The organism is Glaciecola sp. SC05, from assembly GCF_041380235.1.
Lineage (GTDB): Bacteria > Pseudomonadota > Gammaproteobacteria > Enterobacterales > Alteromonadaceae > Glaciecola.
This window is the reverse complement of record NZ_JBGIYY010000016.1, coordinates 1-57,671: the sequence shown is the minus strand read 5'-3', so window position 1 is coordinate 57,671 and position 57,671 is coordinate 1. Positions and strand designations below refer to the sequence as shown.

At 41.9% G+C, this 57,671-nt stretch carries 53 protein-coding genes (1 of these 53 running past the window's edge); 36 read left to right on the top strand and 17 right to left on the bottom strand.

Translation table 11 applies throughout. The features are described from left to right. The 15 genes from AB9H30_RS14540 to AB9H30_RS14470 all read left to right on the top strand — a co-directional run. Positions 1–299, top strand: the 3' end of a protein-coding gene (locus AB9H30_RS14540) for a Na(+)-translocating NADH-quinone reductase subunit A (RefSeq protein ID WP_371195425.1). It extends 1,039 nt beyond the left edge of the window; the window shows 299 of its 1,338 coding nt (coding positions 1,040–1,338); its start codon lies off the left edge, out of view; the stop codon is at positions 297–299. 3 nt (positions 300–302) lie between these two features. After that, positions 303–1,514, top strand: a complete 1,212-nt coding sequence (locus AB9H30_RS14535; protein WP_371195424.1) for an NADH:ubiquinone reductase (Na(+)-transporting) subunit B — start codon at positions 303–305, stop codon at positions 1,512–1,514. Next, a complete protein-coding gene (locus AB9H30_RS14530) occupies positions 1,504–2,271 on the top strand; it encodes a Na(+)-translocating NADH-quinone reductase subunit C (protein ID WP_371195423.1) in 768 nt (255 codons plus the stop codon). The genes AB9H30_RS14535 and AB9H30_RS14530 overlap by 11 nt, the downstream gene beginning before the upstream one ends. A 9-nt stretch (positions 2,272–2,280) precedes the next feature. Next, on the top strand, positions 2,281–2,913 hold the full coding sequence (locus AB9H30_RS14525) for an NADH:ubiquinone reductase (Na(+)-transporting) subunit D (protein ID WP_371195422.1): 633 nt from the start codon (positions 2,281–2,283) through the stop codon (positions 2,911–2,913). A gap of 5 nt (positions 2,914–2,918) precedes the next feature. Next, positions 2,919–3,527, top strand: coding sequence for an NADH:ubiquinone reductase (Na(+)-transporting) subunit E (gene nqrE, locus AB9H30_RS14520; RefSeq protein ID WP_371195421.1), 609 nt, complete (start codon positions 2,919–2,921; stop codon positions 3,525–3,527). Between the two features lie 20 nt (positions 3,528–3,547). Continuing rightward, positions 3,548–4,780, top strand: a complete 1,233-nt coding sequence (gene nqrF / locus AB9H30_RS14515; protein ID WP_371195420.1) for an NADH:ubiquinone reductase (Na(+)-transporting) subunit F — start codon at positions 3,548–3,550, stop codon at positions 4,778–4,780. 71 nt (positions 4,781–4,851) lie between these two features. Further along, positions 4,852–5,889 carry an FAD:protein FMN transferase gene (locus AB9H30_RS14510; protein WP_371195419.1) on the top strand — a complete coding sequence of 346 codons (1,038 nt, stop codon included), beginning with the start codon at positions 4,852–4,854 and terminating at the stop codon, positions 5,887–5,889. A 20-nt stretch (positions 5,890–5,909) separates the two neighbouring features. After that, positions 5,910–6,143: a (Na+)-NQR maturation NqrM gene (gene nqrM / locus AB9H30_RS14505; protein ID WP_371195418.1), complete on the top strand. Its 234-nt coding sequence runs from the start codon at positions 5,910–5,912 to the stop codon at positions 6,141–6,143. 308 nt (positions 6,144–6,451) lie between these two features. Further along, positions 6,452–10,273 carry a response regulator gene (locus AB9H30_RS14500; RefSeq protein ID WP_371195417.1) on the top strand — a complete coding sequence of 1,274 codons (3,822 nt, stop codon included), beginning with the start codon at positions 6,452–6,454 and terminating at the stop codon, positions 10,271–10,273. Next, positions 10,273–12,087 carry an EAL domain-containing protein gene (locus AB9H30_RS14495; RefSeq protein WP_371195416.1) on the top strand — a complete coding sequence of 605 codons (1,815 nt, stop codon included), beginning with the start codon at positions 10,273–10,275 and terminating at the stop codon, positions 12,085–12,087. Before AB9H30_RS14500 ends, AB9H30_RS14495 begins: the two co-directional genes overlap by 1 nt. A gap of 5 nt (positions 12,088–12,092) precedes the next feature. Beyond that, positions 12,093–13,154, top strand: a complete 1,062-nt coding sequence (gene dinB / locus AB9H30_RS14490) for a DNA polymerase IV (RefSeq protein WP_371195415.1) — start codon at positions 12,093–12,095, stop codon at positions 13,152–13,154. 134 nt (positions 13,155–13,288) lie between these two features. Next, positions 13,289–14,854: a leucyl aminopeptidase family protein gene (locus AB9H30_RS14485; protein WP_371195414.1), complete on the top strand. Its 1,566-nt coding sequence runs from the start codon at positions 13,289–13,291 to the stop codon at positions 14,852–14,854. 163 nt (positions 14,855–15,017) lie between these two features. Next, on the top strand, positions 15,018–15,242 hold the full coding sequence (locus AB9H30_RS14480) for a DUF1653 domain-containing protein (RefSeq protein WP_371195413.1): 225 nt from the start codon (positions 15,018–15,020) through the stop codon (positions 15,240–15,242). Between the two features lie 47 nt (positions 15,243–15,289). Further along, entirely contained in the window at positions 15,290–16,138 is an 849-nt protein-coding gene (locus AB9H30_RS14475; RefSeq protein ID WP_371195412.1) for an MBL fold metallo-hydrolase, read from the top strand. Further along, positions 16,114–16,632, top strand: coding sequence for a GNAT family N-acetyltransferase (locus AB9H30_RS14470; protein ID WP_371195411.1), 519 nt, complete (start codon positions 16,114–16,116; stop codon positions 16,630–16,632). Before AB9H30_RS14475 ends, AB9H30_RS14470 begins: the two co-directional genes overlap by 25 nt. A gap of 54 nt (positions 16,633–16,686) precedes the next feature. Here AB9H30_RS14470 and AB9H30_RS14465 read toward each other — a convergent pair whose 3' ends face one another. Next, positions 16,687–17,994, bottom strand: coding sequence for an amidohydrolase (locus AB9H30_RS14465; protein WP_371195410.1), 1,308 nt, complete (start codon positions 17,992–17,994; stop codon positions 16,687–16,689). Positions 17,995–18,179: 185 nt separating this feature from the next. Between AB9H30_RS14465 and AB9H30_RS14460 the strand changes: the two genes are divergently transcribed. Beyond that, positions 18,180–19,019 carry a dihydrodipicolinate synthase family protein gene (locus AB9H30_RS14460; protein ID WP_371195409.1) on the top strand — a complete coding sequence of 280 codons (840 nt, stop codon included), beginning with the start codon at positions 18,180–18,182 and terminating at the stop codon, positions 19,017–19,019. Positions 19,020–19,072: 53 nt separating this feature from the next. Here AB9H30_RS14460 and AB9H30_RS14455 read toward each other — a convergent pair whose 3' ends face one another. Continuing rightward, positions 19,073–19,927 carry a hypothetical protein gene (locus AB9H30_RS14455; RefSeq protein ID WP_371195408.1) on the bottom strand — a complete coding sequence of 285 codons (855 nt, stop codon included), beginning with the start codon at positions 19,925–19,927 and terminating at the stop codon, positions 19,073–19,075. A 207-nt stretch (positions 19,928–20,134) separates the two neighbouring features. Between AB9H30_RS14455 and AB9H30_RS14450 the strand changes: the two genes are divergently transcribed. After that, complete coding sequence (locus AB9H30_RS14450; RefSeq protein ID WP_371195407.1) at positions 20,135–21,208, top strand: hypothetical protein; 1,074 nt, start codon at positions 20,135–20,137, stop codon at positions 21,206–21,208. Between the two features lie 211 nt (positions 21,209–21,419). Here AB9H30_RS14450 and AB9H30_RS14445 read toward each other — a convergent pair whose 3' ends face one another. Both AB9H30_RS14445 and AB9H30_RS14440 read right to left on the bottom strand, forming a co-directional pair. Beyond that, positions 21,420–23,087: an amidohydrolase gene (locus AB9H30_RS14445; RefSeq protein WP_371195406.1), complete on the bottom strand. Its 1,668-nt coding sequence runs from the start codon at positions 23,085–23,087 to the stop codon at positions 21,420–21,422. A 24-nt stretch (positions 23,088–23,111) separates the two neighbouring features. Next, entirely contained in the window at positions 23,112–24,113 is a 1,002-nt protein-coding gene (locus AB9H30_RS14440) for a serine/threonine dehydratase (protein ID WP_371195405.1), read from the bottom strand. Between the two features lie 282 nt (positions 24,114–24,395). Here AB9H30_RS14440 and AB9H30_RS14435 point away from each other — a divergent pair, with 282 nt between their 5' ends. From AB9H30_RS14435 to AB9H30_RS14425, 3 genes are all read left to right on the top strand, one after another. After that, the gene (locus AB9H30_RS14435; protein WP_371195404.1) at positions 24,396–25,025 is read left to right on the top strand and encodes an NAD(P)H-binding protein; all 630 of its coding nucleotides are present in this window, start codon (positions 24,396–24,398) and stop codon (positions 25,023–25,025) included. Between the two features lie 87 nt (positions 25,026–25,112). Continuing rightward, on the top strand, positions 25,113–25,478 hold the full coding sequence (locus AB9H30_RS14430; RefSeq protein ID WP_371195403.1) for a hypothetical protein: 366 nt from the start codon (positions 25,113–25,115) through the stop codon (positions 25,476–25,478). Positions 25,479–25,622: 144 nt separating this feature from the next. Then, complete coding sequence (locus tag AB9H30_RS14425; RefSeq protein WP_371195402.1) at positions 25,623–26,162, top strand: YgjV family protein; 540 nt, start codon at positions 25,623–25,625, stop codon at positions 26,160–26,162. 81 nt (positions 26,163–26,243) lie between these two features. Here AB9H30_RS14425 and AB9H30_RS14420 read toward each other — a convergent pair whose 3' ends face one another. The 3 genes from AB9H30_RS14420 to AB9H30_RS14410 all read right to left on the bottom strand — a co-directional run bounded on the left by AB9H30_RS14420 (position 26,244) and on the right by AB9H30_RS14410 (position 29,277). After that, on the bottom strand, positions 26,244–26,651 hold the full coding sequence (locus AB9H30_RS14420; protein WP_371195401.1) for an ExbD/TolR family protein: 408 nt from the start codon (positions 26,649–26,651) through the stop codon (positions 26,244–26,246). Positions 26,652–26,802: 151 nt separating this feature from the next. After that, the gene (fldB, locus tag AB9H30_RS14415) at positions 26,803–27,333 is read right to left on the bottom strand and encodes a flavodoxin FldB (protein ID WP_371195400.1); all 531 of its coding nucleotides are present in this window, start codon (positions 27,331–27,333) and stop codon (positions 26,803–26,805) included. Between the two features lie 24 nt (positions 27,334–27,357). Next, on the bottom strand, positions 27,358–29,277 hold the full coding sequence (locus AB9H30_RS14410) for an alkaline phosphatase family protein (RefSeq protein ID WP_371195399.1): 1,920 nt from the start codon (positions 29,275–29,277) through the stop codon (positions 27,358–27,360). Between the two features lie 123 nt (positions 29,278–29,400). On the opposite strand from AB9H30_RS14410, the gene AB9H30_RS14405 reads away from it, so the two are divergent. The 4 genes from AB9H30_RS14405 to AB9H30_RS14390 all read left to right on the top strand — a co-directional run bounded on the left by AB9H30_RS14405 (position 29,401) and on the right by AB9H30_RS14390 (position 33,564). Continuing rightward, a complete protein-coding gene (locus AB9H30_RS14405; RefSeq protein ID WP_371195398.1) occupies positions 29,401–30,588 on the top strand; it encodes a hypothetical protein in 1,188 nt (395 codons plus the stop codon). A 265-nt stretch (positions 30,589–30,853) separates the two neighbouring features. Next, a complete protein-coding gene (locus AB9H30_RS14400; protein WP_371195397.1) occupies positions 30,854–31,243 on the top strand; it encodes a thiol-disulfide oxidoreductase DCC family protein in 390 nt (129 codons plus the stop codon). A 54-nt stretch (positions 31,244–31,297) separates the two neighbouring features. Next, on the top strand, positions 31,298–32,023 hold the full coding sequence (locus AB9H30_RS14395) for an SDR family NAD(P)-dependent oxidoreductase (protein WP_371195396.1): 726 nt from the start codon (positions 31,298–31,300) through the stop codon (positions 32,021–32,023). Positions 32,024–32,142: 119 nt separating this feature from the next. Next, on the top strand, positions 32,143–33,564 hold the full coding sequence (locus AB9H30_RS14390; RefSeq protein ID WP_371195395.1) for a sodium-dependent transporter: 1,422 nt from the start codon (positions 32,143–32,145) through the stop codon (positions 33,562–33,564). A gap of 58 nt (positions 33,565–33,622) precedes the next feature. On the opposite strand, the gene AB9H30_RS14385 is transcribed toward AB9H30_RS14390, so the two are convergent. After that, on the bottom strand, positions 33,623–34,474 hold the full coding sequence (locus AB9H30_RS14385) for an NAD-dependent epimerase/dehydratase family protein (RefSeq protein ID WP_371195394.1): 852 nt from the start codon (positions 34,472–34,474) through the stop codon (positions 33,623–33,625). 11 nt (positions 34,475–34,485) lie between these two features. Continuing rightward, a complete protein-coding gene (locus AB9H30_RS14380; protein WP_371195393.1) occupies positions 34,486–35,286 on the bottom strand; it encodes a DUF2884 family protein in 801 nt (266 codons plus the stop codon). A 276-nt stretch (positions 35,287–35,562) separates the two neighbouring features. Here AB9H30_RS14380 and AB9H30_RS14375 point away from each other — a divergent pair, with 276 nt between their 5' ends. Beyond that, the gene (locus AB9H30_RS14375) at positions 35,563–35,754 is read left to right on the top strand and encodes a hypothetical protein (protein WP_371195392.1); all 192 of its coding nucleotides are present in this window, start codon (positions 35,563–35,565) and stop codon (positions 35,752–35,754) included. Positions 35,755–35,799: 45 nt separating this feature from the next. On the opposite strand, the gene AB9H30_RS14370 is transcribed toward AB9H30_RS14375, so the two are convergent. From AB9H30_RS14370 to AB9H30_RS14350, 5 genes are all read right to left on the bottom strand, one after another. Continuing rightward, a complete protein-coding gene (locus AB9H30_RS14370) occupies positions 35,800–37,110 on the bottom strand; it encodes a mechanosensitive ion channel family protein (RefSeq protein WP_371195391.1) in 1,311 nt (436 codons plus the stop codon). Between the two features lies 1 nt (position 37,111). Further along, complete coding sequence (locus AB9H30_RS14365) at positions 37,112–37,996, bottom strand: acyltransferase (protein WP_371195390.1); 885 nt, start codon at positions 37,994–37,996, stop codon at positions 37,112–37,114. Then, positions 37,993–38,901 carry an acyltransferase gene (locus AB9H30_RS14360; RefSeq protein ID WP_371195389.1) on the bottom strand — a complete coding sequence of 303 codons (909 nt, stop codon included), beginning with the start codon at positions 38,899–38,901 and terminating at the stop codon, positions 37,993–37,995. The genes AB9H30_RS14365 and AB9H30_RS14360 overlap by 4 nt, the downstream gene beginning before the upstream one ends. Before the next feature lie 78 nt (positions 38,902–38,979). After that, the gene (locus AB9H30_RS14355) at positions 38,980–41,130 is read right to left on the bottom strand and encodes a diguanylate cyclase (RefSeq protein ID WP_371195388.1); all 2,151 of its coding nucleotides are present in this window, start codon (positions 41,128–41,130) and stop codon (positions 38,980–38,982) included. Positions 41,131–41,213: 83 nt separating this feature from the next. After that, complete coding sequence (locus AB9H30_RS14350) at positions 41,214–43,367, bottom strand: diguanylate cyclase (protein ID WP_371195387.1); 2,154 nt, start codon at positions 43,365–43,367, stop codon at positions 41,214–41,216. Positions 43,368–43,725: 358 nt separating this feature from the next. Here AB9H30_RS14350 and dusA point away from each other — a divergent pair, with 358 nt between their 5' ends. From dusA to AB9H30_RS14305, 9 genes are all read left to right on the top strand, one after another. Further along, entirely contained in the window at positions 43,726–44,745 is a 1,020-nt protein-coding gene (dusA, locus tag AB9H30_RS14345; protein ID WP_371195386.1) for a tRNA dihydrouridine(20/20a) synthase DusA, read from the top strand. 213 nt (positions 44,746–44,958) lie between these two features. After that, on the top strand, positions 44,959–45,252 hold the full coding sequence (locus tag AB9H30_RS14340; RefSeq protein ID WP_371195385.1) for a hypothetical protein: 294 nt from the start codon (positions 44,959–44,961) through the stop codon (positions 45,250–45,252). Positions 45,253–45,425: 173 nt separating this feature from the next. Beyond that, complete coding sequence (locus AB9H30_RS14335; RefSeq protein ID WP_371195384.1) at positions 45,426–45,626, top strand: PspC domain-containing protein; 201 nt, start codon at positions 45,426–45,428, stop codon at positions 45,624–45,626. Between the two features lie 47 nt (positions 45,627–45,673). Continuing rightward, positions 45,674–46,660, top strand: a complete 987-nt coding sequence (locus tag AB9H30_RS14330) for a DUF2333 family protein (RefSeq protein ID WP_371195383.1) — start codon at positions 45,674–45,676, stop codon at positions 46,658–46,660. Between the two features lie 4 nt (positions 46,661–46,664). After that, entirely contained in the window at positions 46,665–47,417 is a 753-nt protein-coding gene (locus AB9H30_RS14325) for a TIGR04219 family outer membrane beta-barrel protein (RefSeq protein ID WP_371195382.1), read from the top strand. A gap of 102 nt (positions 47,418–47,519) precedes the next feature. Then, a complete protein-coding gene (locus AB9H30_RS14320; RefSeq protein WP_371195381.1) occupies positions 47,520–49,319 on the top strand; it encodes an assimilatory sulfite reductase (NADPH) flavoprotein subunit in 1,800 nt (599 codons plus the stop codon). After that, positions 49,319–51,040 (top strand): assimilatory sulfite reductase (NADPH) hemoprotein subunit, encoded by a 1,722-nt coding sequence (gene cysI / locus AB9H30_RS14315; protein ID WP_371195380.1) that lies wholly within the window; start codon positions 49,319–49,321, stop codon positions 51,038–51,040. Before AB9H30_RS14320 ends, cysI begins: the two co-directional genes overlap by 1 nt. After that, on the top strand, positions 51,024–51,770 hold the full coding sequence (locus tag AB9H30_RS14310; RefSeq protein ID WP_371195379.1) for a phosphoadenylyl-sulfate reductase: 747 nt from the start codon (positions 51,024–51,026) through the stop codon (positions 51,768–51,770). The genes cysI and AB9H30_RS14310 overlap by 17 nt, the downstream gene beginning before the upstream one ends. 319 nt (positions 51,771–52,089) lie before the next feature. Next, the gene (locus AB9H30_RS14305) at positions 52,090–52,398 is read left to right on the top strand and encodes a hypothetical protein (RefSeq protein WP_371195378.1); all 309 of its coding nucleotides are present in this window, start codon (positions 52,090–52,092) and stop codon (positions 52,396–52,398) included. Positions 52,399–52,503: 105 nt separating this feature from the next. Here the strand turns inward: AB9H30_RS14305 and AB9H30_RS14300 are convergent, their stop codons facing one another. Next, complete coding sequence (locus tag AB9H30_RS14300) at positions 52,504–53,640, bottom strand: acyl-CoA desaturase (RefSeq protein WP_371195377.1); 1,137 nt, start codon at positions 53,638–53,640, stop codon at positions 52,504–52,506. Between the two features lie 114 nt (positions 53,641–53,754). On the opposite strand from AB9H30_RS14300, the gene fabR reads away from it, so the two are divergent. Continuing rightward, positions 53,755–54,360 carry an HTH-type transcriptional repressor FabR gene (fabR, locus tag AB9H30_RS14295; RefSeq protein ID WP_371195376.1) on the top strand — a complete coding sequence of 202 codons (606 nt, stop codon included), beginning with the start codon at positions 53,755–53,757 and terminating at the stop codon, positions 54,358–54,360. Here the strand turns inward: fabR and trmA are convergent. Next, positions 54,353–55,456: a tRNA (uridine(54)-C5)-methyltransferase TrmA gene (trmA, locus tag AB9H30_RS14290; protein WP_371195375.1), complete on the bottom strand. Its 1,104-nt coding sequence runs from the start codon at positions 55,454–55,456 to the stop codon at positions 54,353–54,355. The two genes, fabR and trmA, sit on opposite strands and share 8 nt — an antisense overlap. A 115-nt stretch (positions 55,457–55,571) precedes the next feature. On the opposite strand from trmA, the gene AB9H30_RS14285 reads away from it, so the two are divergent. Beyond that, positions 55,572–56,723, top strand: a complete 1,152-nt coding sequence (locus AB9H30_RS14285) for a DUF5610 domain-containing protein (protein WP_371195374.1) — start codon at positions 55,572–55,574, stop codon at positions 56,721–56,723. Positions 56,724–56,772: 49 nt separating this feature from the next. Here the strand turns inward: AB9H30_RS14285 and AB9H30_RS14280 are convergent, their stop codons facing one another. Then, positions 56,773–57,267 carry an RNA recognition motif domain-containing protein gene (locus tag AB9H30_RS14280; RefSeq protein WP_371195373.1) on the bottom strand — a complete coding sequence of 165 codons (495 nt, stop codon included), beginning with the start codon at positions 57,265–57,267 and terminating at the stop codon, positions 56,773–56,775. Positions 57,268–57,671 lie beyond the last annotated feature (404 nt).

Here is a 57,671-nt window from a genome sequence, read left to right as displayed (position 1 = left end):
TTACCCGCGCCTACTTAGGGCACTTAGTTGGTAAGAAATTTAACATGACGTCTACCACCAATGGTTCAGATCGATCAATGGTGCCAATTGGTAACTATGAGCGCGTCATGCCGCTAGACGTTATTCCAACATTATTATTGCGCGACATTATTTCTGGTGACACAGATGGCGCACAAACCTTAGGTGCGCTCGAGTTAGACGAAGAAGATTTGTCATTATGCACTTATGTATGTCCAGGCAAATACGACTACGGTCCTATTTTGCGTGACTGTCTAACCAAAATTGAAGCAGAGGGTTAAGTCATGGGTTTAAAAGCATATTTAGAAAAAATCGAACCAGATTTTGAAGCTGGCGGAAGATACGAAAAATTTTACGCACTGTATGAAGCAGCCGCGACAATTTTTTATACGCCTGGCAAGGTGAATAAATCGACTACCCATGTAAAAGACAGTATCGACTTAAAACGTATTATGATCATGGTTTGGATGGCTACCTTCCCTGCTATGTTTTACGGTATGTATAACGTTGGTCTTCAGGCATCTTATGCTATTGAAGCCGGTGGTGCGCTTTATGACGGTTGGCAAGCAGGTTTGTTCACGGCTATCGGCGGGACCTTAAGCGCTGATTCAGGCTGGTTTAGCATGTTGCTTTACGGGGCCTGTTTTTTTGTGCCGATCTACGCTACCACCTTTATCGTTGGTGGCTTTTGGGAAGTCCTTTTTGCATCAATACGTAAGCACGAAATAAACGAAGGGTTCTTTGTAACTTCGGTGCTGTTTTCACTGACACTTCCGGCGACGATTCCACTATGGCAAGTTGCGCTAGGTATTACCTTCGGTGTGGTAATTGCCAAGGAAATCTTTGGCGGTACTGGTCGTAACTTCTTAAATCCAGCGCTGTCAGGGCGTGCATTCCTATACTTTGCATATCCTGCACAGATTTCTGGCGATCAACCTTGGATTGCCGCCTCTATGCCTGATGGCTATTCAGGTGCGACTTGGTTAAGCAATGCAGCTAATGGTCAAATGGACTACAGCGATATGAGCCTATTCATGGATTCATTTTTAGGCAATATTCCTGGGTCAGTAGGTGAAGTATCGGCCTTAATGATTATGCTTGGTGGTCTGTTTATTATTTACTTAGGTATCGCGAGTTGGCGAATTGTTGCGGGGGTAGGGTTAGGCGTCGCATTTTTTGCTACTTTATTAAACTTATTTGCGACCGATCCAAGTTCCATAATGGCAATGCCGTTTTACTGGCACTTGGTGATTGGCGGAATGGCCTTTGGTATGTTCTTCATGGCAACCGACCCTGTATCTGCATCTTTTACCAACCAAGGTAAGTGGATGTATGGATTCTTTATAGGCTTAATGACAGTATTAATACGTGTGTTAAACCCTGCCTTCCCTGAAGGGATTATGCTAGCAATATTGTTTGCTAACCTATGGGCGCCTTTGTTCGATTATTTCGTTGCACAAAGCAACATAAAAAGGAGGGTTGCTCGTGTCGGCTAAAAAAGAAACCTTAGGCAAAACAATGCTTGTTGTTGTTGCTGTATGTTTAGTTTGTTCTATCGTTGTATCTGGTTCTGCTGTGGGTTTGCGCTCGCTGCAGGAAACCAATGCTGCTTTAGATAAAAAATCTAATATCCTTGGTGCGGCAGGGCTGCTGGGTGATGATGTCACCACTAAGGAACAAATAGCTGAGATATATACCAATCGTGTCGAGGAAAGGTTTGTAGACCTTTCTACAGGTGAGTATGTTGAGAAACCATCAGCTGACTTTGACATGTACAAGGCCGCTAAGAAACCTGAGTTTATGGTAAGAGTTGAGGGCAGTAATGTTGGTTTCTTGCGTCGAGCTAGCATCGCAAACGTATACCATGTGAAAGATGAGTCTGGTCAAGTGACTCGTATCATTCTTCCTGTGCATGGTTCTGGTCTATGGGATTTAATGTATGGATTTTTAGCACTTGACGCTGATGGTGCGACAATTCGCGAACTCATTTACTATCAACACAAAGAAACCCCAGGGCTTGGCGGCGAGATTCAAAACCCAGATTGGCAAGCTAAATGGAATGGCAAACAACTGTTTAAAGACGGTGAAGTTGCAATTAGCGTTGATAAAAATGTGGGTGACGGCAACCAATATGCTGTGGATGCGCTTTCGGGTGCTACCTTGACCAGTAATGGTGTTGAAAATACTTTGCAGTACTGGGCCGGTGAAAATGGCTTTGGTACCTACCTCAAACGTCAATCTTGGAAATCTTAAGGTACGAACATGGCTGATACTAAAGAAATGAAACAAGCCCTCTTCGGGCCTATAATCGGTAGCAACCCTATTGCATTGCATGTGTTAGGCATATGCTCGGCATTGGCAATTACTACAAAATTAGAAACCGCATTGGTAATGTCATTGGCACTTACTGTTGTGGTTGCCTTCTCTAATCTGTTTATATCGTTAATACGAAATCAAATTCCTTCGAGCGTACGAATCATCATACAGATGACTATCATTGCGTCTTTGGTGATTGTGGTTGATCAAATTCTCAAAGCCTACTCCTATGAGATTTCTAAACAGCTGTCGGTATTCGTTGGTTTGATTATTACTAACTGCATAGTCATGGGACGCGCAGAAGCGTATGCAATGAAGAGTCCTCCGTTCATGAGCTTTTTGGACGGAATAGGCAATGGTTTAGGCTATAGCTTTGTATTGATTGTGATCGGAACAGTTAAAGAGTTGTTCGGTTTTGGTACTTTACTAGGATATGAAATATTGCCCCTCGTACAAAACGGTGGTTGGTATCAAGGTAACGGTTTGTTAATTCTTCCATTTAGTTCGTTTATTTTGATCGGGCTGATGATTTGGGCGATTCGTACTGCTCGTCCAGAGCAAGTAGAACCTAAGGAATAGCACTAATGGAACATTATTTAGCACTTGCAATTAGAGCAATTTTTGTTGAAAACATGGCCTTATCATTGTTTTTAGGAATGTGTACTTTTTTAGCGGTTTCCAAGAAAGTGAAAACGTCAATGGGCTTAGGAGTGGCGGTAATCGTTGTACTGGGTATTTCCGTTCCGGTAAATCAAATCATTTATGTGAACATACTCGCTCCGGGCGCGCTAGCGTGGGCAGGCTTCCCAGATGCAGATTTGAGCTTTCTTAACTTCTTAACTTTTATCGGCGTTATTGCGGCATTGGTTCAGATACTGGAAATGACACTTGACAAGTTCTTCCCAGCTTTATACAACGCTTTAGGGATCTTCTTGCCACTCATCACCGTAAATTGTGCGATATTTGGCGGTGTGGCCTTTGCGGTTCAGCGCGAATATACGCTTAGTGAAAGCGTGGTGTATGGAATAGGTAGCGGCATCGGGTGGGCGATTGCAATTGTATTGTTAGCTGCAGTACGTGAAAAGTTAAAGTATGCCGATATGCCTGATGGTATCCGCGGTTTGGGTTCAGTATTTATGATTGCCGGGCTTATGGCCCTCGGGTTCCAATCATTTACCGGCATTTCACTGTAAAGTGAATTAGGAGCAAAAAGATGGATCAGATAGAAATTTATCTCGGCGTAGGCATGTTCATTGCGATTGTATTAGTACTCGTATTGATAATTACCTTCGCCAAGTCAAAGCTAGTCCCAAGCGGCGACGTTCAAATAATGATAAACAACGACCCAGACAAGGTGTTCAGAGCGTCTCCTGGTGGCAAGCTACTCGGTGCACTAGCAGACTATGGTATCTTCGTATCTTCTGCATGTGGCGGCGGTGGTTCATGTGGCCAGTGTCGTGTTGACATCAAAGAAGGTGGTGGCGAAATTTTACCTACCGAGCTTGACCATATCACTAAGCGCGAAGCTAAAACAGGTTGTCGTTTATCGTGTCAGGTTGCGATTAAGCAAGACATGAAAATTGAGCTGCCAGAAGAAGTGTTCGGTATCAAAAAGTGGGATTGTAAAGTTATTTCGAATAACAACGAAGCCACCTTTATCAAAGAGCTTAAGCTTGAAATCCCTGATGGTGAAAGCGTACCTTTCCGCGCAGGCGGGTACATTCAAATTGAAGCGCCACCTCACCATGTAAAATATAAAGACTTCGACATCCCTGAAGAATACCGTCCAGATTGGGAGCGTTTTGGGTTCTTTAATGTTGAGTCAAAATGCGATGAAGAAACGATTCGTGCTTATTCTATGGCTAACTATCCTGAAGAAGCCGGCATTATTTTGTTGAACGTGCGTATCGCTACCCCGCCGCCAAACAATCTTAGTTTACCTGCAGGAAAAATGTCTTCATTTATATGGTCCCTTAAAGAAGGTGATAAAGTCACGATTTCTGGGCCATTTGGAGAATTCTTTGCGAAAGAAACCGATGCCGAAATGGTATTCGTAGGCGGTGGTGCTGGTATGGCGCCAATGCGTTCACACATTTTCGATCAACTGCGTCGAATCAAAACTGATCGTAAAATCACTTTCTGGTACGGCGCTCGTTCGTTACGTGAAATGTTTTATGTCGAAGATTTTGACATGCTGCAGGCAGAGAATGAGAACTTCAAATGGTATGTGGCACTTTCTGATCCACAGCCAGAAGATAATTGGGAAGGTGATACCGGGTTTATCCACAACGTATTGCTCGAGAATTATTTGAAAGATCATCCAGCACCTGAAGATTGTGAGTTTTATATGTGCGGTCCCCCTATGATGAATGCGGCTGTAATCAACATGCTCAAAGATATGGGTGTTGAAGACGAAAACATTATGTTAGATGATTTTGGTGGCTAATTTATAGAATATATAAAAAGGGGCTTTAAGCCCCTTTTTTGTCTTTAGCAATGTATAGGAATAGCAGGTTAATGGCATCCCAAGTAAGGTTCAACGTTTCAACGCTCTTAGTATTATCGATAGTATTATTGTCTGGCTGCGTCAAGCAGTCAGCAGAAATTAAAGCGTTTAGCGGAAACACTATGGGCACAACTTACAGCATAAAGTTTGTGCAACAAAAAGATGCTGCACAAATTGACCTGTTGCGATTGCAGTCAGATGTTGAACAACGTTTGTTAGAAATTAATCAGTTGATGTCGACTTATATATCAGATTCAGAATTGTCGTTGTTGAATAAGGCTCCTGCAAATCAAGCTTTTTTGCTGAGCGGTGAGACTTTAACCGTTATCCACGAAGCGCTCAGATTGGCAGAACTGAGTGATGGCGCTCTAGATATTACGGTTGGGCCTTTGGTCAATTTATGGGGTTTTGGTCCAGACCAAAAACCGGATGTTATTCCTAGTGCCCAGAAGATTGAAGATACCAGAGCGGTGGTCGGGCTAGACAAGTTTACCATCGACTCCAATGCGGTATTTAAAAGTCATCAGTCGGTTTATATTGACTTATCTACTATCGCTAAAGGTTACGCTGTTGACCAGTTGGCATTAATACTCAGTGAACAGGGTTACTCCAATTATCTTGTGGAAATAGGCGGAGAAATGCGCGCTTCAGGTAAAAAGCTAAATTCCGAAGACTGGTTGTTAGCCATAGAAAAACCGATTACCACAGAGCGCGTGGTACAGCGTATAATTTCAATTGGTGATAACGCGATAGCCACTTCGGGTGATTATCGCAATTATTTTGAGGAAGATGGCGTTCGATTTTCGCATTTGATCGACCCGCAAACCGCTCATCCGATACAGCATAATTTAGTAGCGGTTAGCGTTGTTGCGCCAACATGCATTGAGGCTGATGGGTTGGCTACTGCGCTGATTGTATTGGGCCCAGAGAAAGGCAAAGCCCTAGCGGAGCAAGAGGGTATTGCTGCACTATTTATTACGAAAGAGGGAGCCGAATTCGAAGAATATCGGTCTAGCGCGTTTAATCAGCAAGTAACGGTAGTGCAATAACAAGCTATTAAGAGGTTAATTTGAGCACATTTATTTTAGCATTTGGTTTTTTCTTACTCATGGTTTTGGCCATGGGGGTAGGATATATTTTTCAAAAGAAGACAATATCTGGCTCATGTGGTGGTCTAGGAGCTTTAGGTGTCGAAAAAGCATGTGACTGCCCAGAGCCTTGTGATCGAAAAAAATCGCGCATGGAAAGAGAAGCTGCAAGACAAGAAAAGCTCAAAGAATGGAAAAGCAATCAAATAGTCTAAAGTCTGATGACTTTTGCTTTATGAATTTTGTTCACGCCAGGTGTCTTCGGGTCTAGGCACATGTTCACAGGTTCAGTTATTCTGTATCTCGAGTACCTAACTAAGAGTACCTAACTAAGAGTAGCGAGCATACGTAGTGAACCCTGTGCAGCCAACACATCCGTGAGCGTTTGTGCCTGATTACCTAGGTCGTCACTTTTGCCTTAAAAGGTGGCTGATTTAAAGTAAATTTTAAATCCTCACTTAACATTTGAAGATTATAGGGATACATTGGATCTCAAACTCAATCTTTAAAAGCAAATCTCACAATGAACAAAAGGGCAAATTCGCCCCAGCATGGCCTTTTTATTAACAATGCGTTCTACAACGCGTTGTTCTTCGCTGCTATATTTATTGCCTTGTCATTTTTAGCCACATTTTACTCACTAAAAGAACTCAAACAATATGTGTTAAGTGATTTTGGCGATTCATTAGAAGTCGTATTAGAAACTAGTGAAAATGGTATTGTTCAGTGGGTTAACCGTCAGCAGAGCATGCTTGAACAAATTGCCGCTGGTCCATCAATTAGTCAACTTAATCAAAATATTATTGAACAACAGACTGCATCTGCAAATGGCGCCCCGTCCGAATTGATTTCAAGACTGGTCGATGAATTACGCTTATTACAGCGCATTAAAAATAATCAGGGTATTTTGTTATTTTCTAAAAGTGGGCAGGTTGTTGTGTCTACGGCGAGTGCAGAGATTACTCAAAATATAGATATTGTTGAATATCATCAAAACGTGTTTCAAAAAGCGCTAAGCGCACATTCTATTGTTCCGCCTATTTCCTTTAAGTTAGATAATGGCACGTCGCAAGCATTGCTTTTAATAACGGTGCCAGTGCGCAAAAATGGCGATACGATTGCCGTATTGGCAGGCTTGTACGATGCTGAAGATCAGCTATCAAAGGCAGCGTTTTTAGGACGAATAGGTGAAAGTGGTGAGACTTACTTGTTTGATGAGACGGGCACAATGGCGACTAATTCTCGCTTCAATGAAACCCTCGAAGATATTGGCCTCATCGGTCGAGGGCAGTCGGCTATAAGCAATGTGAAATTGTACGATCCTGGTATTAACCTGATGTATAACTCAAGTGCAGAGCGAGCCACCGATAGATTAACGCTGATGGCTCGATCGGCAATTGCTCGCCAGCACGACACAAATACACAAGGTTACCGCGATTACAGAGGTGTCTTAGTTATTGGCGCCTGGCGTTGGTCTGCAGAATTAAATATGGGTATTACCACTGAAATTGACATTCAAGAAGCATTAGCCAGTTACTATAGTGCTAGGTCAATCGTACTATGGCTTTTGCTTTTAAGTGTTTGTATTGCTATTGGCTTAGGCGCAATCCTGCTAATTATGATCAATACGGCAAAACGTAAATTAGAAAAAGCGGCTAACAGTTTAGAGCATGAGGTTGAAGAGCGGACTCAACAATTGAATCAAACCATGGTCGAACTCGCAAATGAGCAAGCTGTGCTACAAGGCTTATTTGATGCAATTCCAGATCCTATATTTTGCAAAGATGATGAGAAACGCTATATACGTGGCAACCATGCCTTTTTTAAGGTTTTTAATAAGGCTGCATCAGAGGTGATCGGTTTTACCGACGCTGAGATCACTCATAAAAAAGATATCCAATTTTTTGATAAAACCGATGATGAGGTGTTAACAAGCGGTAAGACTATCGTTATAGAGCGAGTGGCCAATCAAGAAACAGGCTCAACTCGCCTATATCAAACCAAAAAGTCTTCCTTACCATTGGCAAACGGAAAAGGTATGGGGATCATCGGCATTTCTCGCGATATTACAGAGCAACGAGAAAATGAAGCCGCGTTAATTCAAACATCAATAGATGCTCAGGCCGCAAATAAAGCGAAAAGCGAGTTTCTTGCCAGAATGTCGCATGAGATCCGCACACCGATGAATGGTGTCCTTGGGATGCTTGATTTAGTTATGAGTACCGCACTTACTGCAGATCAAATGAATAAGCTCAACGTGGCTAAAACTAGTGCAACTAGCCTGCTGACAATTATTAATGACATTCTCGATTTTTCTCGTGTTGAAGCCGGTAAGCTTGAAATCGAAGAAATCGACTTTAACCCTCAAGAACTGTTGGAAGACACTGCAAAAGCACTTGCGTTTAAAGGCGAAGAAAAGGGCATTGAAGTGTTGGTTGATGTTACCAAAGTCGAGCACTCTATGTTAATTGGCGACCCTTTGCGTCTTCGCCAAATTCTAACAAACTTGCTAAACAACGCCATTAAATTTACCGAAAGCGGTCACGTAGTGCTAAAGGCAAAAACAATAGACAAGCCGAATAATCGCGCTTTATTGTCTTGCAGCATTATCGACACTGGGATCGGCATACCAGCAGATAAAATAGACAAGCTGTTTGAATCATTCTCACAAGTTGACTCGTCAACTACACGTATTTATGGGGGGAGCGGTTTAGGCTTAGCAATAAGCAAACGATTGTGTGAGTTGATGGGAGGTACGATAAACGTTGAAAGCGTTCTGCACCAAGGTAGCAGGTTTAGTTTTGATATAGAGCTCACAAAAAGCATGGTAAGGCAGAAAAAACTCCCAGATTTAGACTTAAGCAATTGGCAAGTGTTGATTGTTGATGACAATCAAATAAATTTAGATATATTGACGAGTCAACTGCTGAATATGGGAATGCACTGTGAGGCTGCTATTAGTCCCGAATTAGCGATGCAAATTGTAGCTGAACGAAAAAGACAGTTTGATTTGGTGATCACCGATATGAATATGCCCAAGACCGATGGCTTAACGTTTACCAAAGACCTTCGTCAGTTACCGAATGCTCAACAATGTAAAATCTTGATGCTCAGCTCAATGACATTTAATGCGAGTAGCAAAGAGTTAGCGTCTATGGGCTTGGATGGGTATTTATTAAAACCGGTTTCCACTATTGATTTATTCAATACTATTAAATTGGTTGCGAGCACTGAGTCCTCTGTTCAGTCGCCTGCGGCAATCACTGAGAAAAGTTTATATGCCTTGCCCAGAGAAGCTTCTACTGTAAACCAAAAGTGGCCAGCATATCATCGCGTACTGGTGGTAGAAGACAATGCTGTGAATCGTCTAGTGGCGCAAGGTTTAATGCAAAAATACTCGCTTAGACATGATATCGCACTCGATGGTCAAGACGCGATTGAGCAACTTAAGCAGAGTGATATTGAGCAACCGTTTACGCTTATTCTGATGGACTGCCAAATGCCAGTATTAGACGGTTATGCAGCGACACAAAAAATTCGGTCTGGAGACGCCGGCTGGCGATATAAAGATATTCCTATTATTGCAATGACCGCCAATGCCTTGAAGGGTGATCGAGAAAAGTGCCTTGCGGTTGGGATGAATGACCACATAGCAAAGCCGGTAGACAGCGGCGAGCTTAAACAGGTGCTTCATTCAGGGTTTAATGCAAGTCCAGAACATTTAAGTCAACACACTATGCTGCAGTCGGACGCTAAGATTGAGCCGGTCAATGTGATTCTGCCCGATACTCCACTGCTGACGATGGATTGGACGAAACACCCTCCGAGCTTATCTACTCAAGTGGAGATGTATGTTAAAGGTCTTCAATTATATTGTTCACAACACCGCGGAAAAATTTTTGAATTGCCTCAGAGCCCTGACGATTCCGCTACGCTGCAAAGAGATTTACATACATTAAAAGGAAGTAGCGGCAATTTGGGCTTTATTGCTATGCATGGCTTGTGCACAGAGCTTGAAGCAATCACTCAAAGTGAAGGTTTAACTAGCACTCACATGAATACCTTACGCGAAATGATGCAAAACACACTCTTAGATGCCGAGGCCCTAATTGCTATCAATAAAAAAGCGCCTCAAAAGTCGCTAGATGCCAAACGTTCGTTGACCGAAATATGTGCTGAGGTTAAACGATTTACAATCAACAGTGAACTCGTGCCAACCTCACTCGTAAATGAATTAAAGATGATTGCAGACGATAATGCAAATAGTGGCCATATCAATGAATTAATTGTGGCATTGGAACATTATGACTATGAAAAATTCACGGCTATTTTGGGTCAAAACTAATGACAGATAATTTGCTACATTCACAAACGATTTTAACGGTAGATGATGATCCTACCAATATTAACGCTGTTGCTGGGTTTCTTCAGCCCCTTGGTGCAAAGCTGATGGTGGCTAATTCTGGTGCATCAGCGCTTGCTGCCCTCGAACGAAATATCCCTGATATTATTATCCTAGATATTAATATGCCAGAGCAATCAGGCATTGATGTATGCCGTATTATAAAGAAAGACCATCGATTTAAGCATATCCCAGTGTTATTTCTAACCGCTAGCGGCACTGATATTTCGGAAGCCTTTGATGCCGGGGGTGTCGATTATGTGAAGAAACCTGTTCGTTCAGAAGAGTTAATAGCCCGCTTAAGCACTCATATCCGAATCAGTCAATTAATGCAGTCACTTGATAAAGCTAATCTGCTGCTCGAAGGTGTAAATGAGAGCTTAGAAATAAAGGTGCGTGATCGCACCCTTGAACTGGTGACCGTAAATAAAAATTTAAGACTTGAAATAGATGAGCGCCGGCGTTTACAAGACCAGCTTACCTATCTTTCCAACTATGACTTTGTGACCCGAATGTTCAATCGAAACTCGATGGAACAAGAACTCAAATCAGTTATGGAAAATCAAGATGACAACAACACTAGATGGTTTTTATATTTTATCGATTTAGACCAGTTTAAAATCATCAACGATACCTGCGGGCACATCGCTGGGGATGAACTACTCAGGCAAATAGCCGAACTGATGCGTCATTCTTTAGATTTCACCTGTATCTGCTCGCGGATGGGTGGGGATGAGTTTGCAGTACTGTCACAGACTACAAGCCTTGATGCGGCGATTAAACGCGCGCATGAAATCAAAGACAACATCGAAAACCATAAGTTTGAGTGGAATGACGAAACCTTTAGACACACCATTAGCATGGCAGTGGTCGAGATTGATGAGGGTATCGATTCGGTATCGCATCTCTTAAGTATTGCCGAACGCACGTGTTTTGAGAGTAAACGTAAGGGTGGTGGTGAAATATCTATTTATAACTACTCAAAAGCCTATATCGATAAAACTCAGCAACAAATGAAGGTAATACCGCTTATTCATCAAGCGCTAGATGAAAATCAATTTGTTCTCTATTTCCAACATATTCACACCAATGGAACCCAAGATACTAAAAAAATTGAGATATTATTGCGTCTAAAAGATAAGAGTGGGAAGGTCAAACCGCCCGGTCACTTTATTCCCGTTGCTGAGCGCTTTCATCTGATCACTGAAATTGACAAATGGGTACTAAAAAACACCTTCATGGTGATGAAAGATTTACCTGACGATATTATTGTGTCCATCAATTTATCAGGCGAGTTTATTATTAAAAGCAATGCGGTGATGCTAATCCGCTCACTTATTGAAGAATATAAGGTATCGCCTGAACGCCTATGCTTTGAAATTACCGAGACTTCTGCCATTGCTAAAATAGAGGCTACCCATGATCTAATGTTAGAGCTTAGCAAGATTGGTTGCTTGTTTTCATTAGATGACTTTGGTACCGGTACATCTTCTTATGAATATCTCAAACAGCTTCCGGTAGATTTTGTAAAAATTGACGGCATGTTTGTTCGAGACATTGAAAACGATGAAATTAATCGCAAGATGGTTGAGTCGATAGCGGGTATCGCTAGAGCAAAGCAAATCAAAGTTATTGCTGAGTGTGTTGAAACTGACGCGGCACTTGAGATTATTAGGGGTATGGATGTGGACTATTATCAAGGCTATGTATCACACCGTCCTGAACCTTTGAGTAAGCTTAAGATTAACCTTGATTGAGCCGCATGCGTAAAATTGTTCATGTCGACATGGACGCATTTTATGTCTCGGTGGAGATTCGAGATAATCCTGAGCTTGCTAACTACCCTGTGGCGGTAGGCGGGAAAACTGCGAATAGAGGTGTACTGACCACCTGTAATTATATTGCACGCGAATATGGCGTTCGCAGCGCAATGCCTTCATCAATCGCTTTACGAAAATGTCCTAAGTTAATAATTGTGCCTGGTCGAATGCAGGTCTATCAGGAGGTCAGTCAACATATCCGCGAAATCTTTTCGCGTTATACCTCTTTGATCGAACCCCTTTCACTTGATGAAGCGTTTTTAGATGTAACAGACTGTGAGCTTTTTAAAGGCTCTGCGACCTTAATTGCACAAGATATCAGACAAACAATTGAAAAAGAGCTGAGGCTCACAGCCTCGGCCGGTATCGCCCCAATCAAATTTATTGCTAAAATTGCGTCTGATATGAATAAACCAAACGGTCAATATGTGGTCACTCCAGACCAAGTCGATGCATTTATTGAACAGTTGCCGCTCAATAAAATACCCGGTGTAGGGAAGGTGACGTTTGAGAAGCTACAGCAGTTAGGGCTTCTAAAAGGCGCAGATATAAAAGCTTTACCCGAGAGCGAGCTTGTCGAAAAATTTGGTAAGTTTGGCCGCTCTTTGTGGCAAAAGTGTCAAGGCAATGATCCGCGCATGGTAGAAACCTCGCGCATCAGAAAATCGGTAGGCGTAGAGCGTACGTTTAATGTCAATCAAGTGCAGGAGTCTGAATTAGCTGAGTATCTGACCGATAAATTGATTCCGGAAGTTATGCTCAGAGCACATAAATACATTCAGAGCAGAGGAATTGACAAAATAGGTGTGAAGGTAAAGTTTCATGATTTTCAGCAAACTACAAAAGAAGTAAAGCACGATAAAATAGACGCTGAGGTCCTGTTATCATTATTACACGATGCTTTGCTGCGCGGTGAGGGCAAAGAGGTCAGATTATTGGGCGTGCAAGTTGGTTTAAAAGATCCTAAAGAAGACGAAGCCCAGCTCGAGTTTGATTGGAAATAGCGATTTGTCTCTATGTAGCGCATCCGCATTAACAGTCGAGTTTTCTAAGATGTCAATTTAAGTACTGTGTACTACTATAAGGTGGACGCGACATTAACATGCGCGATAAGTAGCGCTCAATAAAGGGGATTAGTATGGCTTTTCCAACACTAAGGGTCTGCACAGACCTCAGTTCTTCATCTGGCGACCGTGACTTAACCGTCGTGGTAAGCCCTTCTCTGCAAGTATCTGTGTTTCCACAATTGTCTGAAGCATTGTTAGAATCTCAGCAATATGATCCAAGAGTAGGCACTAAAGCCTCTGTAGTCTCTTCTAAGTCCGTTCCAAGCGGCAGATGTTTGCATGTTCCAGTTGGTCAGCTTGATCGCGATTACGACGATGTCAGGCGCTTTTTTGATATTGGCAAAGTGATTGCGCAGCATTTACTTGAGCTTGATGCTATGCATCCACTGATAGTGTTAGATATACAAAATTGGCCTAAACATAAGAAAGCTGAATATACGCATGCGTTAGAGAATATTTATTTGGGTGTTTGCCAACAATTATGGCAGCCACTTGAAGCTCGCGAAGCGTTGATTGAAGACGAGATTGAACCGGTACAGAGTATCGCATTGTGGGGCTTAGATGCCCAAGCGACAAAGATGCTTAGCGCGATTGAGAGCGGTAAGCGATTAGCTCGAGATTTATGCGGTACAGAGCCAGAGCGCATGGCGCCAATCGGATTTGCTGATTATTGCAATAAGGCATTCAAAGGCACCCCCGTTTCCATAGATGTTGTAGATGATCCGCAATTTTTATTGAAAGAGTATCCGTGCATGCATGCCGTGGCGCGAGCATCCCTTGATGTTGAAAGACATCATCCACGTCTGATTCACCTGACATATCAAGGAGCCGGGCCTATTCAACAAACGCTATATTTAGCCGGTAAAGGGATTACTTTTGATACCGGCGGCGCTGATCTAAAAGTGAACGGACATATGGCCGGAATGAGCAGAGATAAAGGCGGAGCGGCGGCAGTAGCAGGCATTATGCGGGTACTAGCATTGTTGAAACCTGCAGGGATTAGAGTGGTTGCTAGTATTGCCGCGGTTCGTAACAGTATCGGAGCAGATGCTTATGTACCTGACGAAATTATTACTTCTCATGCTGGTGTTCGCGTAAGAATAGGAAATACTGATGCCGAAGGGCGAATGGTGCTTACTGATATACTCTCGCATATGCGAGAACAAGCCCAGCTCGATGAAAATCCACAGGTGTTTTCGTTCGCTACGCTAACAGGGCATGCCGCTATTGCGTTTGGTCCATATTCGGCTCTCGTCGAGAATCAGGCTGCGATTGATCAAAATGTGAGCAGCAATTTAATCGCCGCTGGTCACCTATGGTCGGATCCTTGTGAGCAGTCAAAGCTACGCAGAGAAGACTACAATTTTATTCAACCGCGAACAAAAGCCGACGACGTCCTATCTTCGAACAATGCACCCTCAGTGGGAACTGTAAGGGGCCATCAATTTCCTATGGCTTATTTGAGCATTGCTTCAGGCCTAGACAAACACGGAGCGCAACACGATAAACCTATTGCCTATACCCATGTTGATATTGCCGGTTCGGCAGTTGAAAACTTAGATTGGCAGCATGGCAAACCAACGGCTGCCGCGGTGGCGGCCTTTGCGGCCAGCTATATATTGCCAAGAGTGAAGTAACTTGACCAAAGCTGTGGGTGATTATTTTGTGCCAAGGCTGTTTTTATTGTACGTGGTGTTCTATGGTTATTAGCAGGTGATATCGCATAAGTATTAAATATTTATTGGCTCGTGGTCAGTGCAGTAGATGTTTGAGATGATAGTTAAAGGATAAATAATCAACATGCAGTTCAAAAAAGGCAAATATCAGCATTATAAAGGGCCCTACTATGAGGTGTTTGATGTCGTGTTTCACAGTGAAACTGAAGAGAAACTGGTGCTTTACAAGCCTCTTTACGATAATAACGACGGTGAACAGCACATGTGGGTTAGGCCCTATGATATGTTTTTTGAAGAAATTGAATATTTGAGCAAAAAAGTCATGCGATTTGCCTATGTAGGCGATTAAACAATGTTAGCTACAATAAGAAAAAGCAACTTACCTTAGGAATAATCATGAAGAAATTAGTATTGAGTAGCATGTTAGCTGCTCTGGCCTTTTCTAGCGCCGCCCAAAATCAATTTGACGATGTTGAAATTAGCACCACTCATGTTGGCGGCTCAGTACATATGTTAGTGGGTGCTGGTGGCAATATCGGCGTTTCTGCTGGAGATGATGGTGTGCTCATGATCGATGATCAATATGCACCATTGGCACAAAAAATCACCACGGCGATTACGGCCCTGAGCGATGCGCCCAAACGCTTTGTGATCAATACGCATTATCATGGCGACCACACTGGTTCAAACGCATTTTTTGCCGAAAACAAAGGGGTGACAATTTTTGCCCATGAAAATGTCAGAATACGCCTTGCGTCTGGTGACGATGTGAATCCTGCAATGCTGCCTGTTGTCACTTATCAAGACGGCGTTAAGTTTCATTTGAACAATGAAACTATCCACGTATTTCACCTAGCTGGCGGTCATACCGATGGCGACAGTGCGGTGTGGTTTGAGCAACCCGATGTCCTGCATACAGGCGACCTGTTTTTTAACAACATGTTTCCATATATTGACTTGGGCGCGGGCGGCAGCGTGAATGGCTATATTCAATCGGTTGAGACCCTGCTTGGCAAAATAGATGATGATACAAAGGTCATCCCTGGACACGGCGTGCTAGCAAATAAAGCAGATCTACAGCGCTTTGTTGATATGATCAAAGAAACCAATGCTTTTGTGCAATCTCAAAAAGCAGCAGGCTTGAGCGAGCAAGCGGTGTTAGATGCTGGCTTGCCTGAGAAATGGGATAGTTGGGCATGGCGCTTTATCACAGAGGAAAGATGGATAAAAACGCTGTACCAGTAAACTCGAAAACCCAAGGCTCTATGCGTTTAGAACCGAGTAAGGCGCATCATTATGTGCCTTTACTTTCATGGGTAAGACAAGCTGAAAACTTTGTGCATTGGGCGGGACCATCATTAAAGCCTGCCTCAAACCCCGCTGAGCTTGAGATATCGCTACACACCAACAACTATGAGTCATTTTCCCTCGTTAAGAATGTGCATCAGCAAGAGGAATTACTTGGCTTTGGGCAAATTCAAATTTGGTCAAAACGAGCTCATCTTGGGCGCTTAATAATTGCGCCGCAACATCGTAGAAAAGGCTTATCTTATATTTTGATTAATCGTTTGATGGAGCTGGCTTCACAGCAGCATGCGATTCAGTCAGTCTCTTTATTTGTTTACGATGAGAATGTAGGCGCGAAAACTAGCTATGAAAATCTAGGCTTTGTTCCTGCGCCGTATCCAAAGGGCATTGCTTATGTTCCTGACTGTACGTTTATGACATTAGATTACTAGTCATCTAATGTCATTCATAAAGTAAGGCGACGGCGCATCTACTGGCAGGGACTGCTAAAGTGCCGATAGCTTTGCATAATCCACTGCCCAATTGACGTAAAGCTCAGTGCCTGTTTTAAGCGCTTGTTCATCAGCATAGAAGAACGGTGAGTGATTGCTTGGCGCTGTCACAGGATCTTGCCCCTCAGGTGTGATCCCCAAAAATACAAACAGTCCGGGTACTTCTAATGCAAAGAAAGAAAAGTCCTCAGCGCCGGTAACCAGTGCATTGACGTGTACCTTGTCGTCTCCGGCCACACGTTTAATCGTTGGCAGCATTTTTTGGGTAAGTGCAATATCGTTAACGGTGACCGGATAGCCTTCGTCAATATGTACATGAGCCTGCGCCCCAGTTGCTTTAGCGGTCATTTCAGCAGTGGTTTTTAGCTTTTCAAATATTTGCGCGCGATTGTCCATGTCGAAATTACGGATGGTGCCTTCTAAATAGACTTCATCTGGAATGATGTTGTTGCGCACGCCGCCTTCGACAATCCCAAAGCTCACTACAGCGGGGGCTTTTGTAATATCAATTTGGCGACTCACAATGGTTTGCGTATTGCTTATAATTTGGCCCGCTGCAACAATCGGATCGACGCCTCCCCAAGGTCGTGAACCATGGGTTTGGGTGCCTTTTACCGTAATAGAGAATTGATCAGAAGATGCCATAAGTGGGCCTTCTCTGTAGCCGATGTGACCCACAGTGCCAGCAGACCAAACATGTATACCAAATACAGCTTCAGGCTGATGCTGGGTAAACAGGCCTTCTTTTAGCATGAGTTCAGCGCCGCCTTCTTCATCTCCGGGCGCGCCTTCTTCAGCGGGCTGAAAGATAAACACAATGGTGCCCTCGATGTCTGCTTTCATAGCGCTGAGCTTTTCAGCCGCTCCCATTAACATAGCCATGTGTAAATCGTGACCACAGGCATGCATGACCCCAACTTCTTTACCTCTATATTCAGAGACAGCTGTGGATTTAAACGGAACATCGGTTTGTTCGACCACAGGAAGTGCATCCATATCTGCGCGCAGGGCGACCGTTGGGCCGGGTTTTGCACCTCGCAATACGCCCACGACACCGGTATAAGCAATACCGGTTTGCACTTCTAAACCGAGTTCTTCTAAATGTGCGGCAATCACCTTAGCGGTGCGAAACTCACGATTACTCAATTCAGGATGTTGGTGCAGATCGCGACGCCACTCAATCACTTTTTGTTCTAATTCATGGGAAATAGTGACTGCTTGCTCAGTATCAGCGTGCGTAAACGAACTGCTTAGTAAAAGACTAGTGCTTAATATGCCAAAGGCGATAGCCGATAGTTTCATAAATATTCCCATAGCTTGTTAGATAGATATGGCCGTAGTATGCAGGCGAACCTTGTAAGGAACAAGACTCAATTTACATCTGTATGCACACTTGGCAAGATAATGGTAAAACTTCTGATGTCAGGGTATGGTAATGAAATACCGTTCAGTTTACTCTGCCCTCAAATGTTTATTTGGACATGTATATGATTTTTGAAGGACTAAGCGGTTTCCCAATTACCCCTTTAAAAAAGGGAAGAGTGGATGTCACGACATTACAAAAAATTCGCGATCATATTGATACAGCCGGATTAGATTCAATTGGCGTCTTGGGCAGCACCGGTAGCTTTGCTTATCTCAGTGAGTCTGAACGAACGCTCGTAATGGAATGCTGGAGCGAACTGTCTACACCTTGGATCGCCGGTATTAGCGCAACAACCACGCGCGAAGCCATCCGAAGTGCGAAAGCCGCTCATCAATATGGTGCTCAGGGTGTAATCGCTAATGCGTTTTCTTATGTACCCCTAAGTGCAAACGAGTTAACAGCCTACTTTTTAGAGGTTGCTGACAATAGCCCTCTGCCCTTGTGCGTATACGATAATCCGATGACCACTGGTCAAACCCTCAGCTATGAGCTATTGAAATCCCTTTCTGAGCATCCAAATGTGATGGGGGCAAAGGTATTTGCTCAGCTAAATAATGAAGAGCAACATGCCAAGCTTAGCGCATTAAATTGGCAAGCTGGTTATGCGGTAGATAAACTATGCTGTGAAGCAATGATCAATGGGGCCAGTGCATGGTATTCAACATTAGCTGGCACGGTGCCAGAGTTGTTAGTGCCTGTAATGACAGCGATTAAGCAGGGGGATGATAATCAAGCACGAAAACTGAACAAAATGCTGCAGCCCCTATATGAAATGATGGGGCAATATTCAGGCTACCGAGTCGTGCATGCGCTAGCGAATCTTCGTGGCTGGGCATGTGACTTGCCGTCGCCACTTTTGTTACCAGACATTCCCGAGTTAATGCAGTTTGTGCCTAAATAATCAATTAGCTTGCTTGTTCATAAACGCAATTCAAAGGCTTCAGCGCTAGATAGCTATTTTGGCCGATAGACGCTGGCAGCAGGTTCAAATGCTTTGGGCACAAGTTTTTTGAGTGTATCTTTGTAATGCACTGCCAACTTTTTGAAACCCGCAGAGCTTGGGTGAATTTCGTTTGCCCACTCGCTTTTTGTGAGGGTCTCCACTCGCAAATCAATATAGTGAAAGTTTTCATATTGTTCACTGAGCGACAGCAGCATACGATTAAATAGATCCATGATGTAGTTGATAACATCGGCTTGTTGTTCAGGGGGAACACCTTTTTTATCTAGTGTTGGCTTTACCCATGGACCGGTCAATTTGAAGCCTAAAATCTCAAAGCCTTCGTCACTTGGAATGATCCCCGTATAGCCGTGCACCACAATTGGACATGCACGTTGATGCTCTGCAACTAATTCAATTAACGCAATGTATTTATTTTTGAGCTCTTGTACACGGGCTTCGGTAGCGGCTTTAATCACGCGATTATGCGGGCCTACACCAGAGCTATCGTCGCTAATATAGTTTTCAAGGTTTTTGGCTACGACGTCGTTGCCTCCACCCGAGTAAAGCATCAATTCAAATTGGTTTTCTTTTAATGCTTTAGTAATTAACTTCTTTTGTCGACCGTCCATCATATCGTCAACCAGTTCATCACCTGCTTTTTCAAAATGTCGAATGTTGAATGAGCCAAGCTCCGCAATTTGATCGTTTAGGTCTTTACCAAAGGGATAACCAAACCAGGAGTCACCCTCGCTGAGCACTGAAGGTGCGTTTGGAAAATCTCGAAGGTCTTCTAAAAATCGGATTGAATAGAGTGATGAGCGATAACGAAGATTGCGGCCGCGACGTCTGCTTCTAGTGTTTCTCATAGCAATTTCCTTCTGGCAATTAGGCTTTTACCATAACAGCTTATAGTCCGCTGTCAATTTGTACAGACCAGTGCATCGATGCTAAAGATGAATTGATTGTCCTGCCAGCAATAAGCCAATAGGGCGTGGCTAGTTTCGATATGCCCTAGTGTGTATAATTTTAACTCGGTCACTTAAATAATATATCAAGGCTCATTGTAGGGAATTATGGAAAACGACAAGGACGTATTGGCTCGAGTAAACGCTAAACTAGAACAACAAAATGCCTTAAAGGGTGCATTAGCCTTATCGATTTGGTCCATTCCGATGTTGATCGCTTGGTACTATTTATTTCATAACTATGGCCAAACTGCGCCGATGTTATTGTTAGTAAGCGGCATCTTTGTCGGACTAGCACTTCGCTTTCACGGCAAGGGCTATGTTCGACTGTTTGCTTATGTTGCGGTTATTGCACACTTTTTGATCGTTGCTTCAGCTTACATATTAGGTCTTATTCTTGCCCCAGGTGAGCAGGCGTGGGCGGTGCTGCTGGTAGGCTTGTACGTCGCGGGTGCATGGATGTCAGCTTATTTAGGCAGGATTCAAATTCCATTTGAAGAAGACCGTGCATTTTTTCAACTTACTGAAATGCTTGTTCATGGGAGCAGCACGCAACTGCGAAATCGCTGGTTTGTTTCGCTTCCCGTTTTGTTTATCTGTATGAGCGTGTTGCTTTGGATAACATTGGCTAACTTATATACTTTTGAACAAATGCGCAGTCATTATGAACGAGCTGAAGCGTCTGAGGTCGCCAGTAGTGACTTTAACGATAAAGCGATAGATGTCTCAAAATTAAATTTAGATACCTTATCAACCGAAGACGCGCTGCTAAATGTATATGCGTATCACAAAGGATTGCTCTACAACTCACGTGGATACATGGTGAGCTACTATCCCCGCTCAGAATATAAAGCTATGACAATCTTAAAGTATCTTGTTGAGTATCGTAACGATGCCAGAGCTAAATTTATTTTGGGAATACTAAGCTATTCTTCAGATGGTTTGCAGCTAATACAGGCTGCGTCAAATGAGGGAGACAAGTTTGCAAGAGTCCATATGGCCGGACAATTTGGATGTTCACAACCCGATATTGCCGAAGATTTGCTATCACGCCTATATAAGACCGCAGAAGATAGTGTTCTGCTAAGTGAGATTGATGAACTTCGTGATGAAGGATTTGAATATGTTTGCCGCAGCGAGTATCAACCGCCTTTTTTAGTGCGATATGTGACTTCATTTTAGCTAAGGTTTACAAGTCTAGAGCGCGGCACTTTTGCGAGTATTTATCGCCGCTGATAGTGCAAATTTTTGTAAATGGCGAGATAAGGTACAAATCAACAGACTCAAGTCATTTTTTTAAATATCTGAGGTGTTTGCTCTCGGCGGCCCCATAATTACATCCATCCGTGATTATGAAATGCTCGAAAAAATTGACGTTGTACCATCGCCTTGATTAAAACACTCTTTTGCCATTCACCCAAGTTTGCAGTACTTGCGTGTCGCGTATTTGCGAAGCTTCAATGGTAAAAATGTCGCGATCAACGACAATAAAGTCGGCCTTTTTACCCACTTCCAAACTGCCAATCATATCCTCTTGAAAACCCGAATAAGCGGCGTCTAAGGTAAAGCCTTTAAATGCTTGCTCTCGAGTCACTGACTCTTCGCTTATCCAACCACTTTCAGGCTGTTGATTAGCGTCTTGGCGAGTAATGGCTGCGTGCAAACCATGAAAAGGGTTGGCTAACTCAACTGGAAAATCACTGCCAAAGGCAATAGGCGAGCCTTGCTTTAAAAATGTTTGCCATGCATAGGCACCTTTTAAGCGAGCTTTGCCGATGCGGTCTTCAGCCATATTCATATCGCTGGTGGCATGAGTAGGCTGCATTGAAGGAATGATGGCATATTCTTTGAACAGAGGAATGTCTTCAGGGGCAACAATTTGTGCATGTTCGACGCGATGGCGCTGAGTATTTTGGGGGAAATTTTTAAATGTTTTGGCAAATTGCTGTAACGCTAAGCGATTCGCTCTATCACCAATGGCATGAAAATTAAGCTGAAAATTAGCGCCGATAATCGTGTTGAATAACATCGGTAGGCTTTCTTCTGGCGTAACTAATAGGCCGCTGTTATGCGGGTCGTCTGAATAGGGAGCAAGCAGTGCTGCACCTCGGCTTCCTAAGGCGCCATCACCATAAGCTTTTACGCTTCTGATAGACAAAAAGCCCTGCTCGTCAGCATAATGTCCCTGTTTGAGCATGCCTTCAATGTTTGGATCGGTGGCCGACAACATGGCGTATATTCTAAATTTTAGTGCGTTGTTATTAGCTTGTTCTACAAATAAGTTTTTGACTTGTTCGCTGATGCCAGCATCATGCGCACTGGTTATGCCCAGTGATAGTAAATGCGCACTAGCAAGGTTTAGACGATCCGCTAGGTCTTCATTTGTCGTTTCTGGAATCATTTTTCCCACTAAATAACTAGCGTTGTCGATTAGAAGGCCGGTGGGTTGGCCATTTGCATCTTTTACAATCTCACCGCCAGAGGGAGAAGGGGTGTTAGCGTTTATGCCGGCTATTTCCAATGCCTTACTGTTGACCCAATCAGCATGACCGTCTACGCGACTCAACATTACTGGGGTGTTAGGAAATTCCTTATCTAAACTGGCTTTACTTGGAAATTGTTTATTCGTCCAAAGTACTTGGTTCCAGCCACGGCCAATGATCCAGCCATTTCCTTTAGTGGTCTTTGCACTGACATAGGCTTTAATGCGTTCGACTGCTTCTTGTTCGCTGCTTGTGCCGCGCAGGTCGACCTGAATTAGGTTGTCGCCTAGCCCTAATATATGACCATGGGCATCAATAATGCCCGGCAACATGACAGCTTGCTGCATATCGGTTGCTGTTAAAGGTTCAGGCTTGCTAAGTTCGTTGCCGATTGCCTTGATTGTATCGTCGACCACATGCAATTGTGAGAACTGCACCAGCTCCCCTTCAGCATTTAATGTATAGCCGTTCACGTTGGTGAAAAAGTGCTCGTTTGCTATAACAGTAAACGAAACCAGCATCGCTAAAATCGATGCCAAACACATTTTCTGTGCGATTGTTTTTATTATTATGTTCATTTTTGCTCCTTGTTTTGACTGGTGCTATATGTGCTTTGCTAAATGCAGGCTGGGTATGTTTGAAAGTCTATCTTGATGCCATATTTTTTGCATGCTCAATTGGCTGATATTACCACCTGATGCCAGAACCATGACTCGTTTTTTGGTTGTTTGTGTTGATAGCCAATTGACAACTGCCTGCATAGTCATGGCGCAGGTGGGCTCGATATGCAGTTTTAACAAATGGTGAAGCCACTGCGTCCAGTAGATGATATCGAGCTCATCCACCTCATAAAAGGCGTCAATCGTTTTTAGCACCTCAAAGGTGTGCTCACCAATACTTGGCGTGGCGGCACCGTCGGCCAATGTAATAGGAGCGTGCTCCAGAGTGACTATTCTGCCCTCTCTGAGTGAGCGCGCCGCGTCATTCGCTGCTAAAGGTTCTGCGCCAACAACTTGAATGTGTTTGTTGATTGCTTTTGCGGCAATAATTGTACCGCTTAATAAACCACCACCACCGCATGGCGCTGCGATCATATCGATGTCTTCGGTTTGCTTGAGCGCTTCAAAACTGGCGGTACCTTGTCCAGCAATGATATAGGGATGATTAAACGGAGGGATCCACACGGTATCAGGCTGTTGGCCAGCAATAGCCACTTCTGCGTCTGCTTCTAGGCGCGTATCAAAGCGTTTTAGAGTAGCTCCATAGCTTTCAGTCGCAGCGGCTTTTATAGCAGATATGTTTTGAGCGCTGTAAATAGTGACCGGAATATTAAACAAGGCACCTGCATAAGCAACCGCTTGAGCGTGATTACCAGATGAATTGGCGACGATATGTTTAGGTAAGATGTCTTGTTTTTTTAACTGGGCTAAAAAATGCGTGGCGCCTCTGAGCTTAAATGCACCGGTTGTTTGTAAACACTCGGCTTTAAAGAATATTTCGTGGCCGAGCCATTTATTTAGCAGCGATGATTGTACAATCGGGGTGCGCTTAATATAAGGAGCTATTAACTCCTGCGCTTTTTTAATGTCAGTAAACGTTACCATAAATTTTTGTACCTTTAGCATCAAACTAATAGACAGGCCCTATGAACCTCAAAGTGTACATGAGCATTTTGATCGGGCTATCTACTCAATTAGCTTGGAAAATTGTCAATGACTTGAACTGGAGTATGGGACAAATATATATATTTGTCAGATATTTTAAGTGCTTTTAGTGAACGCTTAAGATTACAAAAAAATAAGCTAAATACTGCGAATGTTCTGTGCATAGTGGATGGATTGTTGCTATGTTTGCTTTTGAATGAGACTAACATATTTGAACTGTTGATGACCAAGAAATATACCGCTACTGTGCTAGGTGCTACCGGATTAGTTGGCAGGGCACTCGTTAACCAACTTTGCCAAGACGATCGCTATGAAAAAATCACTTGCTTAGTCAGAGCGCCGCTCACACAAGCACATTATTTTGATCCAATGAAAAAAATGGAGCCTTTGGTGATCGACTTTGATTATTTACAAGACTACCAAGGTTACTTCACGGTTGACCACGTTTATTGTTGCTTAGGTACCACGCTTAAGCAGGCCGGTAGTAAAAAAGCTTTTCGTCGTGTTGATTTTGAATTTGTGCATGTAGCAGCGCAATTGGCAAGGGCCCAGCGCGCTGGCAGTTTTGTTTGGATTTCGTCAATTAATGCCAATGCTAAAAGCAACAGTTTTTATTTGCGGGTCAAGGGCGAATTAGAAAACGCCATTTTAACGATGCCACAGCTCAAGAACGCTGCCGCAGTAAGACCACCGCTGCTTGATGGGCAGCGAGCCGATTATCGTGTAGGGGAATCTTTTGCACTTAGAGCACTTTCCTTACTTGGACCGCTGATGCTTGGACCACTTGCTAAATATCGGCCGGTTAGGCCCCAACAAGTTGCTCTGCAAATGATAAAACTTCAGGTATTTTAAACAAATTACGTTTTTGGCTAAAGTAATCAGGGGTTTTGGTGGATATATACTAAGGTAATAAAAAATCGTCCATGAGGAGTCATATTGATGAGCAGCGCAATTCCAGTTTCTACCAAAACATTGTTTGACCGCATAAGAGTGGAAAAATTTTGGTGGGATGGTGTGCAGGTCAATATTCCTTTTCACTGTGTATATGCTGTGATTCCTAATCCAGTAGCCGACCATCATGCTCAGATTAACGGGTTAAGTGTGCCTATTTTGAATTTAGGCAACTATCAAATCCCGATCTGGGACCCGATGCACAAAGAGCTTACCAGCATGCCAAAGTTTGCCGTGGTGCTGACACATCAAGATGATGATAAATTCGGACTCTATGCGTATCCAGCAGATTGCATGGATGAGCCTTACACTATTTCATACGATGAATGGTTTGCGCGACAAAAAACAAGCTAAACTAACTGTAAGCCATTTGACTTAATATCAATAAAATACACTGCTATTCCCTTTCTAATTAGCCTTTTTTCGTGTTTACACTGGTAATCTGAAGTTAAAAACGCATAATACGCGTCCCTTTTTAACGCCATCAGCGAGGCTTCTTTGGAAAATCAGCTTATCATTGCTGAAATCTTTGGCGCGATTGCCGTCGTTTTTAATTTTATCGGCTATCGTCAGCAAGATATCAATCGCTACCGCTTAATCTCTGCAATAGCTTTGGCTGCCGTGAGCACCCATTTCTTTATGCTGGGCGCATTGGCCGCTGGCATTGGCACGGCTTTAGCCTGTGTGCGAAATTTGATTGCCATGTATTACCGTGGCAACGCCATACTGGCTATGTTTGTTGTACTGAACATTGCATTTTTTACGTATGAGTGGGGGGTATTAGACAGTCCTTGGATTATTATCATTGCATATTCGTCCTCAATGATATTTACCGTAGGATCTATTGTGTTCAATGATGCGGCACAGGTGCGTCGATGGTTTATATTTGCTGAAGCTTTAGGTTTAGTTTATGCGGTCATGGTCGGCAGCATATTTGGCACAATTTTTAATATTACTAATTTGTGCAGTATTTTTTATATTTTGTTTAGAGATAGAAAGCAAAAAAAAGCGACCACAAGCGATAAACATCAAGATTAATCACTAAGGGTAATAAATCTTTAAACGGTATCAATAAAAAAGCCAGCTAAATGCTGACTTTTTATATGTTTAATTGTTGTGTCAGTCTTTTTTGACTAATACCGAAACATTCACAATGCCGGCTAGTTTCACTTGGTCCATTACTTCAACCACAATTCCGTGCTCAGTATTTTCATGTGCCTGAATCGCCGCTGTTTCAGTCGCGTTCTCAGCAAGGTATGTTTGGGTGTTTGCAACTACTCTGCGTATATCAACAATACGACCAGCCATCATGATCTGACCGGTATCATCTATGCGAATAGATAGCGCTTTACTGGGCTGATTCGTTGGCGGCTGATTATCTTTAGGACGGTTAGCCGATAAACCTTTCTCAGATGAAAAGGTAGTCGTTACAATAAAAAATATCAGCATGATAAACACGATATCAAGCATGGGGGTCATGTCGATCTGGGCGTCATCATCTGCCGAGGTATGCTTTTTTCTTTTCATTTTATGACAGCTCTCTTTAAATTTCTTATCGCTATAGTATATCTATTCAAATAAAAATGAATAGGGGCTAAGGTAAATTTCATTAACATTTTTATAAAAATACTTGGTAACTGCCAGAAAAGCTAGCGTTACATGTATCTAAATTTTAGTTTTATAAGCCTTCTTGCACAATTTGTTGTACCCATTGCTCAATTCTATCGTCGCTTAAATCAAACTGATTCTCATCATCTAGACTCAGTCCAACAAAGTATTCGCCGTCTTCCGTCACGCCTTTTGACGCGTTATATTCATATCCGGTAGTTGGCCAATAACCAACTATGTCACAGCCTAATATAATGATTTCGTCGTGCAGCATGCCTAAGGCATCTTGAAACCAATCCGCATAGCCGAGCTGATCGCCCAGCCCAAACAATGCAATGGTTTTACCGGCAAGATGAAGGGCTGAAATATCGTCCCATGTTGACTCCCAGTCTTCTTGCAGCTCACCAAAGTCCCAGGTAGAAATTCCGTAAATAATAAAATCATATTCGGCAGATTTATCAAGGGGAGTATCTTTAATGTCAAACAAATCGATAGTCTGTCCGGTTATACGCTGCATTGCTGCTTGGATCTTTTCGCCAGCCATCTCGGTGTAGCAAGTCGTTGAACCATAAAAAATCCCAATGCGTTTTGTGTCTATCATAAGCTCTTTCATTCAATCTTTAAGTTAGGGTCTGGTGGGTTTGAACACCACTTGTCTGCCGTCAGCACAAATTACCTTACAGGCAGTTTCTTTGCCGTTTTCATCCAACTGCAGCAGGCCAAAACTACAAGCGTTCACGACATCTCTTTCACTTCCTTCAGGATGGCGTTGTTTAACTGACATATTGCGGCGTTTAGTCAGCCAATTCAGAGGCGAACGGTGACCATATAGCCAACGGTTAAACCTTTCGAACCACGTGAGCAGTTTGTCTGGAAACTGATTGTGCATTCCCGAGCAGGTAAACTGCAATATTTTAGGACTATTACCTTTGAACCTGAGCGTAACGTCATAAACAAAAGAGTAGTGTACGTCCCCCGACAAGATTATAAAGTTAGGGGGTGTTTTTAGATGCCTGAATATATTTAGCATCACATTGGCAGTTCCTCGGTGGGCCATCCAGTTTTCTGCATCGACAATTAAGGCTCCACCAAAACTCGTGAAGATCCGCTGGATAGTTTCGATGAATTTTACCCCATACACAGGTGCAGCAGACACCATGATCACAGAATCTTTGCCAATGATATTCTGCTGCAGTTCGCATAAGGCTTCCCAATCCATTAGTCCAGATGGTTTATTTTTATTCGACTCACTTCGCCAGCGTTGGGTGCGCGTATCGAGAACTTGCACTGGTGGTGATGTATCAAGTCGATAATGCCAATGGCTGAAAGCAAACAGCTCTTCGATGAATTTGTCATGAACAAAGGTATCGTTTTGTAATGTTTGTTTAAGGCTGTCGAGCAACGGTCGAACATAAGCAATTGGATTGCCGATACCTTGGCATAACAAATAGGCAGTTAGGGCATTGCCAATGATGCGTTTAGAAAATGCATTCCCATAGACTTGCTCTTCCCAGCCGCGTGTTAAGTTCCAATCATCGGTAACATCATGGTCGTCAAAAATCATATAAGTTGGAATGCGAGAAAATACCCGTTCTACTTTGCCAAGCCCTGATGCAAATTGAAGGGTTTTTTCTTTTTCAGATTCATATTGATCAACATACTCAGAGGGAAGGTTGTTTTTTTCTAGGCTCAGATAGGGCCATAGACGGCCAGACCACGACAACAAGTAAAGGGCGAGCATCTCATTTAAAGCAATTAAATGATTTTGAGCATTCGCTGATGTGAATACCGGTTTACGCTTCCCTTTGAAAAACGCTTTGGTGAGGTCTTCGTTAGCGTCAACCTCCGGAAATAGCTTTTCCCGTTGGTAGTATGAGTATTCGTGCTCGAACAACTCTGAAGAGTTTGCGACGACACTGCTTTCGAAAGACTCGCTATTTAAACCCAGTAAGTCTACTACTTGATGAATGGCGTGCAACATTGGCCCGGCAACATCGTCGATATAAACTTGGTCACCTGTGAGTAACAGCAAATCAGGGCATTGCATGCTTGCTTCATTATTTTCGCTCACGCTTTGTAAGATATAATTATCAAGCTCGGGTAGCGCGTCAGCGCCTGCAAAATGCGCTTTGCGACAGCTTCCATGTGCAACGTTAGTTAGCGTTGTCGCAAAATAGAATGGTATATATGCGTCGTTATCGTTAAATAGTTGCGGCAATAGTTGTTTTAGCGTGTTTGATGAGCTTTGATCGGATTCTAATTCGCAGTCGTATTCGAAGTCTAAAGTATATGCATAGCGCTTATTGCCTGCTATTTTATCTTTGGGAATGACTCTTAAAAGATGAATATAACAGTGCTTCCCCACACAAAATTGTATATGCTCTGTTTTGTCGGTATTAATCGCTATAAGTTGCTGTTCTTGGTCAATTAATGTTGCCGTAATAGCCATAGCGCGAGAGCTTACCAGCCACAATGTGACCACGGTGCTGTCTACGTGTCGCAGCATTGGGCCGGCGATAATCGCTGGAAGCTGTTTTTTCGACATTTTTATCATTACACTATTAAAATCATCGTTATCATGCACAGTAGCATATCACGGAAAAAAAGAGATAAAAGTCAGGTGCTTAATTCATTGTATAAAAATAGGTTTACGTTCATGCAAGGAAGTATGTCAAATACATCGTTAAGACAATCGTTTTTCAGCGAATATGTTAAAAGTAAATTGGCGATTCTAGCGATTTTACTACTTAACAGTTTTCATCCTCTCAGCCACGCAAATCTTCAAACGTCCAGCGAATCGGCTTTACTGTCAATTCAGCCAAGCTTGTCGTTATATGGCCAATGGATAACTGAAGCTGATGGCAGCACCATGTTAGATCCGCAAACCTCAGGTCTAATTGCCAATGAACTGGGTTGGTGGACAATTTCTGATGCCAGTGCCGATGCCAGTCAGATTCAAAGATTGCATCTAATGGACAAGCGCAGCGCGCAGTTGATCCAAAAGTTCGGGCCCATGCAACTGTCGTCAGCGGTTTTACAAACTTGTTTCGCGAGCTATTTATCAAACAAGCCCGATTACGAAGCAATGGTCTTTCATCCCTTGAAAAGTGACGCTTGGATTTTGGTAACAGAAGACGCCACACGTGGTGAGCCATTAACAGATCAATGCAAAAGCATATTCGCAAATTCTGGTTCAACCGAATATCCAACGCTCTTAGTAGAAGTTATGTTAGATGGTCAATCGCTCATAGTAACGGGAGTCAGGGCAATACAATTTGATCCTAATGACCAAGTGGGTAATTCCCCTAATGACGGCATAGAAGGCCTTGCCGTTGGACGCAATAATCGCCTGTTTTTAGGTTTAGAAAAAGACGCCAATAGCCAACCTAGAGTTTTTTATGTAGATATTACCCATGACTTTTTTGCGCAATCGGGCACCTTTAGTCGTGCCGCAGATGCAGGCTTAACGCTTCCGCAGTTCGACCAAGGGAACCATCCTATTAACGGTATGGATATATATTTTCCGAATGCAGACTCAGAAGGTTTTTTAATTGCCGCGGCTCGCAACGACAACGAGCTTTGGGTTATAGATCTTGCAAAGCGGCTGCCAACTAAAATTATTCCGCTTAGTTTCTTTGCACCTAGCGCATCACCTGAATGTCCTAGCTATCACAAAATGAATAATGCGTCGTTAGAAGGCGTAGCCGTTGATGGTGAAACATTGGTAGTGGTCAATGACCCTTGGAGGGCAAACTACATGAAGAATGTGGTTTGCCCTGCAGATAAGGCACGCTATGAACGTATGTCTCCGCTTATTTTTACTACCCCGATTCAGAGCAGTTGGTTTTTGCACTAAGCGCGCATCTGCCAGAATGCGCCTAAAATTTTATATCTCGCGCAAAATCTCGTAAATGCTTAGTTAGCGTTTGGGCAAGCGTCATATTTTGATGTGCGTAATTTTGGATTGTTTGATTTGCCATTGTTACGCTCTATTTACACCTCATTGGGCGATATATGCGATAGGTTTGTTTATCTAGTCATCTTTCCTATAACTAATTTCGTAAGAAGCATTATAGATGAATTCAATCCATTAAATAGGTCCAACGGATATAGGAGTATCAGTGGCTTTTACGATTTTTTATGACGGTCAATGTCCGCTCTGCGATATCGAGATGGGCCATTTAAAAAAGCGCAACACCGAAGGTCAGTTAGCGTTTGTCGATATTATGTCAGAGGATTTTGCTTCTCAATATCCAGACTTAAATTGGCAATCGTTGTATGACCGTATCCACGGCATGGACGAAGACGGCACTATGCTGATTGGTTTGGATGTCACCCACAGGGCATGGAGTCTAGTAGGCTATTCCTGGCTCTATGCACCACTAAGATGGCCCATCATCCGCTTCTTTGCAGATAAAATTTACCTTGTTTTTGCTAAACATCGCAATAAGATCTCATATTTATTGACGGGCAAGAAACCTTGCGAAAACGATTGCAAGATAAAATATTAGCGATTTTGTTAATACAATCGTGTTGATTTTATATTTCTCACAAAAAGGATAGTTATGTTAGCAAAGGTTTTAGTCATCGGTGCCAGCGGCGGAATTGCCCAAGCCTTAATAAGCCAATTAAATGGTGACGCCCAAGTGGAGAGCTTAGTAACAGTATCTAGACAGAGCTTTTCACCATTGTCCGGCAAACACAGTCATCACATACTTGATTCCAACGATGAATCACAGATCAAAGCGTTTTCCATAGAGCAAAAAAAAGCAGGTTTGTTTACGCATATTATTTGTTGTACTGGCGTGCTTCATAGCTCTGGCGGCATGACTTTAAAACCTGAAAAGCGCTTAGAAGATATGAATGGCGAGCAGTTTGCAGAGTATTTTAAAGTGAATACCGTCGTGCCGGCGATGTGGATAAAACATGCTGTCAACTTAGTCAACAAAGAAGGTGCGACGATTACTGTTTTTAGTGCACGAGTGGGCAGTATTAGCGAAAATCAGTTGGGTGGCTGGTACGGATACCGAGCTTCAAAAGCGGCATTAAACATGGTTGTAAAAACCGCTGCGGTGGAATATAAACGCAGAGCGCCAAATACGGTGTTGGTTTGCTATCATCCGGGCACGGTGGATACACAACTGTCGAAACCTTTTCAAAGCAATGTTAAGCCAGGGAAATTGTTTACTGCAGCCTTTACGGCTGAACAACTTATAAAACACACTATAGCGCTTGATCCCGAGCATTCGCCTTATTATTTAGACTGGGATGGTAAAGCTATTAGCTGGTAGTTGGTCTATTCCGATGCATCTAAGTGCACCCTATAAATAATCTGAATCAGATTAAAGACTTTTTTGTTAATGGCTGTTAACATTTAGCATAGAACAACAATAATAAAAAAGGATATTCAATGGCTGATTCAAGGGAACAATTTGGCTCAAAACTTGGGTTTATATTGGCGGCTGCAGGTTCTGCGGTTGGTATCGGAAACCTTGTAGGTTTTCCTGTTGGGGCCGCAAAAAACGGCGGTGGTGCATTTTTATTAATGTACGCAGTGTTTGTATTCTTTATTTGCTTACCCGTTATGATAGCCGAGATGACCGTGGGGCGCTCTGCACAAAAAGATCCCTTGGGCGCATATACAGATTTATCTAACCGTAATCCCGGATGGCGATTTGCAGGTTGGCTTTCAATTGTTACCCCTTTTATGATTGCCGTGTTTTACTTGGTAATTACCGTTTGGATATTTGGTTATTTATTTGAATCAGTAATCGGTAATCTAGACGAGCTCGCTCAACCAGAAACCTTTGGCACGTTTATTAACAGCTATAACCTCTTTGTTTATATGGCTGGCGTAATTGCAATTGTTTATCTCATTTTACAGGGGGGAGTGAAAAAAGGAATTGAAAAGGCTGCAAAGATTCTTATGCCAGCGTTGTTTTTTATGTTGCTTGTACTAGTAATATTTGTATTAACTCGCGACAACGCAATGGCTGGTGTTGCCTTCTATCTAGTCCCTGATTTTGACAAAATAGACGCCTCTGTAGTTAACGGCGCGCTGTCTCAAGCATTTTTCTCACTTTCGCTAGGAATGGGTATCATGATCACCTACGGAAGCTATATCGACAAACGTGCTGATTTACCTGGCTCTGCAAAACTAGTTGCTTTAACCGATACTGCGGTTGCGTTTACTGCTGGTCTGATGATATTGCCTGCTATCTTCTCATTTAACCCTGAGGTGAACCCTGAGGAGTTGAGTGAATCTTCAATTTCGATGATTTTCTCGTATTTGCCACAAATCTTTTTAGAAATGCAAAGCACCTTCGGATATGTTGGTGCAAGCGCCATAGCCAGCATCTTTTTCTTGTTAGTATTCTTTGCCGCCATTACATCCTTAGTTTCTATCTTTGAAGTGCCGGTGGCGGCTTTGATGAGTGAAAAGGGTATGGAGCGCAAAAAGAGTTTGATGGTTTGCGGTGCTGGTCTCATCATTTTTTCGGTATTTTGTGCATTATCTTTTGGTTTTGTGACATTTTTTACAGAGTTTTTTAATTACGCCGGTTCAACTAAATCATTTTTTGATGTGGTCTATGACGTGTTTTACGACACCATTTTACCTTTGAATGGTTTACTTATTTGCTTGTTTGTCATCTATCGCTGGAAGAAGGCAAACTTTAACGAGGAATTAGACCGTGGTGCACCGAATTTCAAAGGCAGTATATTTGAGCGTTACGTTAACTTTTCTTTAGGGACCTTCATTCCAGTTATTCTCTTGGTTATTTTTGTCAATACGGTGGCATTGAAATATTTTGGTGTTGCACTTATTGGCTAGGCTACTATGTTTGTTCAAAAGGCTTACTTTCAGCAGGCCTTTCGAACAATTTTGAATCTCACTCTATATTATTTAGCATATCAAAAGGAGAGGGATACTTAAGACGAATATTGAGCTCTTTAATACTGTGTTTAGCGTCAATAATCTTGCCTGCATCTTCCTCTTCAACTCTTTTATTTGAGATGAAATCTAAACTTCCTAAGCCTAATTTTTTAGCCGCCCAGGTATAATATATTGCTCTGCTAGGGTGCTCAGTTGAGCATCCATGATAAATGCAATGCGTTTTCTGTTGCTCGACAATGGCAGCAATAAGTGCAATCGCATCTTCTTGATGCAATAAATTAACGGGTTGGTACCCTTTTTCAATATTACTGCGTTTTATTAAGGAAGTAGCTGGGTGTCGTATACTTCCATCTTGGTTTGCGCCAATAAGTCCTGCTAATCGAATGACGGAAGCATCTACATTAAGGGCTTTGAGTAAATATTCTTCAATATGCGCATGAGCTATGCCTGAATTGGTGCTTGGCATAGGCTTGCTTTGTTCACTTAGGAGGCCACTTTGCCCACCAAATACAGAGGTAGTGCTAACAAAAGTGATGTGTTTAGCATGGCAAGCAACGAGGTGATCGATGAGCGCTTTCAAGGCCCGTTGATATGTATCTGCATCGATGTCTCGGCGTCCAGGGGCGATGTTGATTACGACGCTACTCTGCTCAATACTATGCCTGACTAGGTCACTGGCAAATGGGTATGCAAATAGGTCAAACAGATGGGTATCATAGCCTTTAGCTAAAAGTTTGTTTTGCTTGATGACGCTTCGGGTTGTGCCAGACACTTGGTAGCCTTTTGCAATCAGGTGGTCTGCCAACGGCAGACCTAGCCAACCAAACCCGATAATAAGTGCCTTCATATGTAAACAGATTACGCGCGTTTAGGTGATACGTTTAAAAAATCAATACCTTTTAATTCGGGTATTTGCTGCAGTTTACGCTCTTGCTCATCTAATTTTTCAAGTGCGTCGCATAAGTCAAGGGCATCATCTTTTAGCTCTTGTGATCGTTCGGTAATGGCACTCTCAATATTATTGCCCAAGTTTTCCATTTTTTTCTCAAAGCCTTGTAAAGATCCATCTCCACTCATCATACTGCGGCCAATAGAGACGAATAATTCTGCCATAGCACTGCCCATTACTTCTTCGACAGCAGCGTCAATGTCTTGCTCGAACTCACTTTTTGATTGGTCAGTGCCACCAAAGAACGCACTATTGAAAGTAACTGCATCTGGAGTTTGATATATATGGCTTTCAAGCTTTTGTTGTAAGGCAGTTAATTTCTTATTCAAAACTTTAGGTAGCTGGCTATCTTCACCCAATATTCCAACGAAGACTTCAGTCAACGCATAATTGGTAACTTCTATGGCCTTTGCAGCAAGACCGATCGCCTTTGGAATTGCTTTCTCTAGACCATCAACGTAACTGCTCACGGTTTGTTCTTGTTCAGAATTTAACTGTAATAACGTGCCATTTAATGATGCTTGTCCACTCTTTGTAAGCAATATAACGTCATTTTGTTTAGAGGTAATTGTTGCTTGATTGTTGGCAAGTACGATCTCGCCATTGATATTCACGTCGCAAGCATCATTTTGAAGATTATGAGCCTGAACGTTTATGCTGGTACTTAATAAAAATGCGGAAGCAAATAGCGCTGATTTAGTAAACATCATGGGTTTCCTGTAAAAGTAGGGTTGAAGCAATAATTTAAGCTTAATACAGCAACATTCACGCCAATAAAAAACATTATTAAAAACAGTAAGCTACAGATTATCATAACAGCTTAGGTGATAAATAAACTAATTTTTGGCGCAACTCACCGAAATTTAAGAAGTTTGACTCAGATCATGAAGACTAAAAAAAGACCTTGGTAGCATAGCGCTTTTTTTTGACGTGGTGCATAATGTCGGCCGTTTTACTTACTCTTTTTATTTAATCAAAGGCAACCAATGAGCGAATTACTCAGTACTCTTATGTTTGGATTAATGATGGTGGCACTCGTATTGGGTTTAAGCTGCATTGTTATGACGTTTATCTCAACCAAGTCAGGAAAAGAGGCGCTGCAAGAGCGCATAGAGTATGGCTTTTTAGGAGTGTCATGCTTAGTGGTCGCACTGTTAATGGTTTATGCGATGCTTTAAGTACGAAATGTTAGTATATTTAGGGTCAGCTAATGCTGACCTTTTTTATAGTAAGGGCTGGCGCTTTTGTTCTGCCGCCATTTCGTTTGAATTGGCACTATTGGTGATACGCTGATATGCACGCAAATTAAACATCGGCATCATTGAAATGACATGATCAAATATGTCGGCCTGAATGCCTTCATAAGATACCCAATCTTGCACCCGGCTAAAACAATAAATCTCTATTGGCAAGCCGGCTTCACTCGGCGGTAATTGCCTGACCATGCAGGTATAGCCTTTATGAACATCTTTGTGCTGGGCCAAATATGTCTGTACGTACGCTCTGAATGTTCCGATGTTGGTGAGCTTACGACAGTTAATAATATCTAACTGCTTTTCAGTGAGGCTTTTATTGTCTTCTTCGAGGGCGAGTTTCTTGCTTGCTAGATAAGGTTGCAGTATCGCAATTTTTTGCCATTTCACTAAGTCATCTTCGTCTGCAAAGTCCAGACTTTGCATGTCTATTTGAATCGACCGTTTTATTCTGCGTCCGCCAGAATCGCTCATGCCTCGCCAGTTTTTTACCGCTTCTGTAATTAAACTATAAGATGGAAGGGTGGAGATAGTTTTATCCCAGTTTTGCACTTTGACAACGGTAAGCCCGATTTCAAGAATCTCGCCGTCCACGTTGTATTTTGGCATCTCAATCCAATCACCCGTGTTAAACATTCGGTTGGCTGCAATTTGGATCCCGGCGACAAAGCCTAAAATAGTGTCTTTAAACACTAATAACAATACCGCAGCGATTGCCGTTAGCCCTGACAATAGATATACCGGGCTTTTGCCTAAAAGCTCTGAAATAATCAAAAAAATCAGCGCAAGGGTAAATAGCAGTCGCCCTACTTGAATAAATCCAGTGATCGGTGCTTTTTTTGCAAAGCGAGTCGACTTGTAAATTCGCTCAGTGGCGGTTAAAACGGCTTGCATCACGCTATATACAGCGATCATTACGTACAGCAAACTTACGGTGCTTGATAAGGTATACATTTTGCTGTCGGGCACCAAGAGCAAATCTGTACCAAAATAAACGGTTAGTCCAGGCACAACTAACGCCAATCGCCGAAAAACACCGGCACTTTGTAAATTATCATCCCAGTCTGTTTTTGAAAAACGAACCAACCTTGCAATTTTGAACTTTAATATAAATAGTGCGATGAGCCACATTGTTAGGCTAGCCGCAATTAAGATACTAAAGCCTATCCATTGATGCAGTAAGTCACCGCTTTGTGATTCTAAGCCAATAAACTGGGCAAATTCTGAAATAAATTCACTCAAATGAGCTTTAGTTTGTTCAGCTTTTGTAATTACATCCATTTCAACTCATCCATGCTCGCATTCGTGCATTCTTCTTTTCCCAGAGGGCATTCAGCCATGTCTGAAAACGCGTTTGAAACTCGGGGTTCTCGAAGTAATCACCAATTATCTCTTGTGTTACCGGTAAGGTTGTAACATCAATGATGATGGTGGTCATCCTACCACATAGCATGTCCATCATCGGGTGCTTTGAATTAGGGTAGGCAATCGTAATATCCAAAATATTGCTGAAGAGTTCTCCCATCGCTGAAAGCGTGAAGGCAATGCCGCCTGCTTTAGGACGCATCAAATGCGAGAATGGACTTTTTCTTGCCGAATGTTTTGCCGGTGTGAATCGAGTACCCTCTACAAAATTGATAACGGTTGTAGGTTTGTCGATGTAGCGTTGGCAGTAGCGTTTGGTGGTTTCGATATCTTTGCCACGCAGGTGTGGGTGGCGCTCTACAAATGCCTGTGAGTATCTTCTCATAAATGGCATATCCAGCGCCCAAGCCGCTAGACCAACAAAGGGCAGCCATATAAGCTGCTTTTTCAAAAAGAACTTAGGGGGCGGAATACGGGGTGCGCAAAAGTCTACTAATAAAATAATATCGAGGTAACTTACGTGATTGGCAGTGATTAAATACCATTTTTGCTTTGATAATGCTTGGTCAATTTCGATACGTATTTCGATACGATTGAATACTTTAATTAAGGCAACGCTAAAAATGCCAAACGAAAAGTATAGCCGGTGCATGATGCCCAATAACACTTGCTGGACGGACCTTATTGGCAGCAATAATTTGACAATTCCAAAGGCAATAACCAAAAGACCCCATACCGCAAGATTGAATAACTGCAAAAATAAATGAATGGGAAAGATGATATAACTTCTTAATAGCATCATTTATGAGGATACTCCGATGCCATCGTAGCGAGTTTGTGATCTTTGCTTGCCCAAAGTTGATTCATCCAGTCTTGAAAAATTTGCTTTTTTCCTTCATCAGTAAAGCATTCAGGGCTGTATATGCCGTCTTCAAATAATGTCTTTATATCGATGGTGTCCACGTCAATAACTACTTCGTTTACTTTACCGCAAACAAAGTCCCAATAGCTAGGAATGCCGCTGGGATAATAAATGGTCACATTCACTAGTTTAGTTAAGCGTTCACCCATGGCGTTTAGCACAAACGCTACTCCGCCTGCCCTTGGAGGAAGTAAGCGCTTATATTGGCTGTCGGTATTAAGCTTACTAGGTTCAAAGCGGGTACCTTCAACAAAATTCATGATGCTAACGGGTTTAAACTCAAATTTTTCACATGCTTTTTTGGTTGTTTCTAAGTCTTTGCCCTTTAAGTGGGGGTGCTTTTGCAGAAAGGACTTGGTATAACGTTGCATGAATGGAAAATCTAAAGCCCACCACGCCAACCCTAAAAATGGCACATAAATTAAATTTTTCTTGAGAAAAAACTTCAGGAAAGGGATTTTATAATTGAACACTCGTTGTAAGACCAGAATATCTACCCAAGATTGATGATTTGAGATGACCAAATACCATTGATCTAGAGACAATTCAGCTTGCCCTCTAAGCGTGAATTTAGCTCTAGAAAAAACATGTTGATTGAGATTGTTGATTGAAATCCAAAGCGTTGCAATTCCGTCTACGACTTTTGAAATCCATTTTCGCCAAACTGTATTTGGAATGAGCTTAAAAAACGAAAAAATGACGAGAGGAATAACCAGCACAACAGTATTCACAAAATAAAAGCTAGCAGATATTGCGCCGTTAAGGGCATGGAATAACGGTTTCATAGTATGTTGATTTGACTGAAATTGCTGCAATTATACCTAGAAAACGAGTAGATGCTCAATTATTAAGGCCGCAGATGCTTAAGCGTCATTGTGGGTATAGCCGACTGTGACCAATGAAATTCTGTCTCTGCCGCTGCCTTTGCACTTATAGAGTTCTTCATCGGCTAACTTAACAATCTCTTGCATGCTTAAATTAAGGTTACCTAGCACGCTGCAAATGCCAATGCTGACTGTAAATGATACGCTATCACTAGTATCCGCAGGTTTAAGCCGTATTTTTTGTGTCTGCTGGTGAATGTTTTGCATGAGTTGGTGGTGAGCCTGCACATTTTTACCAGCCATAAAGATAATAAACTCTTCACCACCATAACGGCCGATAATGTCTGTTTCACGCTTACAATTACGTTGCATTAGGGCTGAGAAGGCCTGTAGGCATTTATCACCAAATAAATGTCCGTGGGTATCGTTTATTTTCTTAAAGTGGTCAATGTCGAGCAGAGCCATGCTAAAGGGCTGGCCAAGCCGGTAACTCGTTTTAATAGCGTTAATAGCCATTTCATCAAATCCACTACGATTAAGTAGGTGTGTCATGCCATCTTCACGAGCTTGCGCGGCAAGCTGTAAATTAAGCTGTTCTAATTGTTCGGTTTTTTCGGTTACTTGCTGTTTTAAGCGGTTCTCAAAGTTTTTCATCAAAAACTGTGAACGTTTGAGCTTGTTTGCCACCGCTGAAAACTCTTTGCTATTTGCAAAGGCTGAGGCTGTTTCTACAGAGTTGTCTTCAGATTCCAGAAGCGCCTTTAAAGGAGCACTGATTTGTCGGGATAGCTTATAGGCAAATAGTAAAAAGACAGCGATCACCAAAAATAGACTTAAGCCAGCAATGACAAAGTTGTTGCGGATATGCTCAGTAAGTGAAGCCGATTCGGTTAGCACATAAACTTTCCAACCATAGGGAGTTTGTTTTTTATGATAGGCATAGTGCCTATTTTCGTAAGTTAAGACGGGCAATTGACTGATAATATAGTTGTAGCTTGGCATCGGCAAAAACACTTCTAAGGGGTCTATTTTTATTGGTTGCGATGCGTATATTGTTTGATTCGAAGCATCAGTAATAATTACCAAATCGCCGTCTAAAAGTTGCTCTATACGATTTCGGAAGGTCTTAATTGCGTCTAAATTAATGGCACCAAAAATAATACCGGCAAATTCATCATCTTGAATAATAGGTGATGCAATAGACACCATTGGAGCAACAATCACCCCGCGGCTTAATATAGTATTGGATATATAAGTTTCTCCGCTGTTGCGTGCAGCATTAAAATAATAACGGTCGGACACTGTGCGTAGTTCTGGGGGTAGGCGGGCAATTTGAGCGTTAAACTTCTCTGGCGCAAAGAATAGAAGCCCCCCATCTGCATCGGTGGTGGTTAAATTAAAAAATGAGGGATGCTTAATTTGCGATTCAAGCATGAAGCTATGAACATTTTCCGTAGGGGTTTGGTCACTTAATAAACTAGCGACTTGCTCAATAATAAGCTTGTGTTCATCGATAAATGATTTTGTTAGTTGCGCAACAAAAGACGTATTAGCTTCAATTTTTTCGACCATCAGTGATTCGTTTTCGCGCGAACTTACTGAAATAAAAATAAACGAAATAATTAGCACCGGAACCACTAGCACTGATGCGCAAATTGAAAAAATATTGATAGATAGATTGTATTCTCTTGTATTGAACTGTGGTTGCTTATAGTGATTCGGCACAATGGCAATGATCGATGCCGCCAATGCAGCGCATAAGATACCGATCAAGCCTTTCTGAATTGCAATGAGTAGATTGACTTCCTGTAAATAAGTGGGGCTGTAGGTGGCCAAGATCCACAGTAATGGCATGCCGATACATAGCCAAAAGCCAATCGAAGCCATCATAATAAATACATGGCGATTTATGAGTACCGCTATTACTAATACTTCGAGGGCATGGGTAAGTAAGAATATCCAACCATAGCCGATCAAATAGTGACTTAAAATACTGCCGGCGAATACGACAAGAAAAAATTTATAAGGGAGTATGATTAACGAGAGCAGCACGAAAACACTGCCAAAAACGACTTCAGCTTCACCTATTAAAGGCACCGATAAGAACAAATTTGACGCGATCGTCAATACAAATAAAAACAAACACCTTTGAAAATGCTCTATAAAAGTTGTTTGGTTTGCATCGCTCATTTAAAGTCCACTTTCAACGCTAGGAACTTGATTTTTAGTGTCGTTAATAAAATAATCATAAGAAATTCAAGTGTACTACGCATTCAGCGGGTAAGGATACTAATTTTATTTCTACCCGTACGTTTACTTAAATAGAGTTGGTCATCGGCCAATTTAATCATTGATTCAAAATCAATCCCGTAGTCTGCAGCCACGCTCAAAATGCCAGCGCTCACAGTCATTTTAACTTCAGTTTCGTTATGCTTGAGTCTAGCTTGCGAGATACTTTCTTTTATCAACTGCATGCGCTCATGATGTTCGGAGGTTTCGCCTCCTATAATCATAATGATAAATTCTTCGCCGCCATGCCTGCCAATAATATCAGTGTCACGTTTGCAGTGTTTTTGGAGAATTTCTGACACTCTAACTATGCACTTATCACCAAAGGGATGCCCATGAGTGTCATTAATCACTTTAAAGTGATCGATGTCGATTAATATAAGCGACATTTTTATGCGATTGCGGACACAGTTTCGATATGACGTTAGGGCAAATCTATTGAAACCTGCTCGATTGAGAAGTTGCGTTAAGCTATCTTTTTGCGCCAGTGAGTATAGTTCACGATTTAACTGTTTTAACTGGCGGGTTTTATTATCGACCTGTTCAGATAGCTGTTGATGAAAATCATTCATTACTGCGTGAGAAGATACTAAACGCTCTGCTAGTGTTACCAGTTCAATGCTTATCTTTGCATCATCCAGTAGGCTTGGATGCATCGCCTTATCTGGGAAGTGCTCCGCGATATCTTCTAGTGGCCGCGTAATTTTTCTTGAAAGTTGGTTGGCGATTAGGCCAAATGAGATCAACAAGAAAGTAGAGCAAATTAATAAAATAAAGAAATTGTCCATCATATTCGCGGTGGATTGGGATGGGGAAGTAAGGCTGATGATGCTCCAGCCCTGTTCGGTTTCAATCTGATGATATAAAAATAGATCGTCGCCTACGCTTAGCATGGGAATGGACTTTATCAGCGGATGATTTTGCTGATCCATGTCTATCTTTTGGGTCAGCAAAATATGCGCTAGTGAGCTACTGATCACATTTTTTTCAGCATCAATTATCATAAATTCAGTCGCTGATTTATAAGCCTGCTTTATTTTACTAGCGAAGTCGGGCAGTGCCATAATTCCGACTGCCATGCCAGCATAGTTTTGATCATTGACGATGGGTCTAAGCATCACAATTGCGCGATCACCAGGAATGAATTCAACTGAAATGTTTGCGTATATCGTATCTTGTAAATCGCGTTTGGCATCGGCAAAACTTGGATTGCGGATTAACGATTGATGGGCGCTAAGTTTTAGGCGCTGTTCAAGTCGAGAAGGGCCTACCGCAACAACATTTTCTGCAGAATCTAAAATCAGCGTACTAGAGAAATTTACATGCTCTGACGGAATACTTGCGAGAATTTGTCGAGCCTCATTTAAACTGCCCCCGTTGCTAACGAAGCTTGATAGTGTAGCGAGCGACTGAATATGTGCTTCTAAGGTTCTGTTGATAACTTGAGACATCTCTACTGCAGAAGCTCTTAAATTTTGATTGATAGATGCTTCGTTCTGATTCGAGGATTGATATATAAAAAATAATGAAATCAATAGCGCTGGCAATGTAACGGTCAACATACACAAAGAGAAAATAACCGAGGCTAATTTAGGCGGTTTGACATCATACTGATGTCGATAGATTTCGGAAGGTAACAGCCAACAAACAATGGCAGCCAGTGATACACAAACAAGACCATTAATCGCAAGGGTGAGACCATTTATAAACAGCACCTGCGCAGAGATGTTCGTGGTAAGACTGCTTAGTAATAAAAGCAGAGGTATGCCGATACAAGCCCAATAAAGCATAACCGACTGCAATAAGAATAAACCACGCTTGAGCAAAACGTGAACGATGATAACTTCTAAGGCAAGGATGATGATTAAGTAAGGATCACCGGCATTCACAGCAGTAAATATTGATGATATTGCGACTGCAATGATGGCTGCATTGATGCCTTTTAATACCAGGCACAACAATACAAATACCTGGCCTAAGTATATTGTAAAGCTGCCAAAAAAGCTGATCCCTAAGAAAGCATTAACCACCCCACCGATTGCACCACTATGAAATCCGTAGAGTAAGTTAGGAATAGCAAAAAAAGACGTCTCTGCTGCAGAGTTTCGACGCCTTAGAGTTAGGTCCCTGTCGTTCATTTATCCCTTAAATTTTTTATTTTTATATTTAGAACGTGAACTAAATAATGTTCATTCTAAAGCATTAAGGTCGCTCTACCATCTAATAGAAACTCTAATTTTATCGGAGCGCAATAATTATGCATGTAAACGAGGATTTATGCCAATCAATAAGTATTATTGATAATTTCGTCAAATTTCATGGTTTTCAAAGATGTTAGCGTGCAAATTAAGAATAAACCTTTGTTAAATGTTTATAATTTGCCAAATATAAAGAGAAAGTGCCCATTAGAGACTTAAAATAAGGCGGCGGATCGGCGCTGAAACCGAATGAAAACAATGCTATTATCTTGCCGTTTTTCATTACATAACTTTGCCTGTGGATACTATTCAAAAGAATCACCGTTTCTCCGTTGCCCCAATGCTGGATTGGACAGATCGACATTGCCGTTACTTTTTGAGATTGTTAAGTACTGAAACCATGCTCTATACCGAGATGGTGACAAGCGGTGCAATTATTTATGGTAAGGGTGACTATCTAGGTTTTGATGCTGCAGAGCACCCACTCGTGCTTCAATTAGGCGGAAGCAATCCGTCAGATATGGCAAAGTGTGCGGAAATTGCACAACGCAGAGGCTTTGACGAAATCAATATTAATGTAGGTTGCCCGTCTGACCGAGTTAAAAATGGCAGTTTTGGTGCATGTTTGATGGCAGAACCACAAATAGTCGCTGCATGCGTTGAAGCTATGCGCAAGGAGATTGATATACCCGTCACGGTAAAGTGTAGGATTGGTATTGATGACATGGACGATGATCAGGGGCTTACAAACTTTGTTACACCACTGACAGAAGTCGGCGTAAATCATCTTATCGTTCACGCAAGGAAAGCTTGGCTGAAGGGGCTCAGTCCAAAAGAAAATAGAGACGTTCCGCCATTAAATTACCCTCGCGTTTATAGACTCAAAGAACAATTTCCGGAGTTGTTTGTAACTATTAATGGTGGCATCAATACTATTGATGAAGCTAAGCAGCACCTTACTCATGTTGATGGCGTTATGATGGGGCGAGAGGTATATAGCAATCCATATATATTGCAGACAGTGGATCACGATATTTTTGGATGTAAACAAAACATCGATTTAACTCGGCAAAGTATCGTTGAGAAAATGACTCGCTACATTCATCAGCAGCATCTGCAAGGTGTTAGAGTGTGGCACATTGCCAGGCATGTTCTGGGGCTTTTTCAAGGCCAAGTAGGTGGAAAAATTTGGCGGAGATATCTGAGCCAAAATGGCACTGGTAAGCATAATAACCCTAATTTGCTACTAGATGCTTATGAGCAAGTATTGCTTGCTCAAAACAAAGCTGATTTATTTAGTCAAAATAACCAACCATAGTGGTTAAAATAACCACTATGGACAAATTTTACATTTGTTAATTTCCATAAGTCATTTTATAAAATTTTAAGTAATTGAATAATATAAATAAATTTTAATTTTATTAAACTGGCACAAGTTTCGCAAAGCTTAAGTAACGCCACTATTTGGCAATGCAAAGGAAGTAGCTTGTAGGCTAGTCCTTTTCAATTACTAAACTTTTGAGGAATGATCATGAATATTAAATCCACTATTATCGCAACGACATTAATTGTGGCATCTGCTTTATCAGCACCCGCTTTTGCTCAAGATAATGCTGTCAATCAGGTGTTGACCGGCATGGTAAAGCAAGCTTTTAGTGCGGCATCCAATGAAATTGAAATACAAATTGATAAAACCATTATCACCGCCGGCAATATGCTTTCTTTAAACAACGAAGATGCAAAGGGTGAAGTTACAATCACGGATATTGTCAACGTAGAAACGAGCAAACCAGCAAAGCAAAAAGTCGAGTCAAACGAAGAGTAATCAAATAAGTCCAACATAAGAGGAATATTTGTATGTTAATCCACATGAATTTGCTCAGCTTAGCGCTATCACCCGTTCTATTTTATTTGGGGAGTGCAGCTTTTGTTGTTCTGCTTTCCCATTTAAAGCTGTTGAATACAGATAAATAAATTAATTTAATAAGGTTTAATATTATGAAAACAGTATTTAGTAATGCAAGATTGTTCCGTGATGCCTCCAGTGCAATGATTGCTGGCGTTTGCTCAGGCGTAGCAAAACACTTTGATGTTAATCCATGGTTAGTCAGAGCTGGAGCGATCATCGCCTTTACAATTCTGCCGTTTGCTGTGGCCTTAGCATATGTTCTGGCGATACTTTTATTGCGATATCGATAGAGACACAGGTACACTAGCCTCAGTAGCTTTATAAAAATGGAAAAGTCATGAATTTAAGTACGAAAAGTATTTCAGCGGTCATAGTTGCCATCATGCTAATCATTGGTGCTGTTGGGTTTTGGTGGGGATTTGAACCAGATACCTTCGATGTGAACGATAAAGCTAGGGCCGTCGCTCAACAAAACAATGAGCGTGTGGTTACCGGTTATACCACTGCAACGGCACTTATTTCCGTCGTCGATACCATGTTGAATAAATCTGGTGGCTATCTTTCTAATGACGTGATGCCCCCAGGTGTGCTCATGGATAATATCCCAAGTTGGGAGTTTGGGGTGCTTGAGATGAGCCGAGACCTTGCGCTCGCCATGCGTCAAGATTTAAGTCGCTCACAATCTCAATCTCTCGAAAACCCCCAATTGATTAAGGTTCAAACAAGTCTAAGTATTGATAGTCAGCGTTGGATGTTGCCGTCTTCTGAAGGTGAATATGAGAAAGCGCTAAAAGAACTTCGAATTTATCGATCTGAGTTAAGTCGATTAAGTGAAACAAATAGTCAGTTTTATGCGCGTGCCGACAATTTACGAGATTACCTCAAGCAAGTTGAAAAACGCTTGGGCAGTTTATCTCAGCGCTTGAGCGCAAGCGTCGGTACAGAGTCTTTTAACACTGAGCTTGCCGGCGACGCTGCTGCGCGTCAATCTACTCCGCAGTCGCAGAGAATTATCACTAAGACGAGCTGGTTTCAGCTAGACAATAACTTCTATCAAGCACGCGGAGCAAGCTGGGCGCTTCTGCACTTTTTGAAGGCAATCGAGGTGGATTTTGAGGACGTGTTGCGCAAGAAAAACGCAACCGTGAGCCTTCAACAAATTATTCGTGAATTAGAAGGTACTCAAGATCCTGTGTATAGTCCCGTTATACTAAATGGTGACGGCTTTGGATTTTTAGCGAATCATTCTTTAGTTATGGCTAATTATGTTTCTCGAGCAAACGCTGCATTAATAGAATTAACTGAATTACTGAACCAGGGATAAGAATATGAAAAAGTTTATTGCGGTTTTCGCGCTAACTGCAGCCGCGGCTCTGCCGGTCCAAGCAGATACATTGCTTGGTCTATATGTTGGTGCTCAAGGCTGGAATACTGAAACAGCAGGTGGCTTTGCACAAAATGAATCCTTAGCAACCTTTGCATTCGAAGACAAAACAAATACCAGTTTTTACGCTGCTCTAGAACATCCGATTCCATTTGTGCCAAATGTGAAATTGATCAGAACAACACTAGACATTTCAGGGGTAACCGAATTAGACGGAACCTTTACCTTCGGAGATGAGGTGTATGCCGTTAATTCTCGCTTGCAAACAACCGCCGATCTGATTACCAATGACTTTATTTTGTACTACGAACTTCTTGATAATGATGTGGTGAGTTTTGATGTTGGCATCAGCGGTAAGCAAGTTGAGGGTGATTTTTTAGTTGTTGATACAGACACTCAGCAGAGCAGCTTCGAGTCCTTTAGTGTGGTTATTCCGATGGTTTATTCACGATTTGCATTAGGTTTGCCGTTGACAGGTTTAGGCGCATATGTCGAAGGCAGTTTTTTGTCCATCGACGATAACACGGTAAGTGATTTTCAAGCCGCAATCACCTACAACTTTGTTGAAAGCCTAGCAATTGATATGACCTTGCAAGCGGGATATCGTGCTACCAATATAGATATCGAAGACTTAGAAGACATTTATGCAGACTTAGAATTTAAGGGTGCTTTTGTTGGTTTGCAGTTTCATTTTTAAAGGTTCAGCATAAAAGAGTATAAAAAATTAGTTTTAATTCTTTCAAGTTATTTCAAAAAGCCGCTAGTCTTACACCATGTAAGTAATATTAGCGGTTTTTTAATGTCGTCACAGCAAGACAAAGTTCCATTATCTCTTATTAATCAAGCTCAGCTCTCACAGATCAGTGCAGCGGTTGCCGGCTTGAATAAAGACCAGCTTATTTGGGCGAGCGGCTATTTAGCTGGCTTATCGCAACTCGGCAGTGATGCAGTGGTTTCGCAGCCTTCGGCCGTGTCCGCTAGCAATGTCGTTACTATTTTGTTTGGTTCACAAACCGGAAACTCAAAACATGCCGCTATGGCTTATGCCGAGTCCGCAAAAACATTAGGCCTATCGGCGAAGGTAGTTAGTATGTCTGACTATAAGCCGCGCAAAATTAAAGACGAAACACATTTAATTATATTTGTTAGTACTCATGGAGAAGGCGATGCACCCGATGACGCGGTGGAGCTACACGAATATTTAGGCAGTAAAAAAGCGCCAAAGTTAAACCATCTTAAGTACGCTGTTGTAGGTTTAGGGGATACTAGCTATGAGTTTTTTTGTCAAACTGGTAAAGATTTTGACACGCGCCTGAGTGCCCTAGGAGCAAGCCCGCTCATCGAAAGATTAGATTGTGATGTTGAGTATGAGGCAGAGCTAGCTGCATGGACTCATACACTTAACGATATTTTAGCAAAAGCCATGCAGCCGCAAACAACAGAGATTGCGGCACCCGCGGCATTGGAAAACCCTGCCTATGCGGCCATTTATACAAAGCAAAAGCCATTTTCGGCTGTGCTTAGCGAAAGTTTAAAGATCAGCGGCAGAGATTCAGTGAAAGATATTCGTCACATCGAAATTTCGCTTCAAGACTCAGGTATTCAATACCAAGTAGGGGATGCTTTAGGGGTGTATTTCTTAAACAGCCAAGCGGTGATTGAGCGAATTATCCGTGCTACTCAAAATGACGCAAATGACAAGGTGCTTATCAAGGAACAAGAATATTCTTTGGCTCAGGCTCTGGCTGAACAACTCGAACTCACCTTGAGTTATCCTGGCTTTGTGAAGGCATACCAAAAAGCTAGCGATGATACCTCGCTGTTAGCCTTACTAGCGGATAGTAAGGCCTTACGCAGTTTTTTGGAAGAGCGCCAAATTGTTGATATCGTTGAGCAATTTCCTGCTGACATTCCGGCTCAGTCCTTAGTTGATGCGCTAAGGCCGCTCACCCCAAGACTTTATTCCATTGCTTCAAGTCAAGCGGAAGTTGAGGATGAAGTGCATCTAACGGTGGCACATATCGATTACCAAGCCTTTGGCTTTCAGCATCAAGGAGGTGCTTCAGGCTATTTGTGCACGCACCTTGAACAAGGCGGTGAAGTCAAAGTATATGTTGAGAGCAATGATAATTTTAGACTACCAGCTGACCTTAACACAGATATCATTATGATAGGCCCAGGTACAGGCATTGCGCCTTTTAGGGCCTTCATGCAGGAGCGCGACGCCCAGGCAGCGAGTGGTAAGAACTGGTTGTTTTTTGGAAACCCTAACTTTACCCAAGATTTCCTGTATCAAACTGAATGGCAAGGGTATCTTAAGAGTGGTTTGTTAAGCAAAATCAGCCTTGCGTTCTCTAGAGATCAAGCGAATAAAATTTATGTGCAAGATCGCATGCTGGAACATGGCAAGGAGCTTTATGATTGGTTAGAGGCCGGCGCACATTTTTATGTATGTGGAGACGCAATGAAAATGGCGAAAGACGTTGAATCTACTTTGCTTTCGATTATAGAAAAGCACGGAAATAAGTCTGCACAGGAAGCTAAACAATATCTCTTAGCGATGCGTAAAGCAAAACGATACCAAAAGGATGTTTATTAATGAGCAATGACGAAAAGTATCTTGTTCAAGGCAAATTATCAGACAATGAGCGCCTTAAGAAAGACAGTAATTTACTGCGCGGTACGATTGTGCAAGATCTCAGCGACGACGTTACAGGTGGATTTACCGCGGATAATTTTCAGTTGATCCGTTTTCATGGAATGTATCAACAAGATGACCGCGATATTCGTGCTGAACGAGCCAAGCAGAAACTAGAGCCACTGCATAACGTTATGTTAAGAGCTCGCTTGCCGGGTGGGGTAATTACACCTAAGCAGTGGATTGAGATTGATAAATTTGCGGAAGACTATTCTATTTACGGCAGTATTCGCTTAACCACACGTCAAACCTTTCAGTTTCATGGCGTTTTGAAACCGCATATCAAATCGATGCACCAAACTCTTAATGCTACCGGTATTGACTCTATTGCGACAGCTGGGGATGTAAATCGCAACGTATTGTGTACTTCTAACCCTATCGAATCGGCGGTTCATAAACAAGCGTGGGACTGGGCAGTAAAGATAAGCGAATACTTATTACCCAAAACTAATGCTTACGCAGAAATTTGGCTCGATGGTGAAAAAGTCGACTCGACTCAAGAAGATGAACCCATTTTAGGTAAAAACTACTTGCCACGAAAGTTTAAAACTACGGTGGTGATCCCCCCTCATAATGATGTGGATGTGCATGCAAATGATTTGAATTTTGTCGCAATTGCAGATGGCGATAAGCTAATTGGCTTTAACGTGCTGGTGGGTGGCGGTTTAGCAATGACTCACGGCGACAAAAGCACTTTCCCTCGAAAGGCAGATGACTTTGGTTTTATTTCACTAGATAAAACACTCGATGTGGCTGCCGCAGTTGTTTCCACCCAGCGTGATTGGGGAAACAGAGTAAATCGTAAAAATGCAAAAACAAAATACACTCTAGAGCGTGTTGGTGTTGAAACCTTTAAGAAGGAAGTTGAAAAACGCGCTGACATTACGTTTGCACCAAGTCGTCCCTACAAATTCACCTCAAGAGGCGACCGCTTTGGTTGGGTAGAAGGGATTGACGGCAAACACCACCTAACCTTATTCATCGAAAATGGTCGGATTCTGGATTTTCCAGATAAACCGCTGAAAACTGGCATGCTTGAAATTGCGAAGGTTCACGCTGGCGATATTCGTTTGACCGCGAATCAAAACCTAATTGTGGCAGGAGTATGCTCCTCACAAAAGCAGGTAATAGAAGATATCGCTGTCAAACATAAGCTCATGCAGGCAAGTGTGTCGAAACAACGTCAAGACTCTATGGCCTGTGTTTCTCTTCCAACCTGTCCTCTGGCTATGGCCGAAGCTGAACGTTACTTGCCTGATGCAGTCAGCCAAATCGAAGCGATGCTTGAAAAGCATGGTGTTGGCAATCAAAGCATTATTTATCGTATTACTGGATGCCCTAATGGATGTGGCAGAGCGATGTTGGCAGAAATTGGTTTAGTGGGTAAGGGGCCCAATAAATACAATTTGCACATCGGAGGCGATAGAGAGGGCACGCGTATTCCTCGGCTCTATCGTGAAAACATTAGCGATACTGAAATTATGACAATTTTAGATGACTTAATTGGGCAATGGGCAAGAGCGCAACAAGAAAATGAGAGCTTTGGCGACTATGTAATTCGAGCCGGCATTATTAAACCTGTAGTAGATTCAGCAAGAGATTTTTATGACGAACTTAGCTGAAAAATACAAAGAGCAGAATAGACTTGAATCCTTAGATTTAATTAACAGCAATGCAGCACTATTAAATCTATCAGCGCAGCGAAGAGTCGAGTGGGCATTGGCGCACTTGCCAAGTGGTCAAATCGTTTCTTCGAGTTTTGGCGCGCAATCTGCGGTGATGCTACATCTATTGAGCGAAGTGGCGCCAAATATTCCAGTTGTGCTGACAGACACAGGGTATTTGTTCCCAGAAACCTATCAATTTATTGATCAATTGACTGAACGACTTAAGCTTAACTTGCATGTTTATACCGCGCCTATTACAGCAGCATGGCAAGAAGCACGGTTTGGTAAAATGTGGGAGCAAGGTGTCGAAGGAATATCAAAATACAATAATCTCAATAAAGTCGAACCTATGAAACGAGCCTTAGAAGACTTAAACGCAAGAGTATGGTTCGCTGGTTTGAGGCGAAGCCAGTCAGACTCTCGGGAAAACCTCTCTTTTTTGCAGGAGCAGGGTAAGTACATAAAAGTGCATCCAATTGCTGACTATAATAATAAGATGTTGCATGAATACATGCTCAAGCACGCTCTACCGTATCATCCACTCTGGGAAAAAGGCTTTGTTTCGATAGGGGACTGGCATACTACAAGGGCATTGGAAGATGGTATGAGCGAGCAAGATACTCGTTTCTTTGGTCTAAAACGAGAATGTGGTTTGCATGAGTTTGGCGACGGAGATGGTATATAAGTCCGCGATACTGATAGCAGTTTCCAAAAGCAGATTTTATTTTCCACTAAGGTATTTAAAAAGTAAAGTTCGTATAATTTTTTATACCTAATTATTTGTGATTTTGAATCAGCGTTTACAATAAACTAGTTAATTAAAAGGCTCTGCACTACTAAAATATGGGCTGCTGAGAAATTATTTACATAAAATAGAAAACCAACGGCTTTGTCATCTTTATTTCATCCGACTGTCATATAAATGTAATAAAACTCTGAATTCAATTGATGTCTTTGTTATTTGTATATATACTTTCATGCAACTTAACTGTGAGGAGAAATCAATGAAGAAACTAACGACGTCAGTATTGATGCTTGTTTGTTTTGGTATTTCTGCTGCTCAATCTGACACAGAGACTGCAAATAGTTTTTCTTGTATGAACAAAGAGTCATTTGAAATAAATGCATCATGCATGAGCAATAAAATTGAAAATAGCGATTCTTTTTTAAATGCACAAACTATGTTGTTTGAGCAGAGTGCAAATACTGGGCACGCAATGGCAACACTTACCATAGAGCCAGATACACTTAATATCGAAGTGGTTGCACATAAAGATGCATTCTTGGCAAAACTTCTAAATGATACGAACTAAATCATAGAACCTTATACTGAAAAGCCTCTCACTTGAGAGGCTTTTTTATGATTGCATATTTTACGTCATATTCTAAATCAGGCAGTTTGTTCGCATAAGATTTCCCTAGGCATGAACCGGCGCAGCAGTATAGTAAGCGTACAGCGATTGCCACTTTTCCTTCTGCAAGTTAAAAGATTGCTTGAGTTCTTTATATGCAAAGTCAACCTCAAGTTTCTCGTAAGACTGCTTTAAATCTTGACCTTTGTCGAGCATGAGCTTTTTCTTTGCGGAGTAATATGCTGCCATTTTATGCACTAAAATATCGTATTCAGTTTGAATTTTTGCAGCGAGCTCATCAGCGTTTGGTAGATTAACTAATTTTTTCTTGGCATATTTGAGCTGCATTTGTAGTTTCGCTTTCTCGATTCGCTCTTCAGGAGTGATTCTTAGGTTGCTGGTTAATTTAAACCATGAGAGTGATTTAATTAGCCATTTAGTAGGATCGAACTGCCACCAATGAATTCCATTACGGTAATCGTATTCAAAAATATGATGAAAATTATGGTAGCCTTCACCGAATGTAAAAAATGCTAATACGCCATTATCTCTTGCGGTGTTCGAATCAGTATATGGACGTGATCCCCATATGTGAGCAAGCGAGTTTATAAAAAACGTAACATGATGAACAATCACCAGTCGAGCGACCCCAGCGATTAATATCATTCCTAATATATCGCCATTTAACCAGCCTAATAGACCAGTGATTCCGAAATTAGCAATCAGCACGATTGGCAAGTAATACTTATGCTGCCACATGACGACTTTATCTTTTTGTAAGTCGCGACAATTTGAATAATCGCTATATGTCTCTGATTGATATTCTCTTAACATCCATCCTATATGAGAGAACCAAAATCCTTTCTTTGCGGAGTAGGGGTCTTTATCATTAACGTCGACGTGTCTATGATGAACGCGATGATCAGAGCACCAGTGCAGGATACTGTTTTGCAGAGCCATTGCGCCGCCTACCGCTAATACTGCTTTGACAATCGGGTGAGCGCTGTACGCTTTGTGAGACCAGAGGCGATGATATCCTGCAGTAATCGACATGCCGGTAAAAAAGAACAATACCACTGCCACGATGACTTCAAAACGGTCTACACCACTATGAGCAATCCATAAAGGAGCGCCGATAACAGCAATTAATGTGGTTACAACAAAAACGGCTATATTGAGAGGGATGATTGGGGGTTTTTTCACTAAAAAATTCACCTATATATTCAGCGTACAACTGTGCGCTTAATTTAACGTTTCGGGTGCTCTTTGGCAAGTTTTATATTGATAAAACTGCCGTCCTGATGTAAACATATCCGAATGAATCGACAACAACAAAAACTACAAACGCGTCAAAAAATCGTTGATGCTGCTTTCATTCTCTTAGATGAAAATAAGAGCTTTACCGCTATCAGTCTTCGTGAAGTTGCTCGGGAGGCCGGTATTGCGCCTACATCTTTCTATCGGCATTTCTCAGACATCAATGAACTAGGTCTAACTTTAGTGGATGAGTCTGGACTCGCGTTAAGGCAACTTATGCGAAAAGCGCGCCAACGCATCCAAAAAGGCGGCAGTGTGATTAATATTTCAGTCACGACGTTTATGGAATTTATCACCCAAAACAAAAATGTGTTTAGATTATTGCTGCGAGAGCATACTGGAACCTCGTCAGCATTTAGAGCGGCGGTAATGCGAGAGATTCAATATTTTACCGAAGAATTGTCAGATTATATTGTTTCACATTTAAAGCTTCCGCCAAAGGTTGCGCGTCTGCAGGCTGAAGCAATGGTCAGACTTGTGTTTAGTGCAGGAGCAGAGGCATTAGACGCAGATCCAAGAGAAGTTTCCAATATTGCAGAGCGTGTCATTGCACAATTGAGATTCGTCCAAGTAGGTGCCAGTCAGTATGGAAAAAGGCTCAGTTAGCGATGCGCCGAAGAATGACGCCAGTTTCTATATGTTCGGTAAACGGAAATTGGTCGAATAAGGCAACATGCGTGAGTTGGTGACTCACTGCTAGCGCCTTTAAATTTTCGGCCAGAGTATCAGGATTGCATGAAATATAAACGATCGTCTCAAAGCGACTAATAAGATTAATGGTGTCGTTATCTAAGCCCGCCCGAGGCGGGTCAACTAAGACCGTTGTGAATTCGTATTCGCTTAAGTTGACATCCCTAAGGCGATAGAATTCTCTGGTCTTATTGTATGCCTGAGTAAACTCCTCGCTACTCAAACGGGCAATGGTGAGATTGTCTATGTTGTTTTCGCTGATGTTATATTGAGCTGCGGCAACCGATGTCTTTGATATTTCAGTCGCTAATACTTTATGAAAGATTGTGGACAAGGGCACAGAAAAGTTACCGGCCCCGCAGTAGAGTTCTAATAAGTCCCCAGTGCCATGCTCTAGATTATTTATTGTCCATTCGATCATCTTCACATTTATTTCAGCATTAGGTTGTGTAAAGCTATTTTCAACCTGTTTAAATTTGTAGCTCTGTGAGTTTATGGAAAGTCTCTCAATGACATATTCATTTCCTAAGACTAGCTTTTGTTTTTTCGAACGTCCGATAATATTAACTTCGCCCAACTGTGATAATTGGAGTCGCAAGCTTTCAGCTTCATCTGACCAGCTCTCATCGAGGGGCTTGTGGTAAATAAGTGATACGATCAACTGCTTATTAGTACTGGCCAGGTAATCAATTTGAAATAATTTTTTGCGCAGTGCTCCATGTCTCTTTACAAATTCAATTGTGCTTTGCATCGCATCATTTATAAGTGCACAAGCCGCGGGAAGCCGCTCGACCTTATATTGAAGTTTGGTATTTTTGTCGAACATAATGTGGTAACTATCGTCACCGTCGTGCCAAATTCTAAATTCCGCTCGCATCCTATAACCTTCGGGCGTTGACTCGAATGTGGAGATGCTTTCTTGAAAAAAAGGCGACAGTAAAGACGACAATCTATTATGTTTTTCAAGTAGTTGAGCTTTGTAATCAGCCTCTAGAATTTTCATATCACTCATAACGTTCATTAGTTGCATGGCGCAAATTGTAACCTTGTAAAAAAAATTACCAACTCTTTATTAAAGAAAATTATTAATTGCCGATAACTATGCTGAGGATAGTGAGGTATCTAATATGAACACTTTAGAAATAAAGGCTGCTTTTCCTGATGTTTCAGGGAAACGTGTAGCTAATGTTTTCGAATTTAAAGATCAGCAAGGTATTACACGCGAGCGAAGCGCGGGTGCAAGTGACACCTACAGGTCAGCAAACGCAAGTGATGCAGTTGCCGCAAAAGTATTGTCGTTTTCAATCGGCCAACGATTCGAAGGCTCGCTGGCGCTTAAAAACATTGACGCTTCACAGAAGCAGAACAAACTTCAAGTTATCGACGGCTCAGCGGTGTTTAACATCGACAAAGTCGTGGATAATGTTTTAGGTTTCGTTAACGCGGCGCTTACCGAACTGTCAAAAAATGGTGCGAATTCAGATGACATAGCATATTTTAAACAGCAGGCTGTCGATGGTGTCAACTACGGTGTTGATCAAGCGAAAGAAGAGTTGGCAAATGTCAGCGATGAAAAACTCAGCAAAAGTATAGAGGACAGCCGCACGAGAATAATCGTTGGTATTGATAGCATGCCTGTTGAACCAGCGAAATATCTCAAAAGCGTTAAAGAAACTGCTAATGACGCATTAAACGATTTTACTATCCGAACGAACTCAGGGAAACCAATTGATATAAGCTTCGGCCCTAAAGCGTTTTTGAATGACCCTTCTGATAAATTTCAAAAGCAGATGTTTACAACGCAAGCATCTAATTTGTCATTTAGCGTAATGGGTGAGTTAAATAGTGATGAAGCAATAGCTTTTGCGGATCTAGCTAACCGTGTAGACGACTTAGCGAACACTTTTTACCGTAAGAACATGGAAGGTGTATATAGTAAAGCTGTTGGTCTTGGTTATGATGATAGCGGACTACTAAATTTGTCTATGCAGCGTAATGTCGCAGACAAAAAGAGTCTTACGAATGCTTATGAAAATATAAAACATCTCAATGAAAATTCAAAACTAGAAGATTTAGCATCTCCAAAAGCGGTGGCAGAATATATCGCACGTTTAATGAATGTAATGGAAACGTCTGAGCGTGAACTTGCGTCTGAACAAGACTATAATCAAGTTATTAATGGACTAGTGAACCAGATGAAGGACGTACAGGTGCCTGATTTACTTCAAGCGATAAATAGGTTCCATGCCTTCAATTCGAAATTTGTAACGGTTGAGTAAAAACACATAGCCGCTGATGGATTTACCATCAGCGGACACTGCTGAGGATTTATTCAGTTTTATCTTTAGCAGGTCTAACCTTTATTGTACGGTCCATGTACTCTGAGTCGTTAAGTTTTTCAATGTAAATATCTTGTTTTGATGCTTCTACTTCAACAAACCCAAAACCCTTGCGGCGACCAGTTTTACGATCTTTCATTAATCTAACCGACGTAACTGTCCCAATTTCTTCGAAAAGTGATTTGATGCTTATTTCATTTGCTTTATAAGGCAGATTACCGACGTATAAAGTAGTGATGCTAGCATCTGTGTTTACGGGTCTTCGTGGAGCTGGTGTGACATTTGCGATTGGCGCAGAAGTGTTACTACTAGCGCTGGTCGATAACAATGTTGGTATAGACAAAAGTAGAACCGTTATAACGACAAATATTGAGGGAATAAAAGATGAAAATGAAGATTGTAAAAATGCTTGATCGATAAAATATGCAGCAACACTGAGAATTACTGTGATGATTAAGGCGAGAGGAAGTCGAATCGATATCATGACTAGTCCTAATGTGAGTAATTAAAAATGGCATTCATTTAAAATAAAATGGAAATACCTCTAAAGTAAACAAAAAATAAACCGATCTAATATGACTTTTGGCTTATTTAGGCTGAATTTTAGCCAAAACCTACGTTTTTGCAAATTTTCTTCGATATATACTTGATCGAATATTGTTTGAATGTAGAATGCGCGCTCGCTGTCGTAGAGACTACTAGTAATTATGTAGTTCGTTATGATGTCGACTTTATTGAGAACAATAGTACAAACTTTGTACGCCTAAGTATCATAAAAGCTTGCGTTATCCAGTGTATCAAACCCGACGATAATTATTATCAAATAATTATGTGAAAAGTGTTGACACCTGAAGCGAATTGAGTAGAATTCGCATCCCGCTTGAGAGG

Bases quoted from the DNA above. Each gene is read 5' to 3' on its own strand.
- AB9H30_RS14535 (WP_371195424.1), top strand. From the start codon at position 303: ATGGGTTTAAAAGCATATTTAGAAAAAATCGAACCAGATTTTGAAGCT.
- AB9H30_RS14360 (WP_371195389.1), bottom strand. From the start codon at position 38,901: ATGAAACCGTTATTCCATGCCCTTAACGGCGCAATATCTGCTAGCTTT.
- AB9H30_RS14405 (WP_371195398.1), top strand. From the start codon at position 29,401: ATGTCAAATACATCGTTAAGACAATCGTTTTTCAGCGAATATGTTAAA.
- cysI (WP_371195380.1), top strand. From the start codon at position 49,319: ATGAGCAATGACGAAAAGTATCTTGTTCAAGGCAAATTATCAGACAAT.
- AB9H30_RS14525 (WP_371195422.1), top strand. From the start codon at position 2,281: ATGGCTGATACTAAAGAAATGAAACAAGCCCTCTTCGGGCCTATAATC.
- AB9H30_RS14350 (WP_371195387.1), bottom strand. From the start codon at position 43,367: ATGAACGACAGGGACCTAACTCTAAGGCGTCGAAACTCTGCAGCAGAG.
- AB9H30_RS14465 (WP_371195410.1), bottom strand. From the start codon at position 17,994: ATGAAACTATCGGCTATCGCCTTTGGCATATTAAGCACTAGTCTTTTA.
- AB9H30_RS14325 (WP_371195382.1), top strand. From the start codon at position 46,665: ATGAAAAAGTTTATTGCGGTTTTCGCGCTAACTGCAGCCGCGGCTCTG.
- AB9H30_RS14470 (WP_371195411.1), top strand. From the start codon at position 16,114: ATGGATAAAAACGCTGTACCAGTAAACTCGAAAACCCAAGGCTCTATG.
- AB9H30_RS14310 (WP_371195379.1), top strand. From the start codon at position 51,024: ATGACGAACTTAGCTGAAAAATACAAAGAGCAGAATAGACTTGAATCC.
- AB9H30_RS14355 (WP_371195388.1), bottom strand. From the start codon at position 41,130: ATGAGCGATGCAAACCAAACAACTTTTATAGAGCATTTTCAAAGGTGT.
- AB9H30_RS14390 (WP_371195395.1), top strand. From the start codon at position 32,143: ATGGCTGATTCAAGGGAACAATTTGGCTCAAAACTTGGGTTTATATTG.
- AB9H30_RS14485 (WP_371195414.1), top strand. From the start codon at position 13,289: ATGGCTTTTCCAACACTAAGGGTCTGCACAGACCTCAGTTCTTCATCT.
- AB9H30_RS14500 (WP_371195417.1), top strand. From the start codon at position 6,452: ATGAACAAAAGGGCAAATTCGCCCCAGCATGGCCTTTTTATTAACAAT.
- AB9H30_RS14340 (WP_371195385.1), top strand. From the start codon at position 44,959: ATGAATATTAAATCCACTATTATCGCAACGACATTAATTGTGGCATCT.
- trmA (WP_371195375.1), bottom strand. From the start codon at position 55,456: ATGAGTGATATGAAAATTCTAGAGGCTGATTACAAAGCTCAACTACTT.
- AB9H30_RS14375 (WP_371195392.1), top strand. From the start codon at position 35,563: ATGAGCGAATTACTCAGTACTCTTATGTTTGGATTAATGATGGTGGCA.
- AB9H30_RS14510 (WP_371195419.1), top strand. From the start codon at position 4,852: ATGGCATCCCAAGTAAGGTTCAACGTTTCAACGCTCTTAGTATTATCG.
- dinB (WP_371195415.1), top strand. From the start codon at position 12,093: ATGCGTAAAATTGTTCATGTCGACATGGACGCATTTTATGTCTCGGTG.
- AB9H30_RS14455 (WP_371195408.1), bottom strand. From the start codon at position 19,927: ATGAGAAACACTAGAAGCAGACGTCGCGGCCGCAATCTTCGTTATCGC.
- AB9H30_RS14480 (WP_371195413.1), top strand. From the start codon at position 15,018: ATGCAGTTCAAAAAAGGCAAATATCAGCATTATAAAGGGCCCTACTAT.
- AB9H30_RS14305 (WP_371195378.1), top strand. From the start codon at position 52,090: ATGAAGAAACTAACGACGTCAGTATTGATGCTTGTTTGTTTTGGTATT.
- AB9H30_RS14380 (WP_371195393.1), bottom strand. From the start codon at position 35,286: ATGATGTTTACTAAATCAGCGCTATTTGCTTCCGCATTTTTATTAAGT.
- AB9H30_RS14430 (WP_371195403.1), top strand. From the start codon at position 25,113: ATGAGCAGCGCAATTCCAGTTTCTACCAAAACATTGTTTGACCGCATA.
- AB9H30_RS14320 (WP_371195381.1), top strand. From the start codon at position 47,520: ATGTCGTCACAGCAAGACAAAGTTCCATTATCTCTTATTAATCAAGCT.
- AB9H30_RS14335 (WP_371195384.1), top strand. From the start codon at position 45,426: ATGAAAACAGTATTTAGTAATGCAAGATTGTTCCGTGATGCCTCCAGT.
- AB9H30_RS14445 (WP_371195406.1), bottom strand. From the start codon at position 23,087: ATGAACATAATAATAAAAACAATCGCACAGAAAATGTGTTTGGCATCG.
- fabR (WP_371195376.1), top strand. From the start codon at position 53,755: ATGAATCGACAACAACAAAAACTACAAACGCGTCAAAAAATCGTTGAT.
- AB9H30_RS14365 (WP_371195390.1), bottom strand. From the start codon at position 37,996: ATGATGCTATTAAGAAGTTATATCATCTTTCCCATTCATTTATTTTTG.
- AB9H30_RS14475 (WP_371195412.1), top strand. From the start codon at position 15,290: ATGAAGAAATTAGTATTGAGTAGCATGTTAGCTGCTCTGGCCTTTTCT.
- AB9H30_RS14420 (WP_371195401.1), bottom strand. From the start codon at position 26,651: ATGAAAAGAAAAAAGCATACCTCGGCAGATGATGACGCCCAGATCGAC.
- nqrF (WP_371195420.1), top strand. From the start codon at position 3,548: ATGGATCAGATAGAAATTTATCTCGGCGTAGGCATGTTCATTGCGATT.
- AB9H30_RS14330 (WP_371195383.1), top strand. From the start codon at position 45,674: ATGAATTTAAGTACGAAAAGTATTTCAGCGGTCATAGTTGCCATCATG.
- AB9H30_RS14395 (WP_371195396.1), top strand. From the start codon at position 31,298: ATGTTAGCAAAGGTTTTAGTCATCGGTGCCAGCGGCGGAATTGCCCAA.
- AB9H30_RS14370 (WP_371195391.1), bottom strand. From the start codon at position 37,110: ATGGATGTAATTACAAAAGCTGAACAAACTAAAGCTCATTTGAGTGAA.
- AB9H30_RS14440 (WP_371195405.1), bottom strand. From the start codon at position 24,113: ATGGTAACGTTTACTGACATTAAAAAAGCGCAGGAGTTAATAGCTCCT.
- nqrE (WP_371195421.1), top strand. From the start codon at position 2,919: ATGGAACATTATTTAGCACTTGCAATTAGAGCAATTTTTGTTGAAAAC.
- fldB (WP_371195400.1), bottom strand. From the start codon at position 27,333: ATGATAGACACAAAACGCATTGGGATTTTTTATGGTTCAACGACTTGC.
- AB9H30_RS14280 (WP_371195373.1), bottom strand. From the start codon at position 57,267: ATGATATCGATTCGACTTCCTCTCGCCTTAATCATCACAGTAATTCTC.
- AB9H30_RS14495 (WP_371195416.1), top strand. From the start codon at position 10,273: ATGACAGATAATTTGCTACATTCACAAACGATTTTAACGGTAGATGAT.
- AB9H30_RS14385 (WP_371195394.1), bottom strand. From the start codon at position 34,474: ATGAAGGCACTTATTATCGGGTTTGGTTGGCTAGGTCTGCCGTTGGCA.
- AB9H30_RS14435 (WP_371195404.1), top strand. From the start codon at position 24,396: ATGACCAAGAAATATACCGCTACTGTGCTAGGTGCTACCGGATTAGTT.
- AB9H30_RS14285 (WP_371195374.1), top strand. From the start codon at position 55,572: ATGAACACTTTAGAAATAAAGGCTGCTTTTCCTGATGTTTCAGGGAAA.
- AB9H30_RS14450 (WP_371195407.1), top strand. From the start codon at position 20,135: ATGGAAAACGACAAGGACGTATTGGCTCGAGTAAACGCTAAACTAGAA.
- AB9H30_RS14410 (WP_371195399.1), bottom strand. From the start codon at position 29,277: ATGTCGAAAAAACAGCTTCCAGCGATTATCGCCGGCCCAATGCTGCGA.
- AB9H30_RS14460 (WP_371195409.1), top strand. From the start codon at position 18,180: ATGATTTTTGAAGGACTAAGCGGTTTCCCAATTACCCCTTTAAAAAAG.